The organism is Paracoccus sp. S4493, assembly GCF_000967735.1.
Lineage (GTDB): Bacteria > Pseudomonadota > Alphaproteobacteria > Rhodobacterales > Rhodobacteraceae > Paracoccus > Paracoccus marcusii.
In genome coordinates, this window is sequence record NZ_JXYF01000119.1 from 1 (window position 1) to 53,046 (window position 53,046).

The 53,046-nt window shown below is 67.9% G+C and carries 44 protein-coding genes and 1 pseudogene; 23 read left to right on the top strand and 22 right to left on the bottom strand.

Going from position 1 to position 53,046, the window contains the following annotated elements; all coding sequences use genetic code 11:
* Positions 1 to 177 precede the first annotated feature (177 nt).
* Positions 178 to 2,322: a malate synthase G gene (locus TW83_RS14065; protein WP_045983407.1), complete on the bottom strand. Its 2,145-nt coding sequence runs from the start codon at positions 2,320 to 2,322 to the stop codon at positions 178 to 180.
* A 324-nt stretch (positions 2,323 to 2,646) separates the two neighbouring features.
* Between TW83_RS14065 and TW83_RS14070 the strand changes: the two genes are divergently transcribed.
* Both TW83_RS14070 and TW83_RS14075 read left to right on the top strand, forming a co-directional pair.
* On the top strand, positions 2,647 to 3,885 hold the full coding sequence (locus tag TW83_RS14070) for an aromatic ring-hydroxylating dioxygenase subunit alpha (protein ID WP_045983408.1): 1,239 nt from the start codon (positions 2,647 to 2,649) through the stop codon (positions 3,883 to 3,885).
* Positions 3,886 to 4,977, top strand: coding sequence for a hybrid-cluster NAD(P)-dependent oxidoreductase (locus tag TW83_RS14075; protein WP_045983409.1), 1,092 nt, complete (start codon positions 3,886 to 3,888; stop codon positions 4,975 to 4,977).
* Here the strand turns inward: TW83_RS14075 and TW83_RS14080 are convergent.
* Genes TW83_RS14080 through TW83_RS14110 form a run of 7 tightly spaced genes read right to left on the bottom strand, consistent with a single transcriptional unit; the run spans position 4,974 to position 12,389 of the window.
* A complete protein-coding gene (locus TW83_RS14080; RefSeq protein ID WP_045983444.1) occupies positions 4,974 to 5,819 on the bottom strand; it encodes an SMP-30/gluconolactonase/LRE family protein in 846 nt (281 codons plus the stop codon). The genes TW83_RS14075 and TW83_RS14080 overlap by 4 nt on opposite strands.
* The gene (locus TW83_RS14085) at positions 5,816 to 6,418 is read right to left on the bottom strand and encodes a 2-dehydro-3-deoxy-6-phosphogalactonate aldolase (RefSeq protein ID WP_045983410.1); all 603 of its coding nucleotides are present in this window, start codon (positions 6,416 to 6,418) and stop codon (positions 5,816 to 5,818) included. Before TW83_RS14085 ends, TW83_RS14080 begins: the two co-directional genes overlap by 4 nt.
* Before the next feature lie 3 nt (positions 6,419 to 6,421).
* A complete protein-coding gene (locus TW83_RS14090) occupies positions 6,422 to 7,303 on the bottom strand; it encodes a 2-dehydro-3-deoxygalactonokinase (protein ID WP_045983411.1) in 882 nt (293 codons plus the stop codon).
* Positions 7,300 to 9,342 carry an alpha-galactosidase gene (locus TW83_RS14095; protein WP_045983412.1) on the bottom strand — a complete coding sequence of 681 codons (2,043 nt, stop codon included), beginning with the start codon at positions 9,340 to 9,342 and terminating at the stop codon, positions 7,300 to 7,302. The genes TW83_RS14090 and TW83_RS14095 overlap by 4 nt, the downstream gene beginning before the upstream one ends.
* On the bottom strand, positions 9,339 to 10,184 hold the full coding sequence (locus tag TW83_RS14100; protein WP_045983413.1) for a carbohydrate ABC transporter permease: 846 nt from the start codon (positions 10,182 to 10,184) through the stop codon (positions 9,339 to 9,341). The genes TW83_RS14095 and TW83_RS14100 overlap by 4 nt, the downstream gene beginning before the upstream one ends.
* Positions 10,185 to 10,187: 3 nt before the next feature.
* The gene (locus tag TW83_RS14105; protein ID WP_045983414.1) at positions 10,188 to 11,093 is read right to left on the bottom strand and encodes a sugar ABC transporter permease; all 906 of its coding nucleotides are present in this window, start codon (positions 11,091 to 11,093) and stop codon (positions 10,188 to 10,190) included.
* A gap of 60 nt (positions 11,094 to 11,153) precedes the next feature.
* Positions 11,154 to 12,389: an extracellular solute-binding protein gene (locus TW83_RS14110; protein ID WP_045983415.1), complete on the bottom strand. Its 1,236-nt coding sequence runs from the start codon at positions 12,387 to 12,389 to the stop codon at positions 11,154 to 11,156.
* 105 nt (positions 12,390 to 12,494) lie between these two features.
* Between TW83_RS14110 and TW83_RS14115 the strand changes: the two genes are divergently transcribed.
* From TW83_RS14115 to TW83_RS14135, 5 genes are read left to right on the top strand one after another with little or no spacing between them, the layout of a single operon-like run.
* Complete coding sequence (locus tag TW83_RS14115; RefSeq protein WP_045983445.1) at positions 12,495 to 13,286, top strand: IclR family transcriptional regulator; 792 nt, start codon at positions 12,495 to 12,497, stop codon at positions 13,284 to 13,286.
* Between the two features lie 7 nt (positions 13,287 to 13,293).
* Positions 13,294 to 14,349 (top strand): sn-glycerol-3-phosphate ABC transporter ATP-binding protein UgpC, encoded by a 1,056-nt coding sequence (ugpC, locus tag TW83_RS14120; protein WP_045983416.1) that lies wholly within the window; start codon positions 13,294 to 13,296, stop codon positions 14,347 to 14,349.
* The gene (locus TW83_RS14125; protein ID WP_045983417.1) at positions 14,346 to 15,254 is read left to right on the top strand and encodes a Gfo/Idh/MocA family oxidoreductase; all 909 of its coding nucleotides are present in this window, start codon (positions 14,346 to 14,348) and stop codon (positions 15,252 to 15,254) included. The genes ugpC and TW83_RS14125 overlap by 4 nt, the downstream gene beginning before the upstream one ends.
* Entirely contained in the window at positions 15,251 to 16,399 is a 1,149-nt protein-coding gene (gene dgoD, locus TW83_RS14130; RefSeq protein ID WP_045983418.1) for a galactonate dehydratase, read from the top strand. Before TW83_RS14125 ends, dgoD begins: the two co-directional genes overlap by 4 nt.
* Positions 16,400 to 16,401: 2 nt before the next feature.
* Positions 16,402 to 18,597: a glycoside hydrolase family 2 TIM barrel-domain containing protein gene (locus TW83_RS14135; protein ID WP_045983419.1), complete on the top strand. Its 2,196-nt coding sequence runs from the start codon at positions 16,402 to 16,404 to the stop codon at positions 18,595 to 18,597.
* Here TW83_RS14135 and TW83_RS14140 read toward each other — a convergent pair.
* From TW83_RS14140 to TW83_RS14160, 5 genes are all read right to left on the bottom strand, one after another.
* Complete coding sequence (locus TW83_RS14140; RefSeq protein WP_045983420.1) at positions 18,594 to 19,586, bottom strand: aldose epimerase family protein; 993 nt, start codon at positions 19,584 to 19,586, stop codon at positions 18,594 to 18,596. The genes TW83_RS14135 and TW83_RS14140 overlap by 4 nt on opposite strands.
* Before the next feature lie 52 nt (positions 19,587 to 19,638).
* Positions 19,639 to 20,412, bottom strand: coding sequence for a hypothetical protein (locus TW83_RS14145; RefSeq protein WP_045983421.1), 774 nt, complete (start codon positions 20,410 to 20,412; stop codon positions 19,639 to 19,641).
* 9 nt (positions 20,413 to 20,421) lie between these two features.
* A complete protein-coding gene (locus tag TW83_RS14150; RefSeq protein WP_045983422.1) occupies positions 20,422 to 21,861 on the bottom strand; it encodes a dihydrolipoyl dehydrogenase in 1,440 nt (479 codons plus the stop codon).
* Positions 21,862 to 21,925: 64 nt separating this feature from the next.
* The gene (locus tag TW83_RS14155) at positions 21,926 to 22,663 is read right to left on the bottom strand and encodes an anti-sigma factor (RefSeq protein WP_045983423.1); all 738 of its coding nucleotides are present in this window, start codon (positions 22,661 to 22,663) and stop codon (positions 21,926 to 21,928) included.
* The gene (locus TW83_RS14160; protein WP_045983424.1) at positions 22,660 to 23,223 is read right to left on the bottom strand and encodes a sigma-70 family RNA polymerase sigma factor; all 564 of its coding nucleotides are present in this window, start codon (positions 23,221 to 23,223) and stop codon (positions 22,660 to 22,662) included. The genes TW83_RS14155 and TW83_RS14160 overlap by 4 nt, the downstream gene beginning before the upstream one ends.
* Positions 23,224 to 23,425: 202 nt before the next feature.
* Between TW83_RS14160 and TW83_RS14165 the strand changes: the two genes are divergently transcribed.
* The gene (locus TW83_RS14165; RefSeq protein WP_045983425.1) at positions 23,426 to 24,205 is read left to right on the top strand and encodes a DUF4394 domain-containing protein; all 780 of its coding nucleotides are present in this window, start codon (positions 23,426 to 23,428) and stop codon (positions 24,203 to 24,205) included.
* A 47-nt stretch (positions 24,206 to 24,252) separates the two neighbouring features.
* On the opposite strand, the gene TW83_RS14170 is transcribed toward TW83_RS14165, so the two are convergent.
* Complete coding sequence (locus TW83_RS14170; RefSeq protein ID WP_045983426.1) at positions 24,253 to 24,831, bottom strand: LysE family translocator; 579 nt, start codon at positions 24,829 to 24,831, stop codon at positions 24,253 to 24,255.
* Positions 24,832 to 24,934: 103 nt separating this feature from the next.
* Between TW83_RS14170 and TW83_RS14175 the strand changes: the two genes are divergently transcribed.
* Both TW83_RS14175 and TW83_RS14180 read left to right on the top strand, forming a co-directional pair.
* Positions 24,935 to 25,378: an Lrp/AsnC family transcriptional regulator gene (locus TW83_RS14175; protein WP_045983427.1), complete on the top strand. Its 444-nt coding sequence runs from the start codon at positions 24,935 to 24,937 to the stop codon at positions 25,376 to 25,378.
* A 30-nt stretch (positions 25,379 to 25,408) separates the two neighbouring features.
* The gene (locus TW83_RS14180; protein WP_045983428.1) at positions 25,409 to 26,608 is read left to right on the top strand and encodes a helix-turn-helix domain-containing protein; all 1,200 of its coding nucleotides are present in this window, start codon (positions 25,409 to 25,411) and stop codon (positions 26,606 to 26,608) included.
* 248 nt (positions 26,609 to 26,856) lie between these two features.
* Here the strand turns inward: TW83_RS14180 and TW83_RS14185 are convergent, their stop codons facing one another.
* Complete coding sequence (locus TW83_RS14185) at positions 26,857 to 28,704, bottom strand: heavy metal translocating P-type ATPase (RefSeq protein WP_157001603.1); 1,848 nt, start codon at positions 28,702 to 28,704, stop codon at positions 26,857 to 26,859.
* 289 nt (positions 28,705 to 28,993) lie between these two features.
* Here TW83_RS14185 and TW83_RS14195 point away from each other — a divergent pair, with 289 nt between their 5' ends.
* Positions 28,994 to 29,422 (top strand): VOC family protein, encoded by a 429-nt coding sequence (locus tag TW83_RS14195; RefSeq protein WP_045983430.1) that lies wholly within the window; start codon positions 28,994 to 28,996, stop codon positions 29,420 to 29,422.
* Between the two features lie 542 nt (positions 29,423 to 29,964).
* Here the strand turns inward: TW83_RS14195 and TW83_RS14200 are convergent.
* The gene (locus TW83_RS14200) at positions 29,965 to 30,492 is read right to left on the bottom strand and encodes a GNAT family N-acetyltransferase (protein ID WP_239441368.1); all 528 of its coding nucleotides are present in this window, start codon (positions 30,490 to 30,492) and stop codon (positions 29,965 to 29,967) included.
* Between the two features lie 96 nt (positions 30,493 to 30,588).
* Here TW83_RS14200 and hmgA point away from each other — a divergent pair, with 96 nt between their 5' ends.
* The gene (gene hmgA / locus TW83_RS14205; RefSeq protein WP_045983431.1) at positions 30,589 to 31,950 is read left to right on the top strand and encodes a homogentisate 1,2-dioxygenase; all 1,362 of its coding nucleotides are present in this window, start codon (positions 30,589 to 30,591) and stop codon (positions 31,948 to 31,950) included.
* Positions 31,947 to 33,164: a fumarylacetoacetase gene (gene fahA / locus TW83_RS14210; protein ID WP_045983432.1), complete on the top strand. Its 1,218-nt coding sequence runs from the start codon at positions 31,947 to 31,949 to the stop codon at positions 33,162 to 33,164. Before hmgA ends, fahA begins: the two co-directional genes overlap by 4 nt.
* Here the strand turns inward: fahA and TW83_RS14215 are convergent.
* Positions 33,161 to 34,084, bottom strand: a pseudogene (locus TW83_RS14215) (ornithine cyclodeaminase). The gene fahA and the pseudogene TW83_RS14215 overlap by 4 nt on opposite strands.
* Positions 34,085 to 34,202: 118 nt before the next feature.
* On the opposite strand from TW83_RS14215, the gene xylB reads away from it, so the two are divergent.
* Entirely contained in the window at positions 34,203 to 35,651 is a 1,449-nt protein-coding gene (gene xylB, locus TW83_RS14220; RefSeq protein WP_045983433.1) for a xylulokinase, read from the top strand.
* Between the two features lie 3 nt (positions 35,652 to 35,654).
* Here xylB and TW83_RS19445 read toward each other — a convergent pair whose 3' ends face one another.
* On the bottom strand, positions 35,655 to 36,272 hold the full coding sequence (locus TW83_RS19445) for a LuxR family transcriptional regulator (RefSeq protein ID WP_052714903.1): 618 nt from the start codon (positions 36,270 to 36,272) through the stop codon (positions 35,655 to 35,657).
* 135 nt (positions 36,273 to 36,407) lie between these two features.
* Between TW83_RS19445 and TW83_RS14230 the strand changes: the two genes are divergently transcribed.
* Both TW83_RS14230 and TW83_RS19450 read left to right on the top strand, forming a co-directional pair.
* Complete coding sequence (locus tag TW83_RS14230) at positions 36,408 to 36,617, top strand: hypothetical protein (protein ID WP_139085354.1); 210 nt, start codon at positions 36,408 to 36,410, stop codon at positions 36,615 to 36,617.
* 11 nt (positions 36,618 to 36,628) lie between these two features.
* Complete coding sequence (locus tag TW83_RS19450; RefSeq protein WP_162198052.1) at positions 36,629 to 37,237, top strand: acyl-homoserine-lactone synthase; 609 nt, start codon at positions 36,629 to 36,631, stop codon at positions 37,235 to 37,237.
* Here the strand turns inward: TW83_RS19450 and TW83_RS14240 are convergent.
* The 3 genes from TW83_RS14240 to TW83_RS14250 are packed head-to-tail and all read right to left on the bottom strand — an operon-like array spanning position 37,234 to position 40,261.
* Positions 37,234 to 38,745: an ABC transporter permease gene (locus TW83_RS14240; RefSeq protein WP_045983435.1), complete on the bottom strand. Its 1,512-nt coding sequence runs from the start codon at positions 38,743 to 38,745 to the stop codon at positions 37,234 to 37,236. The two genes, TW83_RS19450 and TW83_RS14240, sit on opposite strands and share 4 nt — an antisense overlap.
* Positions 38,738 to 39,394 carry an ATP-binding cassette domain-containing protein gene (locus TW83_RS14245; RefSeq protein WP_045983436.1) on the bottom strand — a complete coding sequence of 219 codons (657 nt, stop codon included), beginning with the start codon at positions 39,392 to 39,394 and terminating at the stop codon, positions 38,738 to 38,740. Before TW83_RS14245 ends, TW83_RS14240 begins: the two co-directional genes overlap by 8 nt.
* Before the next feature lie 3 nt (positions 39,395 to 39,397).
* Positions 39,398 to 40,261, bottom strand: coding sequence for a putative selenate ABC transporter substrate-binding protein (locus TW83_RS14250; protein WP_157001604.1), 864 nt, complete (start codon positions 40,259 to 40,261; stop codon positions 39,398 to 39,400).
* A gap of 249 nt (positions 40,262 to 40,510) precedes the next feature.
* On the opposite strand from TW83_RS14250, the gene fdnG reads away from it, so the two are divergent.
* From fdnG to selB, 6 genes are read left to right on the top strand one after another with little or no spacing between them, the layout of a single operon-like run.
* Complete coding sequence (gene fdnG / locus TW83_RS14260; RefSeq protein WP_157001606.1) at positions 40,511 to 43,591, top strand: formate dehydrogenase-N subunit alpha; 3,081 nt, start codon at positions 40,511 to 40,513, stop codon at positions 43,589 to 43,591.
* The gene (gene fdxH, locus TW83_RS14265; RefSeq protein WP_204245764.1) at positions 43,588 to 44,583 is read left to right on the top strand and encodes a formate dehydrogenase subunit beta; all 996 of its coding nucleotides are present in this window, start codon (positions 43,588 to 43,590) and stop codon (positions 44,581 to 44,583) included. The genes fdnG and fdxH overlap by 4 nt, the downstream gene beginning before the upstream one ends.
* Complete coding sequence (locus TW83_RS14270; protein ID WP_045983439.1) at positions 44,583 to 45,272, top strand: formate dehydrogenase subunit gamma; 690 nt, start codon at positions 44,583 to 44,585, stop codon at positions 45,270 to 45,272. Before fdxH ends, TW83_RS14270 begins: the two co-directional genes overlap by 1 nt.
* Positions 45,273 to 45,327: 55 nt before the next feature.
* Positions 45,328 to 46,242, top strand: a complete 915-nt coding sequence (gene fdhE, locus TW83_RS14275; protein WP_045983440.1) for a formate dehydrogenase accessory protein FdhE — start codon at positions 45,328 to 45,330, stop codon at positions 46,240 to 46,242.
* On the top strand, positions 46,242 to 47,600 hold the full coding sequence (selA, locus tag TW83_RS14280) for an L-seryl-tRNA(Sec) selenium transferase (RefSeq protein WP_045983441.1): 1,359 nt from the start codon (positions 46,242 to 46,244) through the stop codon (positions 47,598 to 47,600). The genes fdhE and selA overlap by 1 nt, the downstream gene beginning before the upstream one ends.
* Positions 47,597 to 49,483: a selenocysteine-specific translation elongation factor gene (gene selB, locus TW83_RS14285; protein WP_045983442.1), complete on the top strand. Its 1,887-nt coding sequence runs from the start codon at positions 47,597 to 47,599 to the stop codon at positions 49,481 to 49,483. The genes selA and selB overlap by 4 nt, the downstream gene beginning before the upstream one ends.
* On the opposite strand, the gene TW83_RS14290 is transcribed toward selB, so the two are convergent.
* Positions 49,480 to 49,944: an Lrp/AsnC family transcriptional regulator gene (locus TW83_RS14290; RefSeq protein ID WP_045983443.1), complete on the bottom strand. Its 465-nt coding sequence runs from the start codon at positions 49,942 to 49,944 to the stop codon at positions 49,480 to 49,482. The genes selB and TW83_RS14290 overlap by 4 nt on opposite strands.
* Positions 49,945 to 50,050: 106 nt before the next feature.
* Between TW83_RS14290 and putA the strand changes: the two genes are divergently transcribed.
* Positions 50,051 to 53,046: bifunctional proline dehydrogenase/L-glutamate gamma-semialdehyde dehydrogenase PutA (gene putA, locus TW83_RS14295; protein ID WP_052714905.1), on the top strand; the 2,996-nt coding region annotated here is incomplete at its 3' end.

The following is a 53,046-nucleotide window of genomic DNA, read 5'->3' on the forward strand; positions in this document are numbered from 1 at the left end:
GCGTCCACGTCCAGCGCGCGAACGGTGTTGCGCGCGGCCAGCAGGACAGCGTTGGACAGGCCGACATAGCCGATGCCCGCGACGGCGATTGTTTTCCCGGACATGGCAGGCCTCCCGATGATGTGGCCGGCACAATAGCGTGCGGCGGCGGCGTTGCAACCGCCGCCGCGTGGCGTGCTAGACCGCCTTGGCTTCGGCCCGGCGCGCATGCAGCGCCGGTTCGGTATAGCCGGACGGCTGCTGCGTTCCGGTCAGCACCAGATCACGGGCGGCCATGAAGGCCGGCCCGTCAAAATCGGGTGCCATCGGGCGATAGGCGGGATCGCCCGCGTTCTGGCCGTCGACCTTGGCGGCCATACGGCGCAACGCGTCCTCGACCTGGGCTTCGGTGATCAGCCCGTGCTCCAGCCAGTTGGCCAGGTACTGCGCGCTGATGCGGCAGGTGGCGCGGTCCTCCATCAGCTGCACGTCGTCGATGTCGGGCACCTTGGAACAGCCGATGCCCTGATCGACCCACCGCACAACATAGCCCAGGATGCCCTGCGCGCTGTTGTCCAGCTCGCGCAGGACCTGATCCTGCGGGATCGGGCCGTCGGCCAAAGCCGGGGTCAGCAGCAGGTCCAGGTCGGGGATCGGCTGACCCTGCAGCTCGTCCTGGCGGGCGGCCACGTCGATCTGATGATAGTGCAGCGCGTGCAGCGTCGCCGCGGTGGGCGAGGGAACCCAGGCCGTGCTAGCGCCCGATTTCGGGTGGCCGACCTTGACCTCCAGCATCTCGGCCAGGGCGTCGGGCTTGGCCCACATGCCCTTGCCGATCTGCGCGCGGCCCCGCATGCCCGACGCCAGGCCGATCAGCACGTTGCGATCCTCATAGGCCTTCAGCCAGGTGGCGGTCTTCATCCCGTCGCGACCCACGAATGCACCCGCCTGCATCGAGGTGTGGATCTCGTCGCCGGTGCGGTCCAGGAAGCCGGTGTTGATGAAGAAGATCCGGTTGCGGATCGCGTGGATGCAGGCGGCCAGGTTGGCGCTGGTGCGGCGCTCCTCGTCCATCAGGCCCAGCTTGACGGTGTTGGGGGCCAGTCCCAGGGCGGTCTCGACATGGGCAAAGACGCGGTTCGCGAATGCAGCCTCTTCGGGGCCATGCATCTTGGGCTTGACGACATAGATGGCGCCGGCGCGGCTGTTGCGCGGTCCTTCGGTCTTCTTCAGGTCATGGATGGCGCAGGCGACGGTGACCATCGCATCCATCAGCCCCTCGGGCGTGGATTGGCCGTCCTTGCGGATCACGTCGGTGGTCATCAGATGGCCGACGTTGCGCACCAGCAGCAGGGCGCGGCCCTGCAGCGTCACGGTGCTGCCGTCGGGCCGCGTCACGGTCCGGTCTCCCTCCAGGCGGCGGGTCATCGACGTGCCGCCCTTCTCGAAGGTCTCGGACAGATCACCCTTCATCAGGCCCAGCCAGTTGCCATAGACGCCGATCTTGTCCTCGGCATCGACGGCGGCGACGCTGTCCTCGCAATCCTGAATGGCCGACAGCGCGGCCTCCAGCACGACGTCGCGCAGCCCGCTGGCGGATGCCGCCCCGATCGGGTGGTCGCGGTTGATCACCAGCTCGACATGCAGCCCGTTGTGGCGCAGGACGTATCCGGTGTCGGCGCCGTCGCGGTGGGTGCCGACAAAGGCTGCCGGATCGGCCAGCCGCGCGGCCTGGCCCCCAACGGTCGCGACCAGCCCCTGCGCGTCGGCGTCATAGGCGGTGACGTCGGCATGGCTGCCCCCGTCCAGCGGCAGCGCCTGGTCCAGGAACGCGGCCGCCTTGGCCACGACCGCGTCACGGCGCGCCGGATCGAACCCGGCCGACGGCACCGGACCCATCACGTCCGACCCGTACATCGCGTCATAAAGCGAACCCCACCGCGCGTTCGCCGCGTTCAGGGCAAAGCGGGCATTGCTGACCGGCACGACCAGCTGCGGCCCGGCCAGGGTGGCGATCTCGGGGTCGATGTCACCGTTCTCGACGGCAAACGGGGCTGGTTCGGCGACAAGATAGCCGATCTCGGTCAGGAAGGCGCGATAGGCGGCGGCGTCCCAGGGCTGGTTACCGCGGGCCTTGTGCCACGCGTCGATCTGGCGCTGCAGCTCGGTGCGGCGTTCCAGCAGGGCGACGTTCTCGGCCGCGAATCCGTCCAGCAGCCCGGCGTAGCCCTGCCAGAAGGCATCCGCCGTCACGCCGGTCCCGGGCAGCACCTGCGCCTCGATGAACTGCGCAAAGTCGGTATCGACCTCAAGGCCGTGGCGGGGGGTGGCGGAACGGGTCATGGGGCTCTCCTCGGATGGCGGGGATTCGGCATCGGGCCATACCCCAAGGGTGGGATACGTCACCCCGGCAGGTTTGCCAAGGGTTTTGGAACGATTTTCCATTGTGTCCGCAAACCGGGCGTCGCGGCGTGGTGTCGCGGGGGTCCGGGGGCCCCGCAGCCTTGCCGCCCCTCTCGATGGGGGGTGGCGAGGCTTCCTTCCCTCAAAGGCGCGCACATGATCACGATGTCCGTTTCCGCTGGCAGAATGTCGCAATTCTGCCGCGCCGTCGTTTGCCTGCGACTAGTTTGGGGCGAAAGCCACCCCGGACCCCCGAGCAGCGCCATGACCCAGACCTCCGACTTGACCACAGCCCAGCTGATCGCCGCCCGTCTTCCCGGCCACGCGCTGCCTCGCGACCTGTATTGCGGCGAACAGGCCTTCCAGGACGACCTGGAGCAGATCTGGTACCGGGAATGGCTGTTCGCCGGACCCAGCTGCGAGCTGCCCAAGACCGGCAGCTACATCACCATGCAGGTCGGCCAGTATCCGGTCATCGTCACCCGCGGCGCCGATACCCGCATCCGTGCCTTCCACAACGTCTGCCGCCACCGCGGCCAGCGCCTGTGCGCCAAATCGAACGGGACCAATCCCAAGCTGGTCTGTCCGTATCACCAGTGGACCTACGACCTGAACGGCAAGCTGCTGTTCGCGCGCGACATGGGCCCCGAGTTCGACCCCTCGAAATACAGCCTCAAGCCGGTCCACTGCGTGGACCTGAACGGCATGATCTTCATCTGCCTGGCCCAGGTACCCCCCGCTATCAACGAACTGGCGGCCAACCTGACCCGCTATGCCGCGCCCTCGGGGCTGGCCGATGCCAAGATCGCCTTCAGCTCGACCATCGTCGAGAAGGGCAACTGGAAGCTGGTGATGGAGAACAACCGCGAATGCTATCACTGCAGCGGCAGCCATCCGTCGCTGTGCCGGACCTATTCCGACGATCCGCTGATGACGGTGATGGAGGGGCCGAACGCGGCCTCGCCCGAGATCCTGGCCCATTGGGACCGCTGCGACGCCGCCGGTCTGCCCGCCCGCTTCGTCAACGCGCCCGACATGCAGTGGCGCATGGCGCGGGTGCCGCTGATGGACCATCAGGAAAGCTTCACCATGTCGGGCAAGGCCGCCGTCGCGCGGCGCATGGGCACGATGCCCTGGAATGACGCGGGCAGCCTGATGTTCTATCACTTCCCCTCGTCCTGGAACCACTTCCTGCCCGATCACGCCATCGTCTTCCGCATCCTGCCGATCAGCCCGACCGAGACCGAGGTCACGACCAATTGGCTGGTCCACAAGGACGCGGTCGAAGGCGTCGATTACGACATCGAGACCCTGACCCGCGTCTGGCTGAACACCAATGACGAGGACCGCCAGGTGGTCGAGGAAAACCAGGCCGGCATCCTCTCCCCCGCCTATGAGCCCGGCCCCTATTCCCCCACGCAGGAGGCCGGTGTGATCCATCTGATCGACTGGTATTGTGGGTTGATGGCATCACGCCTCGGGATGCGGCAGGCGGCCGAATAGATGGCCAAGCCCCGCGTGAACTGGGCCGCCGAGCCGTGGTCCGATGACGAGCCGCTGGAATGCGTCATGGTCGTGCCCGAGACGCGCGACACCTCGACCTTCATCTTCCGGGCGCCGTCTGGCGCATGGTTCGACTATCAGCCCGGCCAGTTCGTGACGCTGGACCTGCCCGTCGATCCCGCCAAGGGTGCGGCCGGAAACGTCCAGCGGACCTACACGATCAGCTCCTCGCCGTCGCGGCCGCTGTCGATCTCGGTCACGGTCAAGGCGCAGTCGACCTCGATCGGCACGCGCTGGATGCTGGACCACCTCAAGCCCGGCATGCGGATCCGCGCCTTCGGCCCGAACGGCATCTTCAGCTTTCACCGCCATCCGGCGGCGAAATACCTGTTCATCTCGGCCGGGTCGGGCATCACGCCGATGATGTCCATGACCACCTGGGCCTGGGACCGCGCGCAGGACACCGACATCGTCTTTGTCCATGCCGCGCAGCGCCCATCCGACATCATCTTCCGCGATCAGCTGGAACATTACGTCGCCCGCGTGCCCGGCCTGCAGCTGCGCCTGACCGTGGAACAGCCCGAGCCGTTCCGCGTCTGGCACGGCTATCAGGGGCGGCTGAACAGCCTGATGCTGGGCCTGATGGCACCCGACTATCTAGACCGCGAGGTGTTCTGCTGCGGACCCGAACCGTTCATGCAGGCCGTGCGCGAGATGCTGATCTCGCTTGGTTACGACATGGAGCGCTATCACCAGGAAAGCTTCGGCGCCCCCGTCGCCACCGAGGCCGAGGCCCCGGTGATCGAGGACGTGACCCCCGACGACGATGCCCGCGCCCAGGTGACCTTCGCGTCCAGCGGCGTGACGGCGGCCTGCGCGGAAACCGACACCGTGCTGGCGGTGGCCAAGCGGGCGGGGCTCAACATCCCGTCGGGTTGCACATTCGGTCTGTGCGGCACCTGCCGGATTCGCAAGACCGCCGGAGAGGTCCACATGGTCCATAACGGCGGCATCAGCGATGAGGACATCGCCGAAGGTTGGATCCTGGCCTGCTGTTCCAACCCGATGGGCCGGATCACCGTCGAGGTCTAGCCCAGGATCACCCGGTGTTCCCGCTGGCCCGTGACGCCGGCGGGCACCGCATAGGTGCAGCCGTCGGTGTCGCGCGGATCGTCCAGCCCCTGCCGCGCGGTCGTCGCGAACAGCGTCGTCAGGTCCGCGCCGCCGAAGGCCGGACAAGACACGTGCGGCGCGGGCAGGTCGATCGCGCGGTCGAACCGCCCCTGCCGGTCATAGCGCGCGACGCGCCCCGCACCCCATTGCGCCGACCACAGGCCGCCCTCGGCGTCGATGACCGCTCCGTCGGGGTTCAGTCCTTCGGTGTTCAGGTCGATGAACACCTGCGGATCGCCCGCAGGCCAGCCGTCGCGGTCCAGCCGGACCTGCCAGATGGTCGAGCGGTCGGTATCGGCGAAATGCGCCAGATCGCGTTCGGGCGAAAAGCAGATCGCGTTGGTGATGGTGATGTCGGGGAACAGGCGGCGCAGCTCTCCGCGGTGGAACCGCCAGATCGATCCGGCACCGGGTTCCGCGTTCAGTCCCATCGTCCCGATCCAGAACCCGCCCTGCGGGTCGGCACGGCCATCGTTGCTGCGCGTCACCGCGTTGTCGGCCTCCAGCGGCACCAGGACCTGTGCCGCGCCGTCGCGCAGATCCACCAGCGACAGCGCACGGCTGGACGCCACGATGATCCGGTCCGCATCGACGATCCCCGCGGCCGAGACGGGGTCGGCAAAGTCCCAGTGACGCCGCGCGCCGTCCATCGGCTTTTCGAACATGCGGCGACCGATGATGTCGAACCAGATCAGCGACTGGCGGTCGGGATGCCACAGGGCGCCTTCGCCCAGGGTACAGGGGGTGTCGTCAAAGATCATGCGCTGGCCTCCCATGCGGTGACGATGGCGGCGGCCTTGGCGGCCACGGTGTCGGCACTGTCGCCGGGCTTGTACAGGCTGGATCCGATCCCGAAGCCCGCGGCCCCGACACGGCGCCATTCGGCCATGTTGTCCACGGACACGCCGCCCACGGCCCAGCAGTCGGTTCCCGCGGGCAGCACCGCGCGCATGGCGCGCAGGCCCGTGGGGCCGATCAACTCTCCGGGAAACAGCTTCAGCGCGGTGGCGCCCGCCGCCAGCGCGGCAAAGGCCTCGGTCGGGGTCATGACACCGGGATAGCTGGCCATGCCCGCCTCCACGGTGGCGCGGATCACGCCCGTGTCGCAATTGGGCGACAGGACCATCCGCCCGCCCGCATCGCGGACCGCCTGCACCTGGTCGGGCGTCAGCACGGTGCCCGCGCCAATCTGTGCGGCATCACCGAATTCGCGCGTCAGGATGCGGATGCTGTCCAGCGGGTCCGGAGAGTTCAGCGGCACCTCCAGCCAGGTGATGCCGGCCTGGATCAGGGCATGGCCGACGGCGCGGGCGTCCTGCGGCGTCAGGCCGCGAAGGATGGCGATCAGGGGACGGGACATGGATTATCCTTGCAGAAATTGACGATGGGCCGCGGACAGGCCGGCCAGCGTGGCGTCCTGGACCGACATGCGCGCGGCGGGGACGCCCTGCGCGGCCAGCGCATCGGCGTAAAGCGCCGACAGGGCGGGGGCGCCGATGATGGTGACCTGCGATCCCAGCCACCATGGCCGGGCCGCGGCCATCTCCCACCCGATCAGCGTGCCCGACAGGCGTGCGCGTGCCGCAGCCGGGTCCAGCCCGGACAGAAGCGATTCCGCGCGCAGCTGGAACAGGCCCGCATAACTGCGTTCCGGGCGGCTCATCGCGTCCGACACTGCATCGCGGAACAGTGCGGGATCGCAGTCACCTTTGCCGACCGAATGGCGCAGGACCGACTGATTGGCGATCAGGCCGAACAGCTCACCGGTCATGAAGCTTTTGAAGTTGCAGATCTCACCCGCCGAGATGCGGACCCATTTCGTATGCGTGCCCGGCAGGCAGGCGATCCCGTCGAAGTCCGGGTCCAGCGCCAGAAGGCCCGCGATCTGGGTCTCCTCTCCGCGCATGACATCGGCAGGGTCGTCCTGACGGACACCGCAGATGACGCGCACGGGCCGGCCGCCCGGATCGCCGGGCACCGCGACCATGCGTGGGGCGGCGGGGCAGGGGACGGGCGCATAGGGTGCCTCGACCCAGCCCTGGCGCGATCCGACCATGCCGCAGGCGATGACCGGCACGGCGGGCCACCCTTGGGTCGCCTGCGCCAGCACGCCCGCAAAGCGGTCGGGGGTCAGGCCGCCCATGCCTTGATCGCTGTCACGAGCCTCGACCACGGTGCGACCGGACATGGCCCACAGCCGCAGGTTGGTGGTGCCCCAATCGGCGGCAATCCAGTCTATCGTCACAGGCGCGTCCCTTCGATCACGGCGATGGTTTGCGGAAAGGCGGGGGGCAGGGCCACGCCCTGCGCCATCAGCGCCGCGCCGTTCAGGGTCACCGCACCCCGCGACAGCGCAACAGAGGAACTGTGGTGACCCACGGGATGTTCCAGCATCGTCAGACGATAGCGCGCCTGCGGGTCCAGCCCGGTCAGACGCAACAGCGGCGGCTGCAGCGCCACGGGGGCGTCGATCTGGGCGGCAAAGACCACCATGCGGCTGCCGTCGGCGGCCAACTGCATCTCGGCCAGGCTGCCCGCAGGGCGGTCCAGCCGCCAGATGTCGCCCGCCATCATCCAGTCGCGGTTGGCCTTCCACCAGGCGGTGACGCGGGTCAGCGTCCTGGCCTCGGCCGTGGTCAGTTCACGCGGGTCCATCTCGAATCCCATGTGCCGCTGTGCCGCGGTCCAGGCGCGCAGGGCCATGGGCAGGACGCGCCCCGAGGTGTGGCACTCGCGCGGGCCGACATGGCTGCCCGTGACGCAGGCGGGCAGCAGCATCGCCGCGTGATGCTGGATGCGCAGGCGTTCGATCGCGTCGTTGCTGTCGGACAGCCAGACCCGACCGCAGCGGGTCAGGATGCCCGCGTCGATGCGCCCCCCGCCCGACGCGCAGCTTTCGAATTCCACCTGGGGATGGGCCGCGCGCAGCCGGTCGAACAGCGCATAGACGCCGCGCGTCTGCGCCGCATCGGGAAAGGGCGTCAGCCGGTTGTGGTCCCATTTGACATAGTCGATGTCCCACGCGCCCAGGATGCCGCCGATGCGGTCGAACAGATGGTCGCGCACGTCGTCGCGGGCCATGTCCAGGTGCAGCTGGCTGCGCCCGCGGATCTGGTCCGCGGGGCCCAGCACCCAGTCCGGATGGGCGCGATAAAGATTGCTGTCCTCGTTGATCATCTCGGGTTCGAACCACAGGCCAAAGCGCATGTTCAGCGCACGGAGCCTGTCGATCAGCGGCTTGAACCCCTGGGGATGCTTGCGCGGGTCTATGGTCCAGTCGCCCAGGGACGAGCTGTCGTCGTCGCGCCGCCCGAACCAGCCGTCGTCCAGCACGAACCGTTCCGCGCCAAGGGCCGCGGCGCGTTCGGCGATCTGGGCCAGTTCGGTGGCATCGTGGCGGAAATAGATCGCCTCCCACCCGTTGTAATGCACGGGGCGCGGCCGGCGCGCGGGGGGCAGGGCATCGCGGATGGCGCGCTGAAAGGGGACCGCCACGCTGTTCAGACCCCGATCGCCGCGCGCCAGCCAGATTTCGGCCGTCTCGAACACCGTGCCGGGTGCGCGTTCCGACCCCGAGCAATGGCCCAGCTGGATCTGGCGGCGGCCGTCGGGCAGGGCCTCGACCAGCATCCGGTGGCCGCCGGACCAGCCGTAATGCAGGGCCACGGCCTCTCCTCCGGTGTTGGTGGTGCCGGGGGCGGTCAGCCACAGATGCGGCGGATGTTCGTGCCCAGACCGACCGGTGCGCGCGTCGCGCAGGCGCGCGCCGTGGTCCAGCGCGGTCGTCACCGGCTGGAATTCCCGCGTCCAGCGCCCCGCCAGTTCGGTCAGGTCGGACAGATGGGCGGGGACCGGCAGGGCCAGCGCCAGGTGGTGCAGCGTCAGCGGCACATCGGCCGTCAGCCGCGCGGACAGCGCGATCAGGCCGTGATCCCGGGCGCGGATGGCGATGTCCAGGCGCAGCCCGGGCGCGACATGGCGCAGGATCAGGCCGTCCGCCTCATCCACGCCATTGAGGCGCCAATCCGGCTCCAGCGGCAGGCCGTTCTGGAACGCGACCAGCCCCGGCTGACCCGGAAAGCTGCGCCGCGCCTCGGGGACCAGCGACAGGGGCGGCAGAGCGTCCAGCATGCCGCCGGTGATGCCGCCCGCCGCCGCCGCGACCAGCGCGTCCAGGTCGGTGTCGCCGGGCAGGGGCGCGCCCCAGTAATGGCAGCAGGCCATGCCGTCGTCGCTGCCCAGGACCATGGTCTGGGCGGGCGTGTCGATGCGCCAGAGCCTCATTTCACCGCGCCCAGGGTCAGTCCGGCGATGAAATGCCGCTGCATCAGGAAAAACATCAGCACCGGCGGCAGGGCGGCCAGGATCGAGCCTGCGCTGACCAGGTGCCATGCGGCGATCCACTGGCCGTTCAGGCTGTTCAGCCCCGCCGTCACCGGCTGCGTGTCCGCGCCCGTGGTCAGCACCATCGCCCAGAAATAGTCGTTCCAGATGAAGGTGAAGACCAGCACCGAAAGGGCCGCGATGGCGGGCCGGACCAGCGGCAGGACGATATGCCAGAAGATCTGCCATTCGGTGACGCCTTCGACACGGGCGGCCTCGATCAGTTCGCGCGGCAGCGCCTTGATGAAGTTGCGCATGAACAGCGTGCAGAACCCGGTCTGAAAGGCGATGTGGAACAGCGCCAGCCCCGTGATGGTGTTGTACAGTCCCATGTCCACCGTCAGGTCGCGCACCGGCACCATCAGGATCTGGAACGGCACGAAATTGCCCGCGACGAACATGAAGAACACCACCAGCGACAGGCGGAACTTGTAGACCGCCAGCGCGAACCCGGTCAGGCAGGACAGCCCCACCGCGCCGATCATCACCGGAATGGTGATGCGGAAGCTGTTCCACAGGTACTGCGCCAGGGGCGAGTTGCGGAACACGTCGGCATAGTTCTCCCATGCAAAGCGGGACGGGATGCCGAAATAGTTGCCCGCGGCCAGGTCGCCCGACGGGCGGACCGAGGTCATCGCGACCCCCAGGAGGGGCAGCAGCCACAGGACCAGCATGATCGGCAGCACGATCTTATAGGTGCGCTGTGCCGCGGGGGACATCGTCTGGATGGGACGGGGAAACATGGGTCAGACCCCTTTCTCGTCGCGCCACATCTTCCAGATGAAGCCCGAGATGAAGATCATCATGATCGCGAACAGGACGACCGCGATGGCCGCGCCGTAGCCCATGCGATAGCCGTATTCCGACAGCGCCTGTTCGTACATGTAATAGGACAGCACGCGCGACGACCCGAAGGGCCCGCCCGAGGTCATGATGCTGACCAGATCGAAGCTGCGCAGCGCACCGATGACGGTCACGACCACGGCGATGAAGGTCGCCGGGCGCAGTTGCGGCAGCACGACATGCCACAGCATCCGCCAGCCCTTGGCGCCGTCCAGGCGCGCGGCCTCGATCTGGTCGGGGGCGACGGCGTTCAGGCCGGTCAGGTACAGGATCATGCAATAGGCGATCTGCGGCCACAGGCCCGCCGCGATGATGCCATAGGTGACGAAGCGTTCGTCGGCCAGGATCGCGACGCCCGTGCCCGTGGCCCATTCGATCAGCGCATAGAGCAGCCCGAAGCCCGGCGCATAGAACCACGAAAAGATCAGCCCCACGACCACCTGGCTGATGACGAAGGGAAAGAAGAACAGCGACTTGTAGACGCGGATGCCGCGGATCGTCTGGTTCAGGAACAGCGCGATCATCAGTCCCAGGGGCACCGCCAGCAGATACAGCGCCAGCCAGATCACATTGTTCTTCAGGCTGGTATAGAAGGCCTCGTCCCACCACAGCTCGTCGTAATTGGCCAGGCCGACCCAAGTCATCGGGCCCAGCCCGTCCCAATCGTGGAAGCTGACCCAGACCGACTGGAAGATCGGGATGATCACGTAGACCGAAAACATCAGCAGGCCCGGCGCCAGGAACAGCCAGGGCGTCAGCTGACGCCGGGACCGGCGGCGCGGCGGGGGGGTGTCGGGCAGGGCGGTCATGGTGCCACCTTCATCTTGCGGGGAAACGCGCGGGCGGAGAGGTCCCCGCCCGCGACGGGATCACTGGGCGTAGACGCGCTGGCGCTGACGCTCCAGCCGTTCGAGGATGGCGTCCAGGCGTTCGGGGCGGACCATGAATTCCTGGAACCCCTCCATCCCGGCCTTGGCCATCTCCGGCGGCGCGTCGCGGTCAAAGAACTGCGCGATGCCGCCCTCGGCGGTGGACAGCAGCTCGAAGCCCGCCTGCAGAAACGGGTCGTCGCCCACGCTGCTTTCGGCGTTGATCGGCAGCTGGCCAAGCGTGGCGTTCATCTTGGTCTGCACATCGGGGCGCGCCATGAAGGCCAGGAACAGCTTGGCATCCTCGGGGTTCTTGGCCGCGGCGGGGATGTGGACGGTGTCGGTCGGTGCCTCCTCGGCGCGCGGTATGTCGGGGTTGATGGTCGGGAAGGGCATGAAGCCCAGGGTCTCGTCCGTCATGCCGCCGTCCTTGAAGGCCGCCACGGCAAAGTTGCCCATGACATAGTTCGCGGCCTTGCCCTGGACCAGGTTCGACACGGCGTCCTGCCAGTCGATCGCGGCGTGGTTGGCCGAGACATAGGGCAGCACCCTGGCGAATTCGGCAAAGACCGCGCGCACGCTGTCATCCGTCCAGGGGATTTCCCCGTTGGTCAGCTGCATGTGCCAGTCATAGCCGTTCGTGCGCAGCGACAGATAGTCGAACAGCCCCGCGACCGGCCACAGCGCTTTGGACCCGGTGGTCAGGCAGTCGATGTCCGCGGCCTTGAACTTCTCGCAATTGGCGATGAACTCGTCCCAGGTTGCGGCAGGCTCGACGCCGACCTGCGCATAGACGTCCTCGTTGGTGTAGATGCCCCATTGGTAGTAGGTGTAGGGGATGCCCCACTGCTTGCCGTCGATGGTCATCGATGACAGCGCGGACCCCAGGGTCTCGGTCAGGTTGTTCTCGGCCCAGATGTCGGACACGTCCATGAACTGGCCCGCCTCGACGAAGGGGCCCATCCGGTTGCCCGCGTACCAGTTCGCCAGGTCCGGCGCGTCGGCGGTCATGAAGTTCCGGATCGCGGTCTTATAGCCTTCGTGGTCGAACGTGTTCACCTGCACGTCGATCTCCGGGTACTCGGCCTCGAAATCCGCGATCAGCTGGTCGAACGCCGCCTTGGGCGCGGGATCGGACGCATCGGTATTGAACACCAGCACCCGGCTTTGCGCGAAGGCGGGAGCGGTGGTGGCAAGCAGCATCGCCAGCACCAGCCCTTTTCTCAGATGGACCATGGTCTCCCTCCCATTTTGGTTCCATATATTGAAACTTAGTTTTGAATATTGAAACTATGCTGCGAATCGCATAGCCTGTCAACAACGGGGGAGGGTGACGTGACGGTGCAGAGACGCGAAACGACGGATGGCACGGTGGGCCGCACGCTGGCCGTGCTGGACCTGGTCGCCGCCTTCGGCCGCCCCGTCCGCTTTGCCGAGATCCTTCCCGTCGCGGGCCTTCCCAAGGCGACGCTGTACCGGTTCCTGCAGGCGCTGACCCATCAGGACATGCTGGCCTATGACGAGGACCGCCAGACCTATGCGCCCGGCATGCGGCTGGTGCGGCTGGCCCATTCGGCCTGGGCGCAGTCCAGTCTGGCGCCCCTGGCGCAGCAGGTCCTGGACCGCCTGGCGGTCGATCTCGGCCAGACGATCCACCTGGCGCAGCTGGACAACGGCGCCGTCCTCTATGTGGACAAGCGCAACGCCAAGCTGCCGGTCGAGATGTTCGCCCAGTCCGGCAAGGTGGGCCCGGCCTATTGCACGGGCGTGGGCAAGGCGATGCTGGCCCATCTGCCCGAAGACAAGCTGGCCGCGGCCCTGTCGCGGCAGTCCTTCCACGCGCACACGCCCAACACGCTGACCACGCCAGACGCCCTGCGCGACGAGCTGGTCCGCATCCGCCAGCGCGGCTATGCGCTGGACGACGAGGAACACGAGACCGGCATCGCCTGCCTTGCCGCCCCCATCCTGTCGGGGACCGGGCGCATCCTGGGCGCGATCTCGGTGACGACCACGACGGCCACGACCAGCCGCGACCAGCTTCTGTCGCTGGCAGGCCCCGTGACCCAGGCTGCGGCGCAGATCGCCGCGACCGCCGACACCTGGCGGTTCCCCGAACACAAGCAAGCATGAGGTTGCCATGTCCGGCGTCCAGCTAAGCCGCGTCACCAAGGATTTCGGCCCCGTGCGGGTCATCCACGGCGTCGACCTGCAAGTCAGGCAGGGAGAGTTCTGCGTTTTCGTCGGTCCCTCGGGCTGTGGGAAATCAACCCTGCTGCGCATGATCGCGGGGCTGGAGGAGACCAGCGCCGGCCAGATCATGATCGAGAACCAGGACGTCACCGATGCCGACTCGGCCGACCGGGGCGTGGCGATGGTGTTCCAGACCTATGCGCTGTACCCGCACATGACGGTCGCGCAGAACATGGGCTTCGGGCTGAAGATGAACGGCCATCCCAAGGCCCAGATCGCCACCAAGGTGGCCGAGGCGGCCCGCATCCTCAAGCTGGACCCGCTGCTGGACCGCAAGCCCGCCAACCTGTCGGGCGGCCAGCGTCAGCGCGTGGCCATCGGCCGCGCCATCGTGCGCGGCCCCAAGGTGTTCCTGTTCGACGAGCCTCTGTCGAACCTGGACGCGGAACTGCGCGTCGAGATGCGGGCCGAGATCGCGCGCCTGCACCGCGAGCTGGGCGCGACGATGATCTATGTCACCCACGACCAGGTCGAGGCGATGACCATGGCCGACAAGATCGTCGTGCTGCGGTCGGGCCGCATCGAGCAGGTCGGCAGCCCGATGGAGCTGTACGACGATCCCGACAACCGCTTTGTCGCGGGCTTCATCGGCAGCCCGGCAATGAACTTCGTGGCTGGGCGCGTCCAGGGTGGCCAGGTCGTCACCCCGGCCTTTGACGCGCCGCTGGACCGCCACGGTCCCACCCTGACCGAGGGGCGCGCGGTCGAGGTCGGGCTGCGTCCCGACGCGCTGACCCTGACGCCGCACGGCCCCTTCCGCATCGACCTGGCCGAGAACCTGGGCGGGACGACCTATGCCCATCTGCGCGCCCCGACCGGAGAGAAGCTGATCGTGCAGACGACGCAGCGGCTGGACCCGGCCGGCGGCGGCAGCGTGGGCCTGAGCTTCGACGCGGCGGATGCGTTCTTCTTCGACGCGGACAGCGGGCAGCGGCTGAGATGAGCCTGCGCATCGGACTCGTGGGCCTGGGCACCATCGCGCGTGCGCAGCACCTGCCCGCCATTGCCGCGACGGACGGCCTGACGCTGACCGCCATCGCCAGCCGCAACGCCACGCTGGAAGGCGTCGCCAACCACCGCGACGTGACGCAGATGCTGGGCGATGTGGACGCGGTGTCGCTGTGCACCCCGCCGCAGGCGCGGTTCGATCAGGCCATGGCGGTGCTGCGCGCGGGCCGCCACCTGATGCTGGAGAAACCCCCTGGCGCGACCCTGTCCGAGATGGCCGTCCTTGAGGCCGAGGCCGCGCGCCAGGGCGTGACCATCCACGCCACCTGGCATTCGCGCGAGGCCGCGGCGGTGGACGCGGCCCGCGACTGGCTGGCCACGACCCGAATCCGCGCCGTCCGCATCGACTGGTGCGAGGATGTGCGCAAATGGCATCCGGGCCAGGAGTGGATCTGGCAGCCCGGTGGCCTGGGCGTCTTCGACCCCGGCATCAACGCGCTGTCAATCCTGACCGCGCTGATCCCCGGCGTGCGGCTGGTCGGCGCTGACCTGCACGTCCCCGCGAACCGCCAGACCCCCATCGCCGCCGATCTGAGCCTGGAGGCGGGCCATCCCATCGCCGCGTATTTCGACTGGCGCGTGACGGGGGATGAGACCTGGCAGATCGCCTTCGACACCGATGCCGGCCCCGCGACGCTCTCCGAAGGCGGCGCGCGCTTTGCCGCGCCGGGCCTGGAGACCCTGGGTGAGAACCGCGAATATGCCCGCCTTTACGCCCGGTTCTGCGATCTGGTCGCGGCGGGCGGCAGCGACCTGGACCTGGCGCCGCTGCGCCTGGTTGCCGATGCCTTCCTGACGGGCCGCCAGCACGCGGCCCCCGCCTTCGAGGACAACCCATGAAAATCACCGCCGTCGAGACCTTCATCGTTCCGCCCCGCTGGTGCTTCGTCAAGATCAGCACCGACGAGGGCATCAGCGGTTGGGGCGAACCCGTGCTGGAGGGCCGCGCCGCCTCCGTCGCCGCCTGCGTCGAGGAGCTGTCGGACTATCTGATCGGCCGCGACCCGCGCCTGATCCAGGACCATTGGACGGTGATGTATCGCGCGGGCTTCTATCGCGGCGGCGGCATCCACATGTCGGCCATCGCGGGGCTTGACCAGGCGCTGTGGGACATCAAGGGCAAGGATCTGGGCGTGCCGGTCCATGCCCTGCTGGGCGGCCAGCAGCGCGACCGCATCCGCGTCTATTCCTGGATCGGCGGCGACCGTCCGGGCGACACGGCGCGGATGGCGCGCGATTGCGGGGACCGGGGCTTCACCGCCGTCAAGATGAACGGCACCGAGGAGATGCAGTTCGTCGACAGCCATGCCAAGGTCGATCAGGTCCTGGCCCGCGTGCAGGCAATCCGCGAGGAGATGGGCCCCGATTTCGGCATCGGCATCGATTTCCATGGGCGGGTGCATCGTCCGATGGCCAAGGTGCTGGCCAAGGAGCTGGAGCCCTTCCGCCTGATGTTCATCGAGGAGCCCGTCCTGTCGGAACATGCCGAGGCGCTGCGCGAGATCGCCAACCACTGCTCGACCCCCATCGCGCTTGGGGAACGCCTGTACACGCGGTGGGACTTCAAGGCGATCCTGCAGGGCGGCTATGTCGACATCATCCAGCCCGATCCCAGCCATTCGGGCGGCATCACCGAGACCTATCGCATCGCCGCCATGGCCGAGGCGCATGACGTGGCTTTGGCACTGCACTGCCCACTTGGCCCCATCGCGCTGGCCGCGAACCTGCAGCTGGACGCGGTCTGCTACAACGCCTTCATCCAGGAACAGTCGCTTGGCATCCATTACAACCAGGGCAGCGACCTGTTGGACTATCTGACCGACCCGTCGGTCTTTGCCTATGACGACGGCTTCGTCGCGATCCCGCAGGGGCCGGGTCTGGGCATCGAGGTGAACGAGGACAAGGTCCGCCAGCTGGCCGCCGAAGGGCACCGCTGGCGCAACCCCGTCTGGCGCCATGCCGACGGCAGCTTTGCGGAGTGGTGATCATGCGGACCGTCCAGAAACTGAACCACGGCTGGATCTTTGCCGAAGGCGCGGCCGATCCTGCCGCGCCGCTGTCGGGCGCGTCGGTCACGCTGCCGCATAACGCGGTCGACCTGCCGCTGAGCTATTTCGACGAGACCTGCTATCAGCGCGCCTTCACCTATCAGCGCGTGATCGCGTGGGACGAAGCATGGGCGGGCCGCCGGGTGCAGCTGCGGTTCGACGGGGCCATGGCCGACAACGTGGTCTGGGTGAACGGCGTGCAGGTCGTGGCCCATCCCGACGGCTATACCCCCTTCGTGGCCGACCTGACCGACCACCTGCGCCCCGGCGACAACCGGGTCACGGTGCGGATCGACGGGTCGGAAAACCCCGCCATCCCGCCCTTCGGCGCGCAGATCGACTATCTGACCTATGCGGGCATCTATCGCGATGTCTGGCTGATGGTGCTGCCGGAACGCCACCTGACCAATGCGCGCATCCTGACGCCCGACGCGCTGGCGGACGCGAAAACGGTCGTGATCCGCCCCGAGGTCACCGCCCCCGGCCCGGTCCGCGCCCGGCTGCTGGACGGCGACCGTGAGATTGCCGTCGTGGAGGGCGAGGGGGAGCTGACCCTGTCGGGCCTGACCGGCCTGTCGCTGTGGTCCACGGATAACCCGAAGCTTTACACGATCGAGCTGACCCTGCCGGACAGCGGCGACGTGACCACGCATCGCTTTGGCTTCCGCACCGCGGAGTGGACGCCGCAGGGGTTCCTGCTGAACGGCCAGCCGATGACGCTGCGCGGATTGAACCGGCATCAAAGCTGGGCCCATCAGGGCTATGCCGCGGGCCGTCATGCGCAGGAACGCGATGCCGAGATCGTGCGGTTCGAACTGGGCTGCAACATGGTGCGTACCTCGCATTACCCGCAGAGCCCATGGTTCCTGGACCGCTGCGACGAGATCGGGCTGCTGGTCTTCGAGGAAATCCCGGGCTGGCAGCATATCGGCGATCAGGCGTGGCAGGACCGCAGCGTGGAGAATGTCCGCGCGATGATCACCCGCGACTGGAACCACCCCAGCATCGTCATCTGGGGTGTGCGCATCAACGAAAGCCCGGACAACCACGATTTCTATCTGCGCACCAACGCGCTGGCGCGCGAGCTGGACCCGACGCGCGCGACCGGGGGCGTGCGCTGCATCACCGACAGCGAGATGCTGGAGGACGTCTATACGATGAACGACTTCATCCTGGACGAATCCGAGCTGCCGCTGATCAACCGCCCGCGCACGGCGCTGCGGTCCGTGGCCGAGGTCACCGGCATCAAGAAGCCGGTGCCCTATCTGGTCACCGAATATAACGGCCACATGTTCCCGACCAAGGCGCAGGATCCCGAACTGCGCCAGATGGAGCACGTGATCCGTCACCTGGAGGTGCTGAACGCCGCCCATGGTGATGCGGGCATCGCGGGGTCGATCGGCTGGTGCATGTTCGATTACAACACGCACAAGGATTTCGGCGCGGGCGACCGCATCTGCCATCACGGCGTCATGGACATCTGGCGCGAACCGAAATTCGCGGCCCATGCCTATGCCAGCCAGAAGCCACCCTCGGAAGGGATCGTGATGGAGCCGGTCACCTTCTGGGCCCGGGGCGAACGCAATATCGGCGGCGTCCTGCCGCTGATCGTGCTGACCAACTGCGACGAGGTCGAGTTCGAATGCGCGGGCGTCACCCGCCGGGTCGGTCCCGACCGAGAGCGGTTTCCCCATCTGCCGCATCCGCCGGTCATCATCGACCACCGCCATATCAGCGCCGAGGAGCTGGGCCAGTGGGGCATGAGCTGGCATCCGGGCCGCATCACCGGCTGGCTGAACGGCGAACAGGTCGCGCTGCGCGACTATGTGGCCGATCCGCTGCCCACCATGCTGCAGGTTGCGCCCGACCGCGACACGCTGCGTGCGGATGCGGATATCGACCTGCGGGTGATGCTGCGCGCGCTGGACCAGGCGGGCAACCGGCTGCCCTTCCTGGATGCGGGCATCGCGGTGACGGTGGACGGCCCCGCGCGCCTGATCGGGCCTGACCTGCGGATGCTGCAGGGGGGAACCACGGGCATGCTGCTGCGCCTGACGGGCGAGGCGGGGACGATCCGCATCACCGCCCGCCATCCGCAGTTTGCGGAGGCCGTGGCCACCGTCACGGTCGGCTAGGGGCGGTCCAGCAGATAGCGCGTCTCGGTCCGCCAGACGGTGCCGGGACGCAGGATCGTGGGCGGAAAGTCGGGGCGGTTCGGGGCGTCGGGCCATTCCTGCGCCTCGAACGCGACGGCGGATTGGGGGCGGGCGATCTGGCCGGGGTGGCCGGCAAGGCCCGTCTGCGGGAAATGGCCACCGTCATAGACCTGCAGCCCGGGCGCCGTCGTCAGCACCCGCAGCCGCAAGTCTGGCGCCGTCAGGCTGGCCACCTGCCGCAAGGGGCCATGCCCGTCGGCCAGGCACCAGCAATGGTCCAGCCCCGCATCTCCAAGCGGCCGGGCCGTGCGGAAATCGAACCGCGTGTCCGCCACCGGGGCCGGGGCATCGGGCAGGGGGATCAGCGCATCGTCCACAGGCAGATAGCGGTCGGCCTCGATCTGCAGCATCTGGTCCGCGGCCCCATCGGGCGACAGCGTCCAATAGCCGTGATGCGTCAGGTTGCAGGGCGTCGGACGCGTGGCCGTCGCCTGCAGCACGACGCTGAGTGACGCCGTGCCGTCGTGATCGCCAAGCGACAGGGTCGCCAGGGCCTGCATCGCACCGGGAAAGCCCATCTCTCCGTCGACGAAATCGAGGGCCAGGGTCACGGCATCGGGCGCGGCGCGCGTGATGCGCCACAGGCGGACCGATGCCCCCTCGGTGCCGCCATGCAGGCAGTTCGGCCCTTCGTTCGCGTCAAGATCATGAACCCGGCCCGACAGGCGGATGCGCGCACCCGCGATGCGGTTGGCATAACGTCCGACCAGCGCGCCCACATGGCGGAACGGATCTGTGAGATAGGTCGCGGGGTCGGGATGTCCCAGAACCAGCGGATGGTCGATCCCGTCCAGGCGCAGGTCCTGGACGATGCCGCCAAGCGTCAGCACGCGCGCGCGCAACCGTCCCGCCTGCAGGTCCACGGCCTGCACCCTGCGCCCGTCGGGCAGTTGTCCCATGTCGATCATCGCATCCCCCCTTTGGGCGCGATCAGACCGCGCCCCGCCGGGGAAGGCAAGATCACCCGCGACGCGCCTCGGCCTTTGCCAGCTTGTCCTCGACCCGGCGGAAGGCGGCCAGCAGTTCACCCTTGAACTGGCCGGGTTCGAATTCGCGCAGGCCCGAATGGGCCGCGCACAGCCAGCGCAGATCGCGCGTCAGCCCTGCAAGCCCCTGCAGCCAGTCGCGAAAGTCGCGAACCGCTCCGGCCTGCGGCAGCAGCGCCTGCGGCAGGGTCGGATGCAGGAACACGCGCGGATTGGGGAAGACGCCGCGCAGCAGGCGCGGGACCAGCATCAGGTTGATCGTGTCATCGACATGCAGCGTCCGGCTGGCCGGGTGCCAGGCCAGCAGCGATCCGGCATGGACGCGTTCGTTCCGGCTGACATAGTCGATCCCGCGGGGAAGCGAGAACGTCAGGTCATCCGCGAACATGTCCTGAACCTCGGGCGATTCGACGGGTTCGGGACGCCAGTTCAGGTCCGGGTGGCGCAGGCGGTGGCGGTGAGACCCGAACAGCGCCGCGTCGGGAAAATCGCGGGCGGTGGCGGTGCAATGCAGGGTGTGGAACGGATGCAGGTTCAGAACCGCCTGAACCGCGCGGCCGCCATCGGTCAGGTCCATGACCGTATCGCGGATCGCGCCCGACAGGGGATAGCTGTCCAGCATCACGAAACGGCCCGTCCCAAGCCGGACAAGCGATGCCTGCGTGCCGACGTTCAGGACGCCGCCGATGCGCAGGTCGCCCCGGATCGACCAGAAGCCTTGTCCCAGATCGTGGATCGATTCCGTCATGACTGCATCCTATGCGCCGGGAGGTGTGCCAAAGTCGCGCCCGGCGGGTTCTGCCTGGCGTGTCTTGCCGCAGATCTGGCGCAGGGCGGCCTTCAGCCCTTCCTCCAGCGTGGGATGGTAGAAGGGCATGGTCAGCAACCCCGTCGCCGTGGCGCCAGACTGCACCGACCATGCCAAAAGATGCGCCAGATGATCGCCGTCCGGACAGCACAAATCTGCGCCGCTGAGCCGCCCCTGCGCGTCGGCGTAAAGGGTCACGGCACCTTCTGCGCGCGCCTCGGTTCGGGCACGGCCCTGGTCGGAATAGTCGCTGCGACCGCTGATGACCCCGTCGCCCGGCCCGGTCCCGACCGAGGCCAGCGGCGGGTCGGTGAAGGTCAGCGCGAATGCCGGGCTGCGCTCTCCCGGGGTGACCTGTGGATAGGTCGCGGCATTGGTTCCGGCGATGGCACCCTCGGTCGATGCTTCGTGCAGCAGGGGCACATCGGCATTTGCGTCGCCCGCCATGAAGACGGGCGCGTCTCCGCATTGCATCGTGGTACGGTCGAAGACCGGGGTTCCGTGATCGTCCAGCGCCAGCCACGATGCATCCAGGTCCAAGCCCTTTAGGTTGGGCGGACGGCCGACGGCGACCAGCACGTGGCTGAACACCTGATCCCCCGCCGCGTCGCCCGTCCAGGACAGCTTGATCCCGCCGTCAACGGCTGAGGCTGTCGTCTCCACCCCCAGCCACAGGGTCACGTCGCGCGCAATGGCGTCCTGCAGCGCGTCATGGACCACGTCGCAGCGGGCCTTGCCAAGACGGGTGCCCTGGTCGAACAAAGTGACCGGCACGCCAAGGCGACCCATCGCCTGCGCCAGTTCCAGGCCGATCGGCCCGCCGCCGATCACCGCCAGGCTGTCGGGAAGGTCGGGCAGCTCGAAGATTGTCTCGTTCGTCAGGATGCGGGGGCCGAGATCGCGGAAGGGTTCGGGGATCTGGGCCTGCGACCCGGTGGCGATCACCACGGCGCGGGCCTGCACGCGGCGGCCGTCGTCCAGCATCAATTCGCTTGGCCCGACGAACCGGGCGCGGGCGCGCACGGCGGTGCCTTCGGGCAGGTCGTCAAAGGTTTCGCGGGTGAAGTCCACGAACCGGTCGCGTTCCGCGCGCACGCGGGCCATGACCGCCGGTCCGTCGATAACCGGGTCACCCGGATGAACGCCGAAGACGGGCGCGCGCCGCGCCGCGTGGGCCGCATGGGATGCCGCGATCAACAGCTTGGACGGCATGCAGCCAGTATTGGCGCACAGCGTTCCGCGAAACTCGGGATCGATCAGCAGGGTCCGGGCCCCCGCCTTGCGCGCGGCGCGTTCGGCGGCGATGCCCGCGGTGCCCGCGCCGATCACGGCCACGTCGCAGGTCAGGTCGGTTTCGGCCGGGTCGCGGCGGTCGGTTGTGGGGGACATGGACACCTTGAGGGGTTGCTGTCCCCCTCAACCGACCAGACGCCCGCGCGTTCCCTTGCCCGCGTCAGATGTTCTGCGCGGCGGCCAGGCCCTTGGCGATGATCGGCCCCGTCGGGCGCCCGGTGGGCGATCCGCCCTCTGGCTCCAGCGTGATTTCGTAAAGCTGGGCGTCGGCGGGGACGGGCAGGTCCGGACTCGCCAGCGTGGTCGCGCGCGGCCCGTCCAGCACGCCCAGAGATTGCGGCCCCATCTCGCGCGAGGGCAGGGTCCAGGCCTGGATCGAAAAGCCCTGCGGCACGTCGACATCGGAGACGAAGCGGATCTGCGCCGTGTCGTCGCCGTAATCCTCGATGATGGCGCGGGGCTGGCCCTGATCGTCCAGCAGCACGGCCACCACCTGCGGCGCGGGCGCGGGACGCTGCATCGCGCCGCCGAACCCAAGGACCAACCCCAGCACCAGCGAGGCGGCCAGCCCCGCCAGCCAGCGCATCGGCGCGCGGGGCAGGTTGGCCGCGACCGGGGCCACGGTCGGATCCGCGGACAGGGGCGTGGTCGGCGCGGCGTCCTGCGGCGTCCGTGCGATGATGTCCTGCAGCCGTGCTGCGAAACCCGGCGGCAGGGCCAGGGCCTCGGCTGACAAATCCAGCGGCAGCAACTGTTCGCGCAGACGGGCGACATGGGCGGCCAGGGCCGGGTCTGCGGCGATCAGCGCCTCGAACAGCTCGGCCTCGGTCGGCGACATCAGCCCCATGACATAGTCGTCGGCAAAGGCGATTACGTCATCCTGGAACACTGAACTCATGACAAACACTCCCGCAGCGAGGCCAGGCCCCGCCGGATCCACGATTTCGCGGTGCCAAGCGGAACCCCCTGGCGGGCAGAGATCTCTCCGTGGCTGTAACCCGCGACATGCGCAAGCAGGATCGCGCGCCGCGCCGGATCGTCCAGCGCGTCCAAGCATTCGCCAAGCCGCCCCTTTCCGGCCAATAGCTTCCAGTCGTCGTCGTGGCACAGGTCCTGGCGGGCGTCCTGCATGCGCGTCAGCTCGTCCGGGGACAGGCTGGACAGGCGCTTGCCGTCGCGCAGGATCGTCAGGCAGCGGTTGCGCAGCACCGCATAGATCCAGCCGCGGGCCGTGCCCTCTCCCTGGCGCTGCTGGGCGGCCTTGCGCCAGATCAGCACCATCGCGTCCTGCAACGCCTCCTCGGCCAGGTCATGGCGGATCAGGATGCGGCGCGCGACGCCCAGCAGCTGCGACCCCTCGATGTCCAGGATCGCGTCGATGCCCTCGGGGCGGCCTTCGGCACAGGCGGTCAGGGCCCGGTCAAGCTGGCGGCTGCGCTGTCTTGTGTCGTCGGTCACGAAACCTCCCCTTGTCGCACGGCCATCCTGCCGCGATCGGGGGGGCGGTTGCAACCGCGCGCGCGGTCACTTTCGATGCGCCCGCCGAATTTGCGGGGGGTCGAATTATTTTTGCATCCGGTTTCGCGGATGCCGCGTCATCGGGTCAAGGACGGCGAAGACCGCCGCCTGTGACAGAAGCTGAACCGAAAGGAACATCCCCATGTTTCGCATTGCTGCATTCTCGACCTCTGCTCTTGCGCTGTCCATTTCGGCGGCGGCTGCCGCGACCGGCGTCGGCCTGACCGACGACCGCACCCTGGTCATGTTCGACACCGAGACGCTGGAAGTCACCGGCACCATGGATGTCGAGGGCGTGGACCGCCTGCTGGGCATCGACCTGCGCCCGTCGAACAACACGCTGGTCGGCGTGACGGATGACATGCGCATCGTCACCATCGACACGGCGACCGGCGCCGCCACCGACCTGTCCACCATGGACACGCCGCTCGAGGTGGGCGACATGCCCGTGATCGTCGACTTCAACCCGATGGCCGACCGCCTGCGCTTCATGACCGGCACCACGAACCACCGCGTGAACGTGGACACCGGAGAGGTCACCGTCGACGGCAGCCTGAACTGGGTGGCCGAGGACGAGAATTCGGAAGCCAGCCCGATGATCGCCGCTGCGGCCTATATCAACAGCTATGGCACCCCCGAGGCGACCGCGATGTACAACATCGATTCGGGCCTGGGCGCATTGCTGCAGCAGACCGCCCCGAATGACGGCACGCTGGCCACCATCGGCATGCTGAACGTCGAGAACCCGGGCGAGATGATGGCGTTCGACGTCCAGACCGATGCCGAAGGCGCCAACATGGCGTGGCTGGTGACGAACAACACCATCCATTCGGTCGACCTGGAAACCGGCGCGGCCACCGCGGCCGGAGAGATCGCGGCCGATGGCCAGATCCGCGACCTGGCGGTCCTGCCCGCGATGTGACGACCCCGCGCCGGGCCCCTTCGGCCCGGCGCATTCCCTGTCGGCGGCTAGGCGATCAGAACCGGCAGCATCGACAGGACCATGATCCCCGCCATCGCCATGTTGAACAGGCGCAGCTGGTCCGGCGCGTCAATCATCCGTGCGATCCGCGTGCCCGCCACGACCCACAGCAGATGACAGGGCAACCCCACGGCCGCGAATGCCAGCGCCACCGGAAGCGGACCGCCAAGCGCCGCGCCATAGGTCGCCAGCGCGGCCAGCACCATTGCCCAAGCCTTGGGGTTCACCCATTGGAACGCCGCCGCCCGCCATAGCCCAACGGGGCGTCCGGCGGCCTTGGCCTGCGACGGGCGGGCCTGTGCGATCTTCCACGCCAGCCACAGGACATAGGCCAGCCCCGCGGCCTGCATCACGCGCTGCAGGCCGGAATGGGCCTGCACTGCGGGGGCCAGCCCGGCGCCCAGGACCAGCACCATCGCAGCAAAGCCCAGCATGATCCCGGCCATGTGCCGCCAGCTGCCGCGCAGGCCCACCGTCGCCCCCGACGCCATCAGCATCGCATTGTTCGGTCCCGGCGTGATCGTCGTGACCGCCGCAAACCCCATCAACCCGATCAGCGCATCCATTCGCCGCCTCCTGTCCTGCGTTCGTCCCATCCTGGCACGCGGGCGCTGGTGGATGTCCGCAATCCGCGCGATGATGACGGCATTTTTGCAGGAAAGGCCCATCATGGACGCAACTGACGACAAGATCCTGCGTATCCTGCGAAAGGATGGCCGGATCACCCATCAGGCCTTGGCCGAACGGGTCGGTATGTCCGCCTCCACCTGCCAGCGGCGGGTCGAGGCGATGGAGCGGCAGGGCATCATCGCCGGCTATCGCGCCGTGCTGGGCGATGCCGCGCGACAGGTCGGTTTCGCGGCCTTCGTGCTGGTGGGTCTGGGACGGCATACCGCGCGGGTCCAACAGGCGTTCGAGGCGCGCTGTGCCGCCGCGCCGCAGGTCGTCGAATGCCACAACATCACCGGCACGGTCGAATATCTGCTGCGCGTCGAATGCCGCGATCTTGCCAGCTACAAGCAGTTCCACCACGAGGTGCTGGGCGGCTTTCCTGACCTGACCACGATCGTCACCCATGTCATCGTCGGCACGTCAAAGGACGACCGGGCGTAAGGCAGTCGTTGCATTACTCTGGTTTATCAGATGGATGTCGGATCGCTGCTTTTGAGTGCCGAGACCCACGCAGCGAGGGTCGAAGGCATCCTCTTGGCCGACCCCGCCCTGGCTGCACTGTGGCGGATGGAGACAAGCCTTCTGGAGGCTGCCGCCTCGGTCGGCCTCGAAGGCGAGCGCATCTCCACGCAGGGGATGGTGCTGCGTCTCACCAGCAGCACCGCGATGGAAGAGGATGCCCGGGCGGCCGAGATGGCTCTGAAGGTTCTGACCGTCATCCGGCGGCCCGGGGATCCGTTCGGCGAACCGGTCGCGGCCCTGCGCCGGATCGAAGCGGCTGCCGCACCCATCGGTCAGACACGCGACGAGGGTGATCGTCTCGAGGATGCGGAACTGCCCCTCGTGGTGGAGGCCGGTCGCACCTGGTCCCACGTTCCGATTCTGGCGGGATGGCGCGCGGCGGCCAGCTATGCCTTCCGCTCCCGGCGCAGCAGCCCGGTTGCCGAGCGGCTGGTCTTCATGGCCGTGGAGGGTGCCGCGCGTCATCTGCAGGGGCTGTCTCCTGATCGAAGGGTCGGCCGCGATGAGCTGGACGAGAGGGCAGGGTGCCTGCTGATACCGGCAGTGGCCGGGTGGATCGTGCCGCCATCCGTGTCGCTGACCCGCACCGGCTTCCGGGTCTGGTCGCCGGTGACCGGGTTGGCCACGTTTCTGGAGGCCGCCACGCGGAGCCTGTCTCATGATCTCGGTCATCTGGGGACCCTGCGCCATGAGCTGGCGCGTCTCACGGCCATGACGTCGTCTGCGCATGGGCGGTCGCGCCTTGGCGACTTGATCACCTATCTGAAGACGCAGCCGGTCGTCAGCTCGGCGATGGTCATGGATCATCTCGGCGTGACGCGTCGGACCGCCCTGTCGCTGATCGGCGAGCTCGTCGATGCCGGCTGCCTCAGCAACCTCACCGCCCGCAGCACCTCCCGGTTCTGGGCGCTGCCCTCCCTGGCCGCGCGGATGGGACATGCGGGAGGGGCGGGTGCGGTTCGTGGTGGTGCGCCTGCCAGCCGCGAGGAGCCAAGCGAACGCATAAAGTCAATCGGCGCGTTGGAACGAATGAAAGGAGGGCGCGACGAGGGCCAACTGGACCGGATCATGGCGGATCTCGATGCCGCGATGTCGGGGGTCGATGATGTCGTGCGCCGGGCGGGGGGAAGGCAGCGGAAAGAGGAGTAAGCAGTTGGGACCGGAGCGCCTAGGTGTTAGGTAAAGTTGGGGTTAGGCCAGCACTTTTCTCTCTCGAAACCATCTGGGCACATAGTACCTCTGTCTCAGCATGCGTGGTCGTCGCGCTTCAGTGAAGAACTCGTCTCATAGGGTATTGTTCAATTGTTAGGATAAGGATCGCGCCATCAAACCGCGGGATCAAACACCGAGCAATGAAAGTGCCCACAAAGCATCGGGTTATTCAGTCCTCGACGACCCTAGTTCGCTCCGGCGAAGTTTCCGGCATTAAGCGTCAGCGCCCGCAGCGCGTTCAGAATGACGGCCATATCGATTGCGTCCTGTAGCAGCGCGCCTTGCACGGGGGTCAGATATCCAAGCGCCGCCGCGATCATGCCCATGACCGACAGGCCGATCCCGGCCACGACGCTTTCCAGCGCGATGCGGCGCGCGCCGCGTGCCACCACAAGGCCCGGCAGCAGCCGGTCCAGATGGTCGACCAGCAGGACGACATCCGCCGCCTCGGCGCTGGCGGCGGCGCCGCGCGCGCCCATCGCCACGCCGACATCGGCGGCCGCCAGCGCGGGCGCGTCATTCACGCCGTCGCCCACCATCATCACCGGCCCGTTCAAGCGTTCAGACAGCACCAGCAGCACCTTCTGATCGGGCGTCAGATCGGCATGGACCTCGTCCAGCGACAGGCCGCGGCTGACGGCCCCCGCCACAGCGTGCCGGTCCCCCGTGGCCAGCACGATGCGTGCGATGCCCTGTTCGCGCAGGCCCGCTAGCAGGTCGCCGATGCCCGCCCGCAGGCTGTCGGACATGACCAGCCAGCCGGCCGGTTGCCCGTCCACCGCCACCGCGACCAGCACCGCGCCGGGTTCCTGCGCCGCCATGTCCCAAGCCGCAGATCCCGACCGCGCGGCCACGAAGCCCGTGCCGCCGACTACCACGGCGTGACCATCAACGGTGCCGGTCACGCCCTCGCCCGGGGTTTCGACCACGTCGGTCGGGACGGGCAGCGTGGCCCCCTTGGCACGGGCGGCGGCCACCACGGCCTGGGCAACCGGATGCTGGGACAACTGATCCAGCGTGGCCGCGAAATAAAGGACCCGGTCCTCGGGCATCTCGCCCGTCGCATGGACCGCAACGATCCTGGGCCGCCCATCGGTCAGGGTGCCGGTCTTGTCCACGATCAGCGTCCTGATGCGGGTCATCGCCTCCAGCGGTTTCGCGCCCTTGACCAGCACGCCAAAGCGCGCCGCGCGCGACAGCCCCGCCACCAGCGCCACCGGCACGGCCAGGATCAGCGGGCAGGGAGTGGTGACGACCAGGACGGCAACCGCGCGGATCGGATCGCCGGTGAACCACCACGCGGCTGTCGCCAGCACGACCGTCACACCCAGAAACAACAGCGAATACCGATCCGCCAGCCGCGCCATTGGCGCGCGCGAATTCTGCGCCGCGCGAACCAGCCGCACGATCCCGGCATAGGTGCTGTCGGCCGCGCGGCGGGTCGCACGCAGATCGAACGCCTCGCCCGCGTTGGTCGCGCCGCTCATGACGTCTGCGCCCTGGGACAGGTGGAGGGGCAGGGATTCACCCGTCAACGCGGACTGGTCCAGCATGGCATTGCCCGACGCCAAGGTGCCGTCCACGGGCGCAACCTCGCCCTGCCTGATCAGCAGCAGGTCGCCTGGGGCGATGTCGTCCAGCGGCACCTGGGTCAACCGGCCGTCGCGGTGCAGGGTGGCGGTGCGGGCCACGCGCGACAGAAGGTCCGACATCTCGCGTTGGGCGCGGCCTTGGGCAAAGCTCTCCAGAAACGTCCCGCCCGAATACATCAGCGCGACCACCGCCGCCGCCAGCGTTTCGTCAAAGACCAGCGCCGCCGACATCGACAGCGCCGCGACGATATCAAGGCCGACCTCTTTTTGCGCAAGGCTGCGGATGATTTCGACGACAAGGTCTGCCAGCACGGGGATGACGCCCGCCGACCAGGCCAGCGTCGCCAGATCGGACCGCCCCGCCGCCCACAGGGCCAGGCCGACCGTCAAGCCAAGCGCGGCAATGGCCAGCAGGGCGGTCTTCAGTTGATCCCGGACCATGATCAGCATCCGGGCGGGTCGCCTGCAGGGATCACATGACATGACGGCACTGCTCTGCCCCCTGAAAACTGGACGGTTTGAAGCTGGAGTTTTCGGTTAACCTTCCCTGGCTGGGAGAGGAGCGGAGAACGATGAAAGCATCAAGGTTCACGGAGGCGCAAAAGGCGTTTGTCCTGAAGCAGGGCGAGGAAGGCACGCCGGCGCCAAGGACGCCGGCTGCGGAGATTCTCCGATTGATCGGGTAAGGTCGGAGCCTCATGCTCTCGGTTATGGGTAGGAGGACCAAGCCATGGAAACGGACCAGCTGCATCGCGGGCGCCTGATCGATCATCTTCATCTGATCGTTGAGGATCTGCCGAAGTGCCTCAAGTTCTACCAAGCCGTACTCGGTGCCCTGAACATCCCGATGGGCGACATCGCGGACGACCACTTCTGGGCCGACGAGCTGTTCGTATCATCGAAAGACAGTCACGCCGCGTTAGGTCAGCTGACCGGACGACATCACCTGGCATTCCAAGCGGATAGCACCGACACCGTCGAAGCTTTCTACAGGGCCGGCTTGGCCGCGGGAGGAACCGACAACGGTGCTCCGGGACACAGACCCTATCATCCCGGCTACTATGCAGCCTTCCTGATCGATCCTGCAGGAAACAACATCGAAGCTGTCTACCATGGCCCCTCACACCGAAGCGTTGCCTCCGTCGTGGTCAAGTTCTAGAGCACGGCCACATCATCCGGATCTGCCCTGCTTTCAAGGTTTGACAGCTTCGTCTCTTCGTCAGCCGTTCGCTCTACGCAAGAAAATTCTCCGCGCTGTAAATTTCTTTAAAGGGACTGATAGCTGATCGTGCCATCCTTCCAGATCCGGACGAGTGACTCGGCCTGCCCAAGTGTCATACCAGCATCTACGAAGGACAGGTTCAGCTTGGCCGCCAAAGCAAGTTTGTCTGCGAGCAGGAATATTTGCGATTTGGCCAAGAGAGATGGTATGAACACACCAGTTCAGGCTGCCAAGTTTGGCCAACATGACAGTGAACCTAGACCATGTCCGCCGTAAGAGGCTCGCTTCTGCGCTATCGGACGCGCATGCGCAGGTGGAGATGTGCGAAAAGGCAATCAAGCAGAACCAACTCCAACTACTTGAACTGCGTAAAGAACTGATAGCTGCCTTGGCGCATCTCTCTGATGCGAAACGGCGCTATGACCAAGCAAAGTGAGTCATAATCATGGTTATTTCCTTCTTGGATGTGGCTCGTCCGGTCAGGACAGACGTTTGACCATCAGCAGTTCGTCTACCTCCTGTCCCGCATCGATCAGCGCGGCGGGGATCCGGCCGGTCTGGACAAAGCCATGGCGCAGATAGAACCGGATGGCGGCCGTGTTATGGTGGTTCACCGCCAGCTCGATCTGCCGCCGCCCGGTGGCGGTCGCGAAATCCATGACGGCGCGCAGCAGCGCATCCGCTGCCCCCGTTCCCCGCAGGTCCTGGCGCAGATAGACCATGATCAGCGTCGCCCGATGCGATCGCCGTTCGCCCCGCTGCGGCAGCAGGCCCATGATCCCGACCGGGTCCTGCCCCCGGAATGCGGCAAAGACGGGATGCGTCATCCGGCCGATCCATTCGTCATCGGTCAGCCCGGACCAGTCGGCCTCGGTATTGGCAAAGGCGGTGGGCGCCAGGCGCAACGACTCCAGCCGGATCGCCTTGAAGGCGGACAGGTCGCCCGGACCCAGCTTGGCGATGCGCATGTCGGACATGTCGGCCTCCGGTTCCCAAGGCATCAGCATTCACGGACCTCGTGGCGGGTGCAAGGCCGCGTCGCTTGACGGATCGCGGCACCGCCGGATATATTCGTTGCAGATGCAATGAAATTGGGTGCCGCGATGACCGACAGCGTTCAGACCTCGGGAATGACCCGTGCCCCGGCGGGTCCGGGTGCCCATCCGGGATACCTGCCCGGCTTTGGCAACGACTTCGAGACCGAGGCCCTGCCCGATGCCCTGCCCCAGGGCCAGAACAGTCCGCAGCGCTGCAATTATGGCCTCTATGCGGAGCAACTGTCGGGAACCGCCTTCACCGCGCCGCGCGGCCAGAACGAGCGGAGCTGGTGCTATCGCATCCGCCCGTCGGTGCATCACACGGGGCGGTTCGCGGCGATCGATCTTCCCTATTGGAAAACCGCGCCGAATATCCTGCCGGGGGTGACCAGCCTGGGCCAGTACCGGTGGGACCCGATCCCGGTCCCCCAGGGCGACCTGACCTGGCTGACCGGCATGCGCACCATGACGACCGCGGGCGACGTGAACATCCAGGTCGGCATGGCGACCCATGTCTATCTGGTCACCGCGTCGATGCGGGACGAATACTTCTTCTCTGCCGACAGCGAACTGCTGGTGGTGCCGCAGCAGGGCCGGCTGCGGTTCTGTACCGAACTGGGCATCATCGACGTCCAGCCGCAGGAGATCGCGATCCTTCCCCGCGGCCTGGTCTATCGGGTCGAAGTGCTGGAAGGCCCCGCCCGGGGCTTCGTCTGCGAGAATTACGGCCAGAAGTTCGACCTGCCCGACCGCGGCCCCATCGGCGCGAACTGTCTGGCCAATCCGCGAGACTTCAAGACCCCCGTCGCGGCCTTCGAGGATCGGGAGGCACGGTCCCGCGTGGTCATCAAGTGGTGCGGCCAGTTCAATGAGACATGGATCGACCACAGCCCGCTGGACGTGGTCGCGTGGCACGGCAACTATTGCGCCTATAAGTATGATCTGCGGACCTATTCGCCGGTCGGCGCGATCTTGTTCGATCATCCCGACCCGTCGATCTTCACCGTGCTGACCGCGCCGTCCGGACAGGACGGGACGGCGAACATCGACTTCGTGCTGTTTCGCGACCGCTGGATGGTGGCCGAACATTCGTTCCGCCCCCCTTGGTACCACAAGAACATCATGTCCGAGCTGATGGGCAACATCCACGGCATCTATGATGCCAAGCCTCAGGGGTTCGCCCCCGGCGGGATCAGCCTGCACAACTGCATGCTGCCCCACGGCCCCGACCGCGAGGCCTTTGACAAGGCGACGACCGGCGACCTGGTGCCGCACAAGCTGGCCGAGACGATGTCCTTCATGTTCGAGACGCGCTTTCCTCAGCATCTGACCGAATACGCCGCCCGCGAGGCGCCGATGCAGCCGGAATACATCGATGTCTGGAACCGGCTGGAGAAGAAGTTCGACGGCACGCCGGGGGTGAAATGACCGGTGCCGAACCCGGCCTGATGCCGTCGCAGGTGTTATCCGCCAATCAGCCTGATTGCGATTTCCCGCTGAACAACCTGCCCTATGGCGTGTTTTCGGACGACCGCGGCCCGCGCTGCGGGGTGGCCATCGGCGACCGCATCCTGGATCTGGCCGCGTGCGAGGCGCAGGGACTGCTGGATGCGGGCGACACCTTTGCCGCGCCGCGGATGAACGACTTCATCGCCCGCGGTCCGGACGCGTGGGCGGCGGCTCGGGCACGGCTGACGGCGCTGCTGTCCCCCGACGGACCCCGTGACCTGCCGCTGGTGGCGATGGCGGGCGCGCGGCTGCACCTGCCGATCCGGGTCGAGGGGTTCACCGATTTCTATGCCTCGCGCCACCACGCGTTCAACGTGGGATGCCTGTTCCGGGGGCCGGACAACGCCCTGCCGCCGCAATGGGACCACATGCCCATCGGCTATAACGGCCGGGCCTCGTCGGTTATGGTGTCGGGAACGCTGGTGCATCGCCCGATGGGCCAGGTCGCCGGCCCCGCCGGTCCGGAATGGACCGCCAGCCGCCGACTGGACCTGGAACTGGAACTGGGCGCCATCGTGGGGGCGGCCACCGCCCTTGGCACCCGTATCACCGTCGATCAGGCAGAGGACATGATCTTTGGCCATGTCCTGCTGAACGACTGGTCGGCGCGCGATATCCAGGCGTGGGAGTATCAGCCCCTCGGGCCGTTCCAGGGCAAGGCTTTCGCCACCACGATCAGCCCGTGGATCGTGACCCGCGCCGCGTTGGAGCCGTTCCGCCGCGCCGGTGCCGCCCGGGCGGTGGACCCCATGCCCCATCTGCGTGACAACCGCCCGGGCTTTCATGACCTGGCGATGGGCTGGACGCTGAACGGGCAGGTCATGGCACGCGTGAATTATGCCGTGATGCACTGGTCGCAGGCGCAGGCGCTGGCCCATCACGCCAGTTCGGGTTGCCCGATGAACGTGGGCGACCTGCTGGGATCGGGCACGATCTCTGGTCCCACCCCCGATCAGACCGGCGCCCTGCTGGAGATGACGCGGAACGGGCAGCAGCCCGTAATCGTGAACGGCCAGCCCCGCACCTTCCTGCAGGACGGGGACGAGGTGGGTCTGTTCGCCCACGCGCAGGGGGCGGGCTATCGCGTGGGGTTCGGGCCCTGCACCGGGCGCGTGATGCCCGCCCTGCCCTAGGCCGCGGTGGCGATCCAGGCGGCGATCATCGTGTCCAGATGCGCGCCGCCGCCGTTCTTGAAGACCGTGATCTGGTCCGCGCCCGTGCGCCCGCACCGGCCGGGCACCAGGTCGTACAGATCGCCCAGGACGTCGTCGGGCTTCAGAACGCCCGCGGCGATGGGGATCGCCAGTTCGCCGATATGGGCGATGGTGGTGGCACGGCTGTCGACAAAGATGCGGGCGCGGGTCATCAGCGCGTCGTCGGCCTCGCGCATCTCGGCGCGAAAGGCGCCGATCAGGTCGACATGGGTGCCGGGGCGCACCCATTCCCCGCGCAGCACCGGTTCGCGCGCCATCGTCGCGGTGGACACGATGTCGGCCTGTACCACCGCCGCGGCCAAGTCGGTGACCGGCGTGACCGCGTGACCCTCTGCCGCCAGGCGTTCGGCCAGCGCCCGCGCCTGTTCGGGACGGCGCGCCCAGACCTGCACCTGATCCAGATGCGGCATGCCCGCGCGATAGGCCGCGACCAGCCCCCCGGCCAGCACCCCCGCCCCGACGATCAGCAACCGGCGGCTGTCCGGCCGGGCCAGGATCTGCGCGCCCAGCACGGAATCGGCGCAGGTCTTTTATTCGGTGACCAGCGGCGCATCGATCACGGCGGTCAGCACGCCGGTTTCGGGGTCAAAGACCAGCATCGCCCCCTGCACCGACGGCAGGCCGCAGGCCGGGTTGTCGCCAAAGACTGTCACCGCCTTGACGCCGAAGCCCTGGCCGGGCAGCCAGGCCGCCCGCGTCAGCAGGCTGCCCGACCCAGGCCCCAGGAACAGGTCGCGGACCTCGGCGGCGGCTGCCAGATGCCCCTGGCGCAGCGCGTCGATGGCGCCGGGCCAGTCCAGCCCGCGGGCGCTGTCGCGGTCGATGATGCGGGGGGTCATGGCACGCTCCGTTCGTTTCCCCCCGACCCTTGTCCGATCCGGGCCCGGGTGCAAGGCGGCGGCTGGACATTTCGGTTTCCGTGTTGAAGGTCTGGCGGAACAACAAGGAGGATGCGGGATGAGCTTTCTGGGGATCGATCTGGGCACGTCGGGGCTGCGCGCGCTGCTGGTGGATGATGCGGGACAGCCGATCGGCTCGACCGAGCGCCATTACGACGTGGCCCATCCCCATCCCGGCTGGTCCGAACAGGACCCTGCCGACTGGATCACGGCGCTGCAGGGGGCGGTGGCCGATCTGCGCGCGGCGCATCCCCAATTCGCGTCCCTTCGCGGCATCGGCGTCGCGGGGCACATGCACGGTGCCTGCGTGCTGGATGCGCAGGACCGCGTACTGCGCCCCGCGATCCTGTGGAACGATACGCGCAGCCATGTCGAGGCCGACGCGCTGGACGCCGATCCGCGGTTTCGCACGCTGACCGGCAACATCGTCTTCCCCGGCTTCACCGCGCCCAAGCTGGCCTGGATGGCCGCGCATGAGCCGGACCTGTTCGCCCAAGCCGCGCGGGTGCTGCTGCCGGCTGCCTATCTGAATCTGTGGCTGACCGGAGAGGCGGTGGGCGATCTGTCCGACGCATCGGGGACGTCGTGGCTGGACACCGGGGCGCGCGACTGGTCGGACGACCTGCTGGCCGCGACCGGAATGACCCGCGCGCAGATGCCCCGCCTGGTCGAGGGGTCCGCCCCCGCCGGTCGGCTGCGTGCCGATCTGGCCGCCGAATGGGGCCTGTCCGGGCCAGTGACGGTCGCCGGGGGTGCGGGGGACAATGCCGCCGCCGCCTGCGGGATCGGCGCCATGGCCGAAGGCGCGGGCTTCGTGTCGCTTGGCACATCGGGGGTGCTGCTGGCGGCGCGCGACGGCTATGCCCCCGCGCCTGACACGGCGCTGCACAGCTTCTGCCACGCGGTGCCCGGGCGCTGGTACCAGATGGGCGTGATGCTGGCCGCGACTGACAGCCTGAACTGGCTGGGCCGCGTCACGGGGGCCACGCCCGCCCAGCTGACCGCCGACCTTGGACCGCTGCGCGCGCCGGGGCCGGTGCGCTTCCTGCCCTATCTGTCCGGGGAACGCACGCCGCATAACGACCCTGCGATCCGCGGCAGCCTGACCGGGCTGGCGGCCGCGACCGACCGCAACGACCTGACCCGCGCCGTGCTGGAGGGGGTGGCCTTCGGGCTGGCCGACAGCCTAGTGGCGCTGCAATCGACAGGCGCGCGTCCGACGCGGCTGATGGCCATCGGCGGCGGGGCGCGGTCACGCTATTGGCTGAAGGTGATCGCGACCGCGCTGGACGTGACCCTGACCCTGCCCGAGGACGGCGACTTTGGCGCGGCCCTGGGCGCCGCACGGCTTGGCATGGTGGCCGCCGGGGCCGGAACGGTCGAGCAGGTGATGACCCCGCCCCGCGTCACCGCCGAGATCGCGCCGGATGCCGGTCTGCGCGACGCATTCGCCGCTGCGCATCGGGCCTATCGCGCCGCCTATCCGGCGATCCGCGCGATCCAGTAGCGGTCACAGATAGTTGCGGGCGACCGCGATGGCCACGGCCTGGGTGCGGCTTTTCGCACCCAGCTTGCCGCAGGCCTTGATCGCCCGCTGCTTGACGGTGGATTCGGCGATGGACAGCTGGGTCGCGGTCTCGATCTGGCCAAGACCGTCGCGGAAGCAGCGCAGCACGTCCAGTTCGGCAGGTGTCAGGGCGGCGCGGTTCAGGACCAGGTCGGTCCACAGGTTGAACTTGGCGCGGCAGCGCGCGATCTCGTCATCGGAAAATTCGCGGTCGGGGTGGGACAGCGTCAGGAACGACCGCTTGCCCGCCACCTTGCGTGATATCGCCACGCCATAGTTCAGGCGGAACCGCCGTGCCGCCTGCATGACCCCGCGCAGGTCGGGGATGCGCACCTCCGACCAGCGGGCGGCGCCGTCATGGGTCATCGTCCACATCGCGATGGGATCGCCGAAGAAGTAGTTCCGGTCCTCGTAGATGGACCGCCAGGCATCCGGATAGGCGTTGTGCAGGTGTTCGGGGCCCTTGTAGGTCAGGTTGAACCCCATGATCCAACCCGAGGGCGCAAGAGCGTGCATTTCGGCGATCTCGTCGTCGAAATTGGGGATCAGATCGTTCAGCATCACGCCTCTCCTGCTTCACGACCTGCAGGATATGCCTTTTCGGACATACTGAAAAGGCAGCTTGTCCGCTTTTCGCGCGACAAGCCCGGCCATGGGTAGCAAGCCGTTAACACCTGTCAGCTATGGAGGACAAAGGTGGTTAAGGGAATCAGAGAGCCGAGATTGGCAACCGCGGAATTCAGCCGCGACATGGTCGAGACGATGCTGACCTATTTCGATGCCTATGCCGATGAAGGCGTGCTGGCGGTCGAGGTCACCAGCTGGGGCCTGTGGCTGCCCAACAAGGTGACCGGCGGTCGCCAGTTCCTGGGACTGGCCAAGCTGCCCGACGGGTATCGGCAATAGGGATGCGTGACATGACACAGACGATGAGAGACGTGCAGATCGCCACGATCCGCCTGCCGCGTGACATGGCCCAGTTCGACCTGGTGGCCAGCTTCTTCCAGCTGCGCAAGCAGATCTTCGTGGATCGCATGGCATGGCCCCTGCACCACGCCGAAGGCATCGAGTTCGAGCAGTACGACACCTTCGACACCGTCTACGTGATCGCCCATCGCGACGGGCGCGCGATCGGCGGGGCGCGGCTGAAACGGACCGACTGTTCGTTCGGAGGCGGCAAGGTGGTCTATTCCTACATGATCCGCGACGCGCATCGCGGCTTGCTGCCGGGCATGCCCACCAACCTGTGTCATGACGAACCCCCCGTCGACCCGCAGGCGTGGGAACTGACGCGCTTTGCCGCCCTGCCCGTGCCGGGTCTGGCCGAGGCGATCCTGGAGGCGTCGAACGAATACCTGCACGACGTCGGCGCCACCGACTGCCTGTTCCTGGGGCCGCCGGCCTTCCTGCGCATGGCGTCACGGCTTGGCTGGACGCCCCGTCCGATGGGCGATCTGGTGTCCAACGACGACGGCAAGTTCCTGGCCTTTGCCTGCGCGGTGCGCCAGCCGCAGATGGCCGCCTAGCAGTTGGTCGCCTGGCCGGGCACCGCCCCCGGCCGCGCGTCCCCGACATGCAGATCGCCCGCGCCAAGGCGGGCGCGGATGGCGCGCGACAGCGCGTCGATGCCGACCGTGACCAGCCCGGTCGCGGCCAGGATGACGACTGCGCGGTCGATGCGCAGTTCCCCGATGGCGTCGTCCAGGTAGAACCCCAGGGTCGCGATGCCCAGGATGCCCATGATCGCCGATTCCCGGATAATGATCTCCCACCGGTAGAGGCACAGCGCCACGAAGGGTCCGAACAGGCGTGGCACGATCTCCCAGCCCCACAGGGTCAGGCCGCGGGGCGCGTCCGCGCGCAGGGTCAGTCCGGTCGCCTGACGGCCCAGAAGATGCCCGATGATCGCCCCATTATGCAGCCCAAGCGCCAGGATCGCGGGCAGCATGGACGGCCCCCAGACCTGCAGGAACAGATAGGCCAGCATGTATTCGGGAAAGGACCGCAGGATCACCAGCACCAGATGCCCCAGGCCCGCGCCGATGCGCCCCGTCACGCGGGGCACGATCGCGGCCTGCGCGACGAAGGCCACGGCCCCTGCCAGCACCAGCGCCAGCTGTGCGACGATCAGCGTCGCGGCCAGGCCGGGCAGGATCGCGGTTGTCGTCAGCTCCCACAGCCAGGGCAGCAGGGCGGCCGGGTCACCTTGGCGCAGGGGGGCGGGGATGATGTCCTGGCTGAGGAACCGCCACAGCGCGCCCTGCCCCATCGGCGGCGTGCGCACGGTGGCCAGCATCACCGCGGCGAAAATCAGCCAGCCTAGCAGCAGCCGGGGCCTCATCCACAGCCGGACCGTCGCGATCAGCGTGATGTAGATCGCCATGACCGCCCCCGCCGCGCCGTATTCCCCCTGCCGGAAGAACGTGTCCAGCTGGAAGCCGAGCGTCGGCAGCCCGATGAAGCCCAGCACCGCCGACGACCGCAGCCCGCATTCCAGCCGGTAGAGCGCATAGGTCGCCATTTGCGGCCACGCCAGCGGCGCGCGCGCCCAGAGGAACCGCGTCAGCGGATCGACCGCCGGTCCCAGCCAGCGGTCGGGGCGGCGGTCGGATTCGTCCAGGATCTCGGACAGGACCTTGGCGAAGATCCCGGTATAGGGCAGCGCGATGGCCAGAACCCCCGACCAGACGCTGATCCCGAAGACCTGCAGCAGCAGCAGCGCCCAGAACAGCTCGTGGACCGAGCGCAGGGCGATGGCCAGGCCCCGCACCGCGCGCAGCCGATAGAAGGGCGCCAGGATCAGCCCCGCCACGCCCCCCAGGGTCACGCCCGCGACTGCAAAGGCCACGGTCAGCGCGACGGCGCGGGCGATCTGTTCGATGGCGCCGAAATCGGGCGCCAGGAAGCCGCGGCCCATCCGGGCCAGCGCGGCCCAGGGATCGTGGCCCGCCACCGTCAGGTCGGCCAGCGGAAGGCACAGGGCGGCCACGGCCAGAAATCCCGCCACCACGCCAAGGCGCGACAGGCTAGCCATAAAGGGCCTCGATCCGTGAGGCATCCAGTTGGTCCACCGGCAGGTCGAATAGAAAGACGCCCTGCTTCAGCCCGATGACCCGCGTGGCAAAGGCCCGCGCGACGGCCACGTCATGCAGCGCCAGGATCGCGGTCGGGAAGGCCGCGCGCAGCAGCGCGGCCAGCTCCCGCGCGTGGCGCGGATCGACGGCCGACAGCGGCTCGTCCCCCAGGATCAGGTCGCCGCCGCGATGCAGGGCACGGGCCAGGGCCACGCGCTGCTTCTGCCCGCCTGACAGGGATTCCACGCGGTCATCGGCCTGGGGCGTCAGGCCCACGTGGTCCAGATCGGCCATGGCTGCGGCGCGGTCGGGGGCGGTTGGACGGACCAGCGTGCGCAGATTGCGCCAGGCACCGTGATCGTCCAGCCGCCCCATCAGGACGTTGCGCAGGGCCGACAGCTGGGGGACCAGCGCCGCGTCCTGCGGAACCAGCGCGATTCGCATTCCCAGTCCCACCGCGGCCCCGTGCAGAGCGGAGAGGAGCGTCGACTTGCCCGAACCGCTGCGTCCCAACAGGGCGACCCGTTCCCCCGGCGCGACATGCAGTCGCACCCCGGCCAGGACGGGCGTGCCGCCATAGCCCAGATCGACCCCGTCCAGCAGTTGCAAGGATTACTCCAGCAGGTCCAGATCGCGGGCGACCTGTTCGATGGGGGCATAGTCCTCGTTCGCGGCGGGGATGAAGGCATTGCGCGGGAACGCCGCCAGCAGGTCCGGGTCGTCCATGCCGACCAGCGCGGCCTGGACCTTGTCGGCGAAGCCCTCGCCCCACCGGGCGTCCACGTCGCCGCGGATGGTCCAGTTGTAGTCGGGATAGGGCGGCGTTTTCCAGATGATCTTGGCCGTCTCAACCTCGGGCGCGTTATCGGCAACCGCCTGATCGTAAACGGCATAATTCAGCGCGCCGACCTGCCAGGCGCCGGATGCGACCAGCCGCAGGGTCTGGCTGTGATCGCCCGAGAAGCCCACGCGGTCGAAAAACTCATACGGCGCCTCGCCGGTATTCTCGCGGATCGCGTATTCCGGCATCAAGCGCCCGGAGGTCGAGGTCTTGGCGCCGAAGGTGAAGGACATGCCCCGCGCGGCTTCGGGGAAATCCTCGAACTCGGTCAGGCCGGTATCGGTATGGGCGATGAAATAGCTGACGAAACTGGTATCCTCGTCGCCCTGCGCGATGGCGCGGGCCCCGTCGACCAGCAGCCGCGCCTGCACGCCCGACAGGCCCCCGAACCAGGCCAGCTGGACCTGGTCGTTGCGGAAGGCGGTGACCGCGGCGGGGTAGGATTTCACCGGAACGAACTCGACCGGCACGCCCAGCTCCTCCGACAGATAGTCAGCGACGGCGGTGAAGCGTTCGACCAGGCGGGTCTCGTCCTCGTCGGGAATGGCCGAGAAATACAGCGTTTCCTGGGCCGCGGCGGAAAGCGGCAGGGCGGTGGCCAGGACGGTGGCCAGCAGGCGTGACATCAGGGGCATGGGATGGCTCCGGTCAGGGTGTGAGGGCTGGGATCGGCGGACCCCGCTGAACGCGGGGTCTCGCGCCGATGTGCCAAGCCCCCGTTTCCGGCGGAGCCACGCGGCCCGAACGCCCCCGGCGCATCGGCTTGATGCCCTGTTCTAGACCGTCCGTTCGGTCGCGCGCAAGGCTTCGTGCCTTGACTTGGCCGGGGCTGCGGCAGAGAATTGGGATGTACCTATCGAATTTGACAGGCAGAGGGGGGTCCCATGAATATCGACCTTTCGCGTCGCGGCTTTTTACGGCTAGCGGGTGCGGGGGTTGCGGCAACGTCGCTTGGAGCCATGGGCTTCGGCGGGGCGGAGGCAGCGGAGGCGGCGTATGTGCGCGCGTTCAAGCTGGCCACGACCACGGAAACACGCAACACCTGTCCATACTGCTCGGTCGCCTGCGGGATCATCATGTATTCGCGCGGGGACGTGAAGGCCGGCGAAACCGCCGAGCTGATGCATATCGAGGGCGATGCCGATCACCCGACGAACCGCGGAACGCTGTGCCCCAAGGGCGCCGCGCTGAAGGACTTCGTCCATGCGCCCACGCGCCTGACGCAGCCCCGCCTGCGCCGTCCGGGATCGGACCGCTTCGAGGAGATCACCTGGGAGGAGGCGCTGGACAAGATCGCCCGCGCTCTCAAGGATGATCGGGACGCGAACTTCATTGCCACCAACGATGACGGCACCCCCGTCAACCGCTGGACGACGACGGGATTCCTGGCGGCTTCGGCCACGACCAACGAAACCGCATGGCTGACCTACAAGACGGTCCGGTCCATGGGGATTGTGGGATTCGACAACCAGGCACGCGTCTGACACGGCCCTACGGTGTCCAGTTTGGGCCCGACATTCGGCCGTGGAGCGATGACCAATCCATGGACTGACATTAAGAACACCGACCTGGCGATCGTCATGGGCGGCAACGCTGCTGAGGCGCATCCCTGCGGTTTCAAGTGGGTGACCGAGGCCAAGGCGCATCGCGGCGCCAAGCTGATCGTGGTCGACCCGCGCTATACCCGCACCGCATCGGTCGCGGATTACTATGCGCCGATCCGTCCGGGCACTGACATCGCCTTCCTGATGGGGGTGATCCGCTGGTGCATCGAGAACGACAAGGTCCAGTGGGACTATGTCCGCAACTATACCAACGCGTCCTTCCTGGTACGCGAGGACTTCGGCTGGTCCGACGGCCTCTTTACCGGCTATGACGAGGAAAAGCGCGACTTCAACAAGGAGAGCTGGGACTATCAGATGGGCGAGGACGGCTTTGCGCTGACCGATCCCACGCTGCAGGACCCGCGCTGCGTCTGGAACATGCTCAAGCAGCATGTCGACGTCTACACGCCGGAATTCGTGGAGAACATCACCGGCACGCCGCGTGACAAGTTCCTGGATATCTGCGGGATGATCGGCGAATGCTCGGCCGTGGACCGGACGATGACGTCCATGTACGCGCTTGGCTGGACCCAGCATTCCAAGGGTGCACAGAACATCCGCGGCATGGCGATGTTGCAGCTGATCCTGGGCAATATCGGCGTCCGCGGTGGCGGGATGAACGCGTTGCGCGGTCACTCCAACATCCAGGGCCTGACCGATATCGGCCTGATGTCGAACCTGATCCCGGGATACCTGAACATCCCGACGGAGAAGGAGGTCGACTGGCAGACCTATCTGTCCACGCGCGAGTTCACGCCGCTGCAGCCGGGTCAGACCAGCTATTGGCAGAACTATCCCAAGTTCATGGTCAGCTTCCTCAAGGCAATGTGGGGCGATGCCGCCACGGCCGAGAATAACTGGGCGTACGAGTACCTGCCCAAGCTGGACGTTCCGGCCTATGACATCCTGCGCATGTTCGAACTGATGAACCATGGCAAGGTGAACCTGTATTTCTGCCAGGGCTTCAACCCGATGCTGTCCATCCCGGACCGCGGCAAGGTGACGGCGGGCCTGTCCAATCTGAAGATGCTGGTCGTGATGGACCCCCTGTCCACCGAGACCTCGCATTTCTGGGAGAACCACGGCGCGCATAACGACGTGGACACGGCCTCGATCCAGACCGAGGTGCTGGAGCTGCCCACGACCTGCTTCGCCGAGGACGAGGGCGCGCTGGTCAATTCGGGCCGCTGGCTGCAATGGCACTGGCCGGGGGCGACGCCTCCGGGCGAGGCCAAGCACGACACCTGGATCATGGCGCAGATCTGGACGCGGGTGCGCGACCTGTATCGAGCCGAAGGCGGCGCCTTCCCCGATCCGATCGTGAACCTGTCCTGGGACTATGCCGATCCGGGAGAGCCCACGCCCGAGGAGCTGGCCCGCGAGATGAACGGCCGCGCGCTGGCTCCGGTGACGGACCCGGCCACGGGCGCGCAGATCCTGCAGGCCGGTCAGCAGGTGTCCGGCTTCGGACAGCTTCGCGATGACGGGACGACCATGGCGGGCTGCTGGATCTATGCCGGCAGCTGGACCGAGGACGGCAACATGATGGCACGGCGGGACAATTCCGATCCCGACGAGACCGGCATGTTCCTGAACTGGGCCTTTGCCTGGCCGGCCAACCGTCGCGTGCTGTACAACCGCGCCTCGGCCGACATGGCGGGCCAGCCTTGGGATGCCACGCGCCCGCTGATCCAGTGGGACGGGGCGAAATGGGGCGGCTACGACGTGCCCGACATCGCGCCGACGGCGGACCCGTCGACAGTCGGCCCCTTCATCATGAACCAGGAGGGCGTCTCGCGCCTGTTCACCCGGGGCATGATGCGCGACGGGCCCTTCCCGACGCATATGGAGCCGTTCGAAAGCCCGATGGCCAACGTGTTTAACGCGCGGATGCGCGGGAACCCGGTGGCGCGCGTCTTCGAAAGCGACGTGGCCCGGCTTGGGACCAGCGACGAGTTTCCGTTCGTCGCGACCTCCTATCGCCTGACCGAGCATTTCCACTACTGGACCAAGCACAACCGGGTGAACGCCGCGTTGCAGCCCGAGTTCTTCGTGGAGATCAGCGTCCAGCTGGCCGAGGAGCGCGGCATCACCAACGGCAGCCGCGTGCGCGTCTTCGGCAAGCGCGGACAGGTCTGGGCCAAGGCGGTGGTCACCCGTCGTCTGCAGCCGCTGATCTGTGACGGCAAGCCTGTCCATGTGGTGGGCATTCCGCTGCACTGGGGCTTCATGGGGGCTGCCAAGAAGGGTTGGGGGCCGAACAGCCTGACGCCGTTCATCGGGGATGCGAACACGGACACGCCCGAATTCAAGGCGTTCCTGGTCAACATCGAACCCGCAACCGAGGAGCCGGTGGCATGAACGATATGGCAAACAGCCCGACCACGGCGGCGTCGAACCCGCCCGTGCAACCGACCGAGGCCTATTTCGATGCGCGCGACGTCGTGCGCATCTCGGCCACGCGGAACGTGCCGCAACCGGACCGCCAGCTGGAAAAGCTGGCCAAGCTGATCGATGTGTCCAAGTGCATCGGCTGCAAGGCCTGCCAGTCCGCCTGCGTGGAATGGAACGACACGACCCCGGCGGTGGGAGAGAACGTGGGGGTCTATGAGAACCCCCACGACCTGACCCCCGACATGTTCACCCTGATGCGTTTCGCCGAATGGGAGAACCCGGCCACCAACGAGCTGGAATGGCTGATCCGCAAGGACGGCTGCATGCATTGCGAGGATCCGGGCTGCCTCAAGGCCTGCCCGGCGCCGGGTGCCATCGTGCAGTATTCCAACGGAATCGTGGATTTCATCCACGACAACTGCATCGGCTGCGGCTATTGCGTCACCGGCTGTCCCTTCGACATCCCGCGCATCAGCCAGACCGACCACAAGAGCTACAAGTGCACCTTGTGTTCGGATCGCGTGGCCGTGGGCCAAGGTCCCGCCTGTGCCAAGGCCTGCCCCACGCAGGCCATCGTCTTCGGCACCAAGGCCGACATGCAGGCGCATGCCGAGACCCGGATCGAGGACCTGAAATCGCGCGGCTATGAAAACGCGGGCCTGTACGATCCGGCCGGCGTGGGCGGCACCCACGTGATGTACGTGCTGCATCACGCGGACCAGCCCGGCATCTACAACGACCTGCCCGAAAATCCCCGGATCTCTCCGGTGGTCGAGGGTTGGAAGGGCGTGACCAAGACCGCGGGCCTGGCGGCCATCGGTCTGGCCGCGGTGGGTGCCACGCTGCACGGTCTGTTCGCCCGCGGCAACGAGGTCGAGGAGCATGACATCGAGGCCGCCGACAAGCTGGTCAAGGGCGAAGACCCCGACGGCGGTCCGACCGGCGGGGGGCACGTCTGATGGCGCATCGTCCGTACTACTCGGAACGGGGTGACCGGCTGGAAAGCATCCAGCCGGTCGAGGTCAGCCGCTATCGCGGGTTCACGCGCGCGAACCACTGGGTGACCGCGTTCAGCCTGATCGCGCTGGCGCTGTCCGGCCTGGCGCTGTTCGACCCGTCGCTGTACTTCCTGACCGGGCTGTTCGGTGGCGGGCAGACTACACGCTGGATCCACCCGATCATCGGCGTGGTGCTGTTCCTCAGCTTCGCGCTGATGTTCATCCAGCTGTGGCGCCTGAACATGCCCAAGCCCGAGGACACGACCTGGGTCGCCCAGATCGGCGACGTGGTGAAGGGCCGCGAGGAGAACCTGCCCGAACTGGGCAAGTACAACGCGGGCCAGAAGTTCGTCTTCTGGGGCATGTCCGCCCTGATCATCGTGCTGATCGTCACCGGCGTGATGATCTGGCAGCAGGTGGCCGGCCATCTGGTCAGCGTGCCGCTGCGCCGCATCGCGGTCCTGGTGCATGCGCTGTCCGCGGTCGCGATCATCCTGGTGTTCATCATGCACGTCTATGCCGCGATCTGGACGCGGGGCACGCTGCGCGCGATGACCCGGGGCACGGTCACCGGCGGATGGGCCTGGCGCCACCACCGCAAATGGCTGCGAGAGATCGCCAGCCGCGACAACAAGGGCCCGGCAGAGTAATCTGCCGGCCACCATCACCGGCATCCCCTGTGGCCGGTTCGGCCCGGAGACTGACATGAACACCACCATCCAACCCGATCCATCGGCCATCGGCGGCGTCCCCACGGCGCCGCTGGTGTTTTTGCCCAAGCCCATGCGCCTGTTCGCGACCCGTGCCAAGCGCCTGGCCTTCCTGGCCCAGCACAGCGACAACCTTGGGCCGTGGCTGGCCTTTCTGGGTCAGCTAGCGGACCTCCAGGCCCGGCTGGCGGAGGAACTGCCCCGCCCCGCTCCCCTACCCGCCGACCGCATCCGCCTGGCCCGCGAAAACCGCATGCCGCCAATCGACCGACAGCGGCTGGCATCCGACCCCGACCTGCATGCCGTCCTGGACGCGGTGCTGACCCATGCGGCGGCGCTGGACATGCCGGAACCCGCGCGCATCGCGCTGTCCGCCGTGACCGCCGCGCCCCTGGCCGATCGTCACTGGCTGCTGGAGAACATCCTGTCGGACAGCATTCCCGATGACAGCATCGCGCCGCACCTGTTCGCATCGCTGGCCGTGCAGCTGCATCTGTCGCGCCTTGCCGCGGGGCTGCCCGCCGATCAGCTGGTCAAGATCCGCACGGGCGTCTGCCCGGTCTGCGGCGGCAAGCCCGCGACCTCCAGCGTGATCGGGGTCGGCGATCTGGACGGGGTGCGCTATGCCGCCTGCGCCTGCTGCCAGACCCAATGGAACGAGGTCCGCCTGACCTGCCTGTGCTGCGGCCAGACCGGCCAGATCAGCTATCGCAGCGTCGAGACCGACCAGGCAACCGTTCGGGCCGAGGTCTGTGGCGATTGCGACAGTTGGGTCAAGATCCTGTACCAGAACAAGAACCCCAGCCTTGAGGCGATCGCCGACGACGTCGGCAGCCTGGGGCTGGACCTGCTGATGAAGGACACCGACAAGCATCGCGGCGGGTTCAACCCGTTCCTTGCGGGCTATTGATGTCGGGGTTCAGGGCGCTGCCATCGGTCGATCAGGTGCTGTTGGCGGTGCCGTCGCTGATCGACGCTCATGGCCGTCAGGCGGTGACCCGGACCGCGCGTCTACGCCTTGATGCGGCCCGCGCGGCCATCCGCGACGGGGCCGACGGCGCGGCTGAGGCCGCACGCCTGCCGCATCTGCTGGCCGCCGATCTGGCGGCGGCGGCGGTCACGCAGCTGCGCCCGATCCTGAACCTGACCGGCACCGTTCTGCACACCAACCTGGGCCGCGCGATCCTGGCGGACGAGGCGATCGAGGCCGCCTCCGCCGCGATGGCCGCGCCGTTGGCACTGGAATTCGACTTGACGACCGGCGGGCGCGGTCAACGCGATGACCATCTGCGCGGTCTTCTGTGCGAGCTGACCGGGGCCGAGGATGCCACCATCGTCAACAACAATGCGGCCGCCGTCCTGATCGCGCTGAACACCTTCGGCCAGGACTGTGACAGCATCGTCTCGCGTGGCGAGCTGATCGAGATCGGCGGCGCATTCCGCATGCCCGACATCATGGCCCGCGCCGGCACCCGGCTGGTCGAGGTCGGGACGACCAACCGCACCCACCCCCGCGACTATCGCGACGCGATCACGGACCGGACCGGGCTGATCCTCAAGGTCCACACATCGAACTATCGCATCGAGGGGTTCACCGCCGAGGTTCCGGCCCCGGACCTGGCTGCCATTGCGCGCGATGCCGGGGTGGTGATGCTGAACGACCTGGGCGCGGGGTCGCTGGTCGATCTGTCCCGTTGGGGCCTGCGCCGCGAACCCACCGTCGCCGAAGCCGTGGCCGAAGGCGCGGACCTGATCACCTTTTCGGGCGACAAGCTGCTGGGCGGGCCGCAGGCGGGGTTCATCGTGGGCCGGCGCGACCTGATCGCGCGGATCAACAGGAATCCCATGAAGCGCGCCGTGCGGCTGGACAAGATCCGCATCGCCGCGCTGCAGGCGACGCTTCGCCTTTATCGCGACCCCGACCGTCTGAACCAGCGGCTGCCCGTGCTGCGCATGCTGTCCCGTTCGCATGCCGACATCGCGGCGCAGGCCGCGCGTCTGGCGCCGCAAGTCGCAGCGCTGCTGCCTGATCATCGGGTCGTTCCGACGGACTGCGCCAGCCAGATCGGATCGGGTTCGCTGCCGACGGACACGATTCCGTCGGCCGGGCTGCGGATCAGCGGGGCGGGCGGCGACGCGCCGGACCGCCTGGCGGCATGGCTGCGCGATCGACCGCGTCCGGTCATCGGCCATATCCGCGACGGCGCGCTGATCCTGGACCTGCGCTGTCTGGGCGATGACCGCGACCTGCTGGAGGCGCTGACGTGATCGTCGGAACCGCGGGGCATATCGACCACGGCAAGACCGCGCTGGTCAAGGCGCTGACCGGCACCGATGCCGACCGCCTGGCAGAGGAAAAGGCCCGAGGCATCACCATCGACCTGGGATTTGCCTATGCCGATCTTGGCGGCGGCACCGTCACAGGTTTCGTCGACGTGCCGGGGCATGAACGGCTGATCCACACCATGCTGGCTGGCGCCGGCGGGATCGATCTGGCCCTGCTGGTCGTGGCCGCCGATGACGGCATCATGCCGCAGACGCGAGAGCATCTGGCGATCCTGGACCTGCTGGGCCTGTCGCGGGGGCTGGTCGCGCTGACCAAGGCCGATCTGGCCGATGCCGACCGCCGCGCCGAAGTCACGGCCCAGATCCGCGACGCCCTGGCCGACAGCGGGCTGGCGGATGCACCGATCATCCCGGTGTCGTCCCTGACCGGCGAGGGCGTGGACAGCTTGCGCGACGCCCTGATCGCCGCCGAGGCGCAGGTGGCCCATCGCACCGCCGATGCGGGCTTTCGCCTGGCGGTCGATCGCAGCTTCACCCTGCAGGGTGCAGGGACGGTGGTGACCGGGACGGTGCTGTCCGGGCAGATCGCCGTCGGCGATCTGGTGACGATCAGCCCGTCGGGGATCGCGGCGCGGGTCCGCGGCATCCATGCGCAGAACCGGCAGGCGACCCGCGGTCTTGCCGGGCAACGCTGCGCCCTGAACCTGGCGGGAGAGGCAGTCGCCAAGGACGCGATCCATCGGGGCGACATCGTGCTGGCTCCCGCGCTGCACGCGCCGACCGAACGGATCGACGCCGTCCTGACCGTGCTGGACACGGAGCCGAAGCCCATCGGCACGTGGTTTCCCGCCCGCCTGCACAGCCACGCAGCCGAACTGGGCGCTCGGATCGTGCCCTTGGGCGACCCCATCGCTCCCGGTCACAGCGGTCCGGTCCAGATCGTGCTGGACCGTCCCATCGCTGCGACTATCGGCGACCGGTTCATCCTGCGCGACGTGTCGGCCAGCCGGACCATCGGCGGCGGGCATTTCCTGGACCTGCGCCCCCCCGCCCGCAAAAGGCGCACCCCTGAACGGCTAGCGCTGATCGAGGCCGCCCAGGCCCCCGATCCGCTGCAGGCGATGCTGGCGGTTGGCCCGGTCGATTCGGCGGTCTTCGTGCGCGACCGCGCCCTGTCGCCTGCCGATGCGGCCGCGGCGTTGTCCGGGGCACGGATGATCGCGGGGCTGGCCCTGTCGCCCGCGCATCTGGACGCACTGCAGCGGGGCATCATCGACGCGCTGTCCGCCTTTCACGCTGAGAACCCCGACCTGCCGGGCATGGGCCGCGAACGGCTGCGCCTGGCGCTGACGCCGCGGCTGCCCAAGGACGCCTATCTGGCGCTGCTGCGGGGCGAAGCGGATGCTGGCCGGATCGTCCCCGACGGGGCCTTTCTGCGCCTGCCCGGCCACGAGGTGCGCCTGTCGGCCGAGGACGAGGCGCTGTGGGCCCGCATCCTTCCGTCCCTGACGGGCGATCTGCGCTATCGCCCGCCGCGGGTGCGCGATTTCGCGACCGAATTCGGGGTGGACGAAAAGGAGGTGCGCCGCGTGCTGCGCATGACGCAGAAGCTGGGCCGCACCGACCAGATCGCACATGACCATTTCTTTGCGCGCGCTGTGACTGCCGACATGGTGACCATCCTGCGCGATGTGGCGGCCGCGACGCCGGACGGCTGGTTCACCGCCCCCCTGTTTCGCGACCGCGTCCAGAACGGTCGCAAGGTCGCGATCGAGATCCTGGATTTCTTCGACCGGCACGGCGTCACGCTGCGCCGGGGGGATCTGCGCCGCCTGAACCCGCACCGGCTGGACCTGTTCGGCTAGATCGGGGCGATGCCCTGTTCGATCACCGCCTCCATCGCGACATAGCTGGAGGTCGAGGCGACATGCGGCAGGGCGGAGAGCTTTTCCGCCATGATGCGACGGTAATCGGCCATGTCGCGCGACCGCACCTTGAGCAGATAGTCAAACCCTCCCGCGATCATGTAGCATTCCTCGACCTCGGGGATCAGGCGGATGGCGGCGTTGAACGATTCCAGCGCCTTGTGGCGGGTGTCCGACAGGCGCATCTCGACATAGGTGACATGGGTCAGGCCAAGGCGCACGGGCGACAGGATGGCCCGGTATCCGGTGATCAGCCCCGCCTCCTCCAGCTGGCGGATGCGCAGGGCCACGGGGGTCTTGGACAGCCCGACCTTGCGCGCCAGTTCGGTCACCGGGATGCGGGCGTTGGCCACCAGTTCCGCCAGAATGCGGCGATTGATCGGGTCCAGGATGTCGGTCACGTCTTATGCTCCATGATTGGACGATATGGCTGCGATCCTGCCCATCATTGGTCCCATCGTCCAGACAGCACGCGATATTCTGCCGATATCAGACAGGGGTGCCGCCATGACCGACCTTTCCTTTTCCGCCAAGTTCCAACCCGAAGCGCCCCTGCTGGACCGGCTGGTCCGCGATGCGGCGCTGTCGCCTGATACCCGTGCGCGGATCAGCGACCGCGCGGCCAACCTGATCCGCCGCATCCGCGCCGAATCCAAGCCCACGATGATGGAGCTGATGCTGGCCGAATACGGCCTGTCCACCCGCGAGGGCGTGGCCCTGATGTGCCTGGCCGAGGCGATGCTGCGCGTGCCCGACCGTGCCACCATCGATGCGCTGATCGAGGACAAGATCGCCCCCTCCGATTGGGGCCGCCACCTGGGCGACAGCTCTTCCAGCCTGGTCAACGCTTCGACCTGGGCGCTGATGCTGACGGGGCGGGTGCTGGACGACAGCAAGCCCGGTCTGGCCGGCACCCTGCGCGGCGCGGTCCGCCGCCTTGGAGAGCCGGTGATCCGCACCGCCGTCACCCGCGCGATGCGCGAGATGGGACGCCAGTTCGTCCTGGGCCAGACCATCGACGCCGCGTTGGACCGGGCGAAGGGTCAGGAGGCAAAGGGATACACCTACAGCTATGACATGCTGGGCGAGGCGGCGATGACCGCCCACGACGCCGACCGCTATGCCGACGAATACCGCAAGGCCATCGCGGCCATCGCCGGCGCTTGCACGCATGGCTCCGTCGCCCGGAACCCCGGCATCTCGATCAAGCTGTCGGCGCTGCACCCCCGCTATGAGGTCGCGCAGGAGGATCGGGTGATGGCCGAACTGGTCCCCGTGGTCCGCGATCTGGCCCGCCGGGCGCGTGCGGCGAACATGGGCCTGAACATCGACGCCGAGGAGCAGGACCGCCTGGCCCTGTCGCTGCAGGTGATCGAGGCCGTCCTGCCGGACCCCGATCTGGCCGGATGGGACGGGTTCGGCGTGGTCGTGCAGGCCTATGGCAAGCGGGCGGGGCCGATGATCGATGCGCTGCATGCGCTGGCGGTCCGGCACGACCGCCGCATCATGCTGCGCCTGGTCAAGGGTGCCTATTGGGACACCGAGATGAAGCGCGCCCAGGTCGAGGGGCATCCGGATTTCCCGCTGTTCACCTCCAAGACCGCGACGGATGTCAGCTATGTCGCGCTGGCGAAGAGGCTGTTGGGCATGACCGACCGCATCTATCCGCAATTCGCCACGCACAACGCGCACAGCGTCGCGGCCATCCTGGAACTTGCGGGCGATGCGCCCTTCGAATTCCAGCGCCTGCATGGGATGGGAGAGCGGCTGCACGACATCGTCCTGCGCGATCATCACACCGCCTGCCGCATCTATGCCCCGGTCGGCGCGCATCAGGACCTGCTGGCCTATCTGGTGCGCCGCCTGCTGGAGAACGGCGCGAACAGCAGCTTCGTGAACCAGATCGTCGATCTGGACGTGACGCCCGAACAGATCGCCCGCGATCCCTTCGACGCGCTGGCGATGGCCCAGGCCCCCGCGACCCTGCTGGCACCCCATGCGATCTATGGCGCGGGCCGCGTGAACGCGCAGGGCTTTGACCTGGCCGCCCGCGACCAGCTGGACCGGATCTTTGCCGCCCGTGACGGGTCCATCGCCGATGCCGGCCCCTTGACCGCGCAGGCGGCGACCGGACAGGCCAGCCCGGTGCTGAACCCCGCCACCGGCGACATCCTGGCAACCGTCACCGAGGCGGACGAGGCCACGGTGACCCGCGCCATCGATGCGGCCCGCCCCTGGGCGGCCCCTGCCTCGGAACGGGCCGCGACCCTGCGCCGCGCTGCTGACCTGTTCGAAGCTGATTTCGGCCCGATCTTCGGCATCCTGGCCCGCGAGGCGGGCAAGACCCTGAACGACGCCGTGGCCGAACTGCGCGAGGCGGTGGATTTCCTGCGCTATTACGCCCAGCAGGGCGAGGGCCGCACGGATGCCCCGCGCGGGATCATCGCTGCGATCAGCCCTTGGAACTTTCCGCTGGCGATCTTCACCGGACAGGTCGCGGCGGCACTGATGGCGGGGAACCCGGTGCTGGCCAAGCCGGCCGAACAGACCCCGCTGATCGCCGCCCTTGCCGTGCGCCTGATGCACCGCGCGGGCGTTCCCGCCGACGCGCTGCAGCTGCTGCCGGGCGACGGCGCGACGGTCGGTGCGGCGCTGACCCGCGATCCGCGCATCAAGGGCGTCGTCTTTACCGGCGGCACCGATACGGCGCGGCTGATCGCCGCCAGCATGGCGGACCACATGGCCCCCGGCACGCCGCTGATCGCGGAGACGGGTGGTCTGAACGCGATGATCGTGGACAGCACGGCCCTGCCCGAACAGGCGGTGCGCGACATCATCGCCTCCAGCTTCCGGTCGGCGGGCCAGCGCTGTTCGGCGCTGCGCTGCCTCTACGTGCAGGAGGACGTGGCCCCGCACCTGATCGCGATGATCCAGGGGGCGATGGACCAGCTGCGCGTGGGCGACCCGTGGGATCTGTCCACCGATGTCGGCCCGGTCATCGACGCCGAGGCGCAGGCCGGGATCCTGGCGTATCTGGACCAGAACCGCGACCGGATCCTGCACCAGATCGCGGCGCCCGCCACGGGGCATTTCGTGCCGCCCACGCTGATCCGCATCGACGGCATCCAGGCGCTGGAGCGCGAGATCTTCGGCCCCGTCCTGCATGTCGCGACCTTCAAGGCGCGTGACCTGGACCGGGTCGTGGCGGCGATCAACGCGACGGGGTACGGGCTGACCTTCGGGCTGCATTCGCGCATCGACAGCCGGGTGCAGGAGGTCACGCAGGCGGTCCATGCGGGCAACCTGTACGTCAACCGCAACCAGGTCGGCGCCACCGTCGGCAGCCAGCCCTTTGGCGGAGAGGGCCTGTCGGGCACCGGACCCAAGGCCGGCGGCCCGCAGTACCTGACGCGGCTGTTCGCGCCCGCAGCCCCCGCCGCCGCGGCGACGGACTGGACCGGGGCCGACAGCACCGACCGGCTGGCTGCGGCGCTGATCCGTCC

Coding starts and splice junctions, on each gene's coding strand:
- TW83_RS14065 (WP_045983407.1), bottom strand. CDS start 2,322: ATGACCCGTTCCGCCACCCCCCGCCACGGCCTTGAGGTCGATACCGAC.
- TW83_RS14070 (WP_045983408.1), top strand. CDS start 2,647: ATGACCCAGACCTCCGACTTGACCACAGCCCAGCTGATCGCCGCCCGT.
- TW83_RS14075 (WP_045983409.1), top strand. CDS start 3,886: ATGGCCAAGCCCCGCGTGAACTGGGCCGCCGAGCCGTGGTCCGATGAC.
- TW83_RS14080 (WP_045983444.1), bottom strand. CDS start 5,819: ATGATCTTTGACGACACCCCCTGTACCCTGGGCGAAGGCGCCCTGTGG.
- TW83_RS14085 (WP_045983410.1), bottom strand. CDS start 6,418: ATGTCCCGTCCCCTGATCGCCATCCTTCGCGGCCTGACGCCGCAGGAC.
- TW83_RS14095 (WP_045983412.1), bottom strand. CDS start 9,342: ATGAGGCTCTGGCGCATCGACACGCCCGCCCAGACCATGGTCCTGGGC.
- TW83_RS14100 (WP_045983413.1), bottom strand. CDS start 10,184: ATGTTTCCCCGTCCCATCCAGACGATGTCCCCCGCGGCACAGCGCACC.
- TW83_RS14105 (WP_045983414.1), bottom strand. CDS start 11,093: ATGACCGCCCTGCCCGACACCCCCCCGCCGCGCCGCCGGTCCCGGCGT.
- TW83_RS14110 (WP_045983415.1), bottom strand. CDS start 12,389: ATGGTCCATCTGAGAAAAGGGCTGGTGCTGGCGATGCTGCTTGCCACC.
- ugpC (WP_045983416.1), top strand. CDS start 13,294: ATGTCCGGCGTCCAGCTAAGCCGCGTCACCAAGGATTTCGGCCCCGTG.
- TW83_RS14125 (WP_045983417.1), top strand. CDS start 14,346: ATGAGCCTGCGCATCGGACTCGTGGGCCTGGGCACCATCGCGCGTGCG.
- dgoD (WP_045983418.1), top strand. CDS start 15,251: ATGAAAATCACCGCCGTCGAGACCTTCATCGTTCCGCCCCGCTGGTGC.
- TW83_RS14135 (WP_045983419.1), top strand. CDS start 16,402: ATGCGGACCGTCCAGAAACTGAACCACGGCTGGATCTTTGCCGAAGGC.
- TW83_RS14140 (WP_045983420.1), bottom strand. CDS start 19,586: ATGATCGACATGGGACAACTGCCCGACGGGCGCAGGGTGCAGGCCGTG.
- TW83_RS14145 (WP_045983421.1), bottom strand. CDS start 20,412: ATGACGGAATCGATCCACGATCTGGGACAAGGCTTCTGGTCGATCCGG.
- TW83_RS14150 (WP_045983422.1), bottom strand. CDS start 21,861: ATGTCCCCCACAACCGACCGCCGCGACCCGGCCGAAACCGACCTGACC.
- TW83_RS14155 (WP_045983423.1), bottom strand. CDS start 22,663: ATGAGTTCAGTGTTCCAGGATGACGTAATCGCCTTTGCCGACGACTAT.
- TW83_RS14165 (WP_045983425.1), top strand. CDS start 23,426: ATGTTTCGCATTGCTGCATTCTCGACCTCTGCTCTTGCGCTGTCCATT.
- TW83_RS14170 (WP_045983426.1), bottom strand. CDS start 24,831: ATGGATGCGCTGATCGGGTTGATGGGGTTTGCGGCGGTCACGACGATC.
- TW83_RS14175 (WP_045983427.1), top strand. CDS start 24,935: ATGGACGCAACTGACGACAAGATCCTGCGTATCCTGCGAAAGGATGGC.
- TW83_RS14180 (WP_045983428.1), top strand. CDS start 25,409: ATGGATGTCGGATCGCTGCTTTTGAGTGCCGAGACCCACGCAGCGAGG.
- TW83_RS14185 (WP_157001603.1), bottom strand. CDS start 28,704: ATGGTCCGGGATCAACTGAAGACCGCCCTGCTGGCCATTGCCGCGCTT.
- TW83_RS14195 (WP_045983430.1), top strand. CDS start 28,994: ATGGAAACGGACCAGCTGCATCGCGGGCGCCTGATCGATCATCTTCAT.
- TW83_RS14200 (WP_239441368.1), bottom strand. CDS start 30,492: ATGCTGATGCCTTGGGAACCGGAGGCCGACATGTCCGACATGCGCATC.
- hmgA (WP_045983431.1), top strand. CDS start 30,589: ATGACCGACAGCGTTCAGACCTCGGGAATGACCCGTGCCCCGGCGGGT.
- fahA (WP_045983432.1), top strand. CDS start 31,947: ATGACCGGTGCCGAACCCGGCCTGATGCCGTCGCAGGTGTTATCCGCC.
- xylB (WP_045983433.1), top strand. CDS start 34,203: ATGAGCTTTCTGGGGATCGATCTGGGCACGTCGGGGCTGCGCGCGCTG.
- TW83_RS19445 (WP_052714903.1), bottom strand. CDS start 36,272: ATGCTGAACGATCTGATCCCCAATTTCGACGACGAGATCGCCGAAATG.
- TW83_RS19450 (WP_162198052.1), top strand. CDS start 36,629: ATGACACAGACGATGAGAGACGTGCAGATCGCCACGATCCGCCTGCCG.
- TW83_RS14240 (WP_045983435.1), bottom strand. CDS start 38,745: ATGGCTAGCCTGTCGCGCCTTGGCGTGGTGGCGGGATTTCTGGCCGTG.
- TW83_RS14250 (WP_157001604.1), bottom strand. CDS start 40,261: ATGCCCCTGATGTCACGCCTGCTGGCCACCGTCCTGGCCACCGCCCTG.
- fdxH (WP_204245764.1), top strand. CDS start 43,588: ATGAACGATATGGCAAACAGCCCGACCACGGCGGCGTCGAACCCGCCC.
- TW83_RS14270 (WP_045983439.1), top strand. CDS start 44,583: ATGGCGCATCGTCCGTACTACTCGGAACGGGGTGACCGGCTGGAAAGC.
- fdhE (WP_045983440.1), top strand. CDS start 45,328: ATGAACACCACCATCCAACCCGATCCATCGGCCATCGGCGGCGTCCCC.
- selA (WP_045983441.1), top strand. CDS start 46,242: ATGTCGGGGTTCAGGGCGCTGCCATCGGTCGATCAGGTGCTGTTGGCG.